This is a genomic window from Chryseobacterium proteolyticum, assembly GCF_046591535.1.
In the GTDB taxonomy this organism is placed as follows: Bacteria; Bacteroidota; Bacteroidia; order Flavobacteriales; family Weeksellaceae; genus Chryseobacterium; species Chryseobacterium proteolyticum.
Genome location: NZ_JBJLWK010000003.1, coordinates 632013 through 689683, shown reverse-complemented (window position 1 = coordinate 689683; position 57671 = coordinate 632013). Strand labels below are relative to the sequence as shown.

General features: G+C 34.0%; 54 protein-coding genes (2 of these 54 cut by a window edge). 32 read left to right on the top strand and 22 right to left on the bottom strand.

The window, feature by feature from the left end; genetic code table 11:
- From ACJ5H0_RS14160 to rimP, 14 genes are all read right to left on the bottom strand, one after another.
- Positions 1–94, bottom strand: the 5' end (the start) of a protein-coding gene (locus ACJ5H0_RS14160; RefSeq protein ID WP_411250359.1) for a bacillithiol biosynthesis protein BshC. It extends 296 nt beyond the left edge of the window; only the first 94 of its 390 coding nucleotides appear in the window; it begins with the start codon at positions 92–94; its stop codon lies off the left edge, out of view.
- 43 nt (positions 95–137) lie between these two features.
- Positions 138–974: a bacillithiol biosynthesis protein BshC gene (gene bshC / locus ACJ5H0_RS14155; protein ID WP_411249990.1), complete on the bottom strand. Its 837-nt coding sequence runs from the start codon at positions 972–974 to the stop codon at positions 138–140.
- Positions 967–1293, bottom strand: coding sequence for a bacillithiol biosynthesis protein BshC (gene bshC, locus ACJ5H0_RS14150; protein ID WP_411249989.1), 327 nt, complete (start codon positions 1291–1293; stop codon positions 967–969). The genes bshC (ACJ5H0_RS14155) and bshC (ACJ5H0_RS14150) overlap by 8 nt, the downstream gene beginning before the upstream one ends.
- A 14-nt stretch (positions 1294–1307) precedes the next feature.
- Positions 1308–1436 (bottom strand): putative porin, encoded by a 129-nt coding sequence (locus ACJ5H0_RS14145; RefSeq protein ID WP_411249987.1) that lies wholly within the window; start codon positions 1434–1436, stop codon positions 1308–1310.
- Entirely contained in the window at positions 1420–3207 is a 1788-nt protein-coding gene (locus ACJ5H0_RS14140; RefSeq protein ID WP_411249985.1) for a putative porin, read from the bottom strand. The genes ACJ5H0_RS14145 and ACJ5H0_RS14140 overlap by 17 nt, the downstream gene beginning before the upstream one ends.
- 109 nt (positions 3208–3316) lie before the next feature.
- On the bottom strand, positions 3317–4768 hold the full coding sequence (locus ACJ5H0_RS14135) for a RagB/SusD family nutrient uptake outer membrane protein (RefSeq protein WP_411249983.1): 1452 nt from the start codon (positions 4766–4768) through the stop codon (positions 3317–3319).
- 5 nt (positions 4769–4773) lie between these two features.
- Positions 4774–7755 (bottom strand): SusC/RagA family TonB-linked outer membrane protein, encoded by a 2982-nt coding sequence (locus ACJ5H0_RS14130; RefSeq protein ID WP_411249982.1) that lies wholly within the window; start codon positions 7753–7755, stop codon positions 4774–4776.
- A 313-nt stretch (positions 7756–8068) separates the two neighbouring features.
- Positions 8069–8719, bottom strand: a complete 651-nt coding sequence (locus ACJ5H0_RS14125; RefSeq protein WP_411249981.1) for a hypothetical protein — start codon at positions 8717–8719, stop codon at positions 8069–8071.
- A 34-nt stretch (positions 8720–8753) separates the two neighbouring features.
- Positions 8754–9557 (bottom strand): hypothetical protein, encoded by an 804-nt coding sequence (locus ACJ5H0_RS14120; protein WP_411249980.1) that lies wholly within the window; start codon positions 9555–9557, stop codon positions 8754–8756.
- A gap of 19 nt (positions 9558–9576) precedes the next feature.
- A complete protein-coding gene (locus ACJ5H0_RS14115) occupies positions 9577–11184 on the bottom strand; it encodes a RagB/SusD family nutrient uptake outer membrane protein (protein WP_345990915.1) in 1608 nt (535 codons plus the stop codon).
- Positions 11185–11203: 19 nt separating this feature from the next.
- Positions 11204–14011, bottom strand: coding sequence for a SusC/RagA family TonB-linked outer membrane protein (locus ACJ5H0_RS14110; RefSeq protein WP_411249979.1), 2808 nt, complete (start codon positions 14009–14011; stop codon positions 11204–11206).
- A 369-nt stretch (positions 14012–14380) separates the two neighbouring features.
- A complete protein-coding gene (gene infB, locus ACJ5H0_RS14105; RefSeq protein WP_411249978.1) occupies positions 14381–17341 on the bottom strand; it encodes a translation initiation factor IF-2 in 2961 nt (986 codons plus the stop codon).
- Positions 17342–17421: 80 nt separating this feature from the next.
- Positions 17422–18657 (bottom strand): transcription termination factor NusA, encoded by a 1236-nt coding sequence (gene nusA / locus ACJ5H0_RS14100; RefSeq protein WP_172282359.1) that lies wholly within the window; start codon positions 18655–18657, stop codon positions 17422–17424.
- A 16-nt stretch (positions 18658–18673) separates the two neighbouring features.
- Positions 18674–19141, bottom strand: a complete 468-nt coding sequence (gene rimP / locus ACJ5H0_RS14095) for a ribosome assembly cofactor RimP (protein WP_273650490.1) — start codon at positions 19139–19141, stop codon at positions 18674–18676.
- A 214-nt stretch (positions 19142–19355) separates the two neighbouring features.
- Here rimP and ACJ5H0_RS14090 point away from each other — a divergent pair, with 214 nt between their 5' ends.
- The 19 genes from ACJ5H0_RS14090 (at position 19356) to ACJ5H0_RS14000 (ending at position 37984) form a co-directional block, all read left to right on the top strand.
- Positions 19356–20681, top strand: a complete 1326-nt coding sequence (locus tag ACJ5H0_RS14090) for a UDP-glucose dehydrogenase family protein (protein ID WP_411249977.1) — start codon at positions 19356–19358, stop codon at positions 20679–20681.
- 94 nt (positions 20682–20775) lie between these two features.
- Positions 20776–21855 (top strand): dTDP-glucose 4,6-dehydratase, encoded by a 1080-nt coding sequence (rfbB, locus tag ACJ5H0_RS14085; RefSeq protein ID WP_411249976.1) that lies wholly within the window; start codon positions 20776–20778, stop codon positions 21853–21855.
- Positions 21856–21938: 83 nt separating this feature from the next.
- A complete protein-coding gene (gene rfbA / locus ACJ5H0_RS14080) occupies positions 21939–22802 on the top strand; it encodes a glucose-1-phosphate thymidylyltransferase RfbA (RefSeq protein ID WP_411249975.1) in 864 nt (287 codons plus the stop codon).
- Between the two features lie 170 nt (positions 22803–22972).
- Positions 22973–23821 (top strand): ABC transporter permease, encoded by an 849-nt coding sequence (locus ACJ5H0_RS14075; RefSeq protein ID WP_411249974.1) that lies wholly within the window; start codon positions 22973–22975, stop codon positions 23819–23821.
- Between the two features lie 61 nt (positions 23822–23882).
- Entirely contained in the window at positions 23883–25136 is a 1254-nt protein-coding gene (locus ACJ5H0_RS14070) for an ABC transporter ATP-binding protein (protein WP_411249973.1), read from the top strand.
- A 6-nt stretch (positions 25137–25142) separates the two neighbouring features.
- A complete protein-coding gene (locus tag ACJ5H0_RS14065) occupies positions 25143–26006 on the top strand; it encodes a GNAT family N-acetyltransferase (protein WP_411249972.1) in 864 nt (287 codons plus the stop codon).
- Positions 26007–26948 carry a GNAT family N-acetyltransferase gene (locus ACJ5H0_RS14060; RefSeq protein WP_411249971.1) on the top strand — a complete coding sequence of 314 codons (942 nt, stop codon included), beginning with the start codon at positions 26007–26009 and terminating at the stop codon, positions 26946–26948. It abuts the gene before it with no gap.
- 6 nt (positions 26949–26954) lie between these two features.
- Positions 26955–28055 (top strand): DegT/DnrJ/EryC1/StrS family aminotransferase, encoded by a 1101-nt coding sequence (locus ACJ5H0_RS14055; protein WP_411249970.1) that lies wholly within the window; start codon positions 26955–26957, stop codon positions 28053–28055.
- Positions 28055–28855: a glycosyltransferase family 2 protein gene (locus ACJ5H0_RS14050; protein WP_411249969.1), complete on the top strand. Its 801-nt coding sequence runs from the start codon at positions 28055–28057 to the stop codon at positions 28853–28855. The genes ACJ5H0_RS14055 and ACJ5H0_RS14050 overlap by 1 nt, the downstream gene beginning before the upstream one ends.
- Positions 28856–29144: 289 nt before the next feature.
- A complete protein-coding gene (locus ACJ5H0_RS14045; protein ID WP_411249968.1) occupies positions 29145–29552 on the top strand; it encodes an acyltransferase in 408 nt (135 codons plus the stop codon).
- Positions 29553–30185 (top strand): glycosyltransferase, encoded by a 633-nt coding sequence (locus ACJ5H0_RS14040; RefSeq protein WP_411249967.1) that lies wholly within the window; start codon positions 29553–29555, stop codon positions 30183–30185.
- The gene (locus ACJ5H0_RS14035; RefSeq protein WP_411250357.1) at positions 30178–30738 is read left to right on the top strand and encodes a glycosyltransferase; all 561 of its coding nucleotides are present in this window, start codon (positions 30178–30180) and stop codon (positions 30736–30738) included. Before ACJ5H0_RS14040 ends, ACJ5H0_RS14035 begins: the two co-directional genes overlap by 8 nt.
- Positions 30739–30756: 18 nt before the next feature.
- The gene (locus ACJ5H0_RS14030; RefSeq protein ID WP_411249966.1) at positions 30757–31623 is read left to right on the top strand and encodes a glycosyltransferase; all 867 of its coding nucleotides are present in this window, start codon (positions 30757–30759) and stop codon (positions 31621–31623) included.
- A 32-nt stretch (positions 31624–31655) separates the two neighbouring features.
- Positions 31656–32324 (top strand): NAD-dependent epimerase/dehydratase family protein, encoded by a 669-nt coding sequence (locus ACJ5H0_RS14025; RefSeq protein WP_411249965.1) that lies wholly within the window; start codon positions 31656–31658, stop codon positions 32322–32324.
- Between the two features lie 12 nt (positions 32325–32336).
- Positions 32337–33263 carry a glycosyltransferase family 2 protein gene (locus ACJ5H0_RS14020; RefSeq protein ID WP_411249964.1) on the top strand — a complete coding sequence of 309 codons (927 nt, stop codon included), beginning with the start codon at positions 32337–32339 and terminating at the stop codon, positions 33261–33263.
- 56 nt (positions 33264–33319) lie between these two features.
- Positions 33320–35116, top strand: a complete 1797-nt coding sequence (gene asnB / locus ACJ5H0_RS14015; protein ID WP_411249963.1) for an asparagine synthase (glutamine-hydrolyzing) — start codon at positions 33320–33322, stop codon at positions 35114–35116.
- On the top strand, positions 35113–36051 hold the full coding sequence (locus ACJ5H0_RS14010; RefSeq protein ID WP_411249962.1) for a glycosyltransferase family 2 protein: 939 nt from the start codon (positions 35113–35115) through the stop codon (positions 36049–36051). Before asnB ends, ACJ5H0_RS14010 begins: the two co-directional genes overlap by 4 nt.
- A gap of 5 nt (positions 36052–36056) precedes the next feature.
- Positions 36057–36998: a glycosyltransferase family 2 protein gene (locus ACJ5H0_RS14005; RefSeq protein ID WP_411249961.1), complete on the top strand. Its 942-nt coding sequence runs from the start codon at positions 36057–36059 to the stop codon at positions 36996–36998.
- A 47-nt stretch (positions 36999–37045) separates the two neighbouring features.
- Positions 37046–37984, top strand: coding sequence for a glycosyltransferase family 2 protein (locus tag ACJ5H0_RS14000; protein WP_411249960.1), 939 nt, complete (start codon positions 37046–37048; stop codon positions 37982–37984).
- Positions 37985–38051: 67 nt separating this feature from the next.
- On the opposite strand, the gene ACJ5H0_RS13995 is transcribed toward ACJ5H0_RS14000, so the two are convergent.
- Positions 38052–38822 carry a class I SAM-dependent methyltransferase gene (locus ACJ5H0_RS13995; protein ID WP_411249959.1) on the bottom strand — a complete coding sequence of 257 codons (771 nt, stop codon included), beginning with the start codon at positions 38820–38822 and terminating at the stop codon, positions 38052–38054.
- Positions 38823–38972: 150 nt separating this feature from the next.
- Between ACJ5H0_RS13995 and ACJ5H0_RS13990 the strand changes: the two genes are divergently transcribed.
- The 5 genes from ACJ5H0_RS13990 (at position 38973) to ACJ5H0_RS13970 (ending at position 43698) form a co-directional block, all read left to right on the top strand.
- A complete protein-coding gene (locus ACJ5H0_RS13990) occupies positions 38973–39512 on the top strand; it encodes an acyltransferase (RefSeq protein ID WP_411249958.1) in 540 nt (179 codons plus the stop codon).
- Between the two features lie 4 nt (positions 39513–39516).
- Positions 39517–39885 (top strand): glycosyltransferase family 2 protein, encoded by a 369-nt coding sequence (locus ACJ5H0_RS13985; protein WP_411249957.1) that lies wholly within the window; start codon positions 39517–39519, stop codon positions 39883–39885.
- Between the two features lie 524 nt (positions 39886–40409).
- Positions 40410–41582, top strand: a complete 1173-nt coding sequence (locus tag ACJ5H0_RS13980; protein ID WP_411249956.1) for a glycosyltransferase — start codon at positions 40410–40412, stop codon at positions 41580–41582.
- Positions 41583–41616: 34 nt separating this feature from the next.
- Positions 41617–43062 (top strand): AMP-binding protein, encoded by a 1446-nt coding sequence (locus ACJ5H0_RS13975; RefSeq protein WP_411249955.1) that lies wholly within the window; start codon positions 41617–41619, stop codon positions 43060–43062.
- A 60-nt stretch (positions 43063–43122) separates the two neighbouring features.
- A complete protein-coding gene (locus ACJ5H0_RS13970) occupies positions 43123–43698 on the top strand; it encodes a GNAT family N-acetyltransferase (RefSeq protein ID WP_411249954.1) in 576 nt (191 codons plus the stop codon).
- On the opposite strand, the gene ACJ5H0_RS13965 is transcribed toward ACJ5H0_RS13970, so the two are convergent.
- Positions 43695–43925, bottom strand: a complete 231-nt coding sequence (locus ACJ5H0_RS13965; protein WP_172282309.1) for an acyl carrier protein — start codon at positions 43923–43925, stop codon at positions 43695–43697. The two genes, ACJ5H0_RS13970 and ACJ5H0_RS13965, sit on opposite strands and share 4 nt — an antisense overlap.
- A gap of 56 nt (positions 43926–43981) precedes the next feature.
- Here ACJ5H0_RS13965 and ACJ5H0_RS13960 point away from each other — a divergent pair, with 56 nt between their 5' ends.
- The 8 genes from ACJ5H0_RS13960 (at position 43982) to ACJ5H0_RS13925 (ending at position 50613) form a co-directional block, all read left to right on the top strand.
- A complete protein-coding gene (locus ACJ5H0_RS13960; RefSeq protein ID WP_411249953.1) occupies positions 43982–44539 on the top strand; it encodes an acyltransferase in 558 nt (185 codons plus the stop codon).
- A complete protein-coding gene (locus tag ACJ5H0_RS13955) occupies positions 44539–45687 on the top strand; it encodes a glycosyltransferase (RefSeq protein WP_411250355.1) in 1149 nt (382 codons plus the stop codon). Before ACJ5H0_RS13960 ends, ACJ5H0_RS13955 begins: the two co-directional genes overlap by 1 nt.
- A gap of 35 nt (positions 45688–45722) precedes the next feature.
- Positions 45723–46280 (top strand): serine acetyltransferase, encoded by a 558-nt coding sequence (locus ACJ5H0_RS13950; protein ID WP_411249952.1) that lies wholly within the window; start codon positions 45723–45725, stop codon positions 46278–46280.
- A 328-nt stretch (positions 46281–46608) separates the two neighbouring features.
- Complete coding sequence (locus ACJ5H0_RS13945) at positions 46609–47277, top strand: carbonic anhydrase (RefSeq protein ID WP_273650463.1); 669 nt, start codon at positions 46609–46611, stop codon at positions 47275–47277.
- 20 nt (positions 47278–47297) lie between these two features.
- Positions 47298–47597, top strand: a complete 300-nt coding sequence (locus ACJ5H0_RS13940; protein ID WP_172282300.1) for a hypothetical protein — start codon at positions 47298–47300, stop codon at positions 47595–47597.
- Between the two features lie 146 nt (positions 47598–47743).
- Positions 47744–49336, top strand: a complete 1593-nt coding sequence (locus ACJ5H0_RS13935) for a SulP family inorganic anion transporter (RefSeq protein ID WP_411249951.1) — start codon at positions 47744–47746, stop codon at positions 49334–49336.
- 57 nt (positions 49337–49393) lie between these two features.
- Entirely contained in the window at positions 49394–50029 is a 636-nt protein-coding gene (locus ACJ5H0_RS13930; RefSeq protein ID WP_172282297.1) for a carbonic anhydrase, read from the top strand.
- A 161-nt stretch (positions 50030–50190) separates the two neighbouring features.
- Entirely contained in the window at positions 50191–50613 is a 423-nt protein-coding gene (locus ACJ5H0_RS13925) for a hypothetical protein (protein ID WP_411249950.1), read from the top strand.
- Between the two features lie 44 nt (positions 50614–50657).
- Here ACJ5H0_RS13925 and pth read toward each other — a convergent pair whose 3' ends face one another.
- The 6 genes from pth to mfd form a co-directional block, all read right to left on the bottom strand.
- Entirely contained in the window at positions 50658–51221 is a 564-nt protein-coding gene (gene pth / locus ACJ5H0_RS13920) for an aminoacyl-tRNA hydrolase (RefSeq protein WP_411249949.1), read from the bottom strand.
- Between the two features lie 85 nt (positions 51222–51306).
- The gene (locus tag ACJ5H0_RS13915) at positions 51307–52239 is read right to left on the bottom strand and encodes a hypothetical protein (protein WP_172282292.1); all 933 of its coding nucleotides are present in this window, start codon (positions 52237–52239) and stop codon (positions 51307–51309) included.
- 273 nt (positions 52240–52512) lie between these two features.
- A complete protein-coding gene (locus ACJ5H0_RS13910; RefSeq protein WP_345990940.1) occupies positions 52513–53256 on the bottom strand; it encodes a hypothetical protein in 744 nt (247 codons plus the stop codon).
- Between the two features lie 3 nt (positions 53257–53259).
- On the bottom strand, positions 53260–54075 hold the full coding sequence (locus ACJ5H0_RS13905) for a hypothetical protein (protein WP_411249948.1): 816 nt from the start codon (positions 54073–54075) through the stop codon (positions 53260–53262).
- Positions 54076–54077: 2 nt separating this feature from the next.
- Positions 54078–54887 carry a hypothetical protein gene (locus ACJ5H0_RS13900; protein WP_228457018.1) on the bottom strand — a complete coding sequence of 270 codons (810 nt, stop codon included), beginning with the start codon at positions 54885–54887 and terminating at the stop codon, positions 54078–54080.
- A 140-nt stretch (positions 54888–55027) separates the two neighbouring features.
- Positions 55028–57671, bottom strand: partial view of a transcription-repair coupling factor gene (gene mfd, locus ACJ5H0_RS13895; RefSeq protein WP_411250354.1) — the 3' portion only. It continues 719 nt past the right edge of the window; the window shows 2644 of its 3363 coding nt (coding positions 720–3363); its start codon lies off the right edge, out of view; it ends in the stop codon at positions 55028–55030.

The window sequence follows — 57671 nt, the reverse complement described above, 5'->3', positions numbered from 1 at the left end:
ACCGTAATTCAGAAAAGCTATTGATCAAAAGAGATTCTTTTTCTTCAAGTAACCTGAGAATACTACTATTATCTAAGATCCTGTTGTTCGTAATAGCTGCAAAATTCTGAAAGAAATCATCAACTTTCAGATCAAGCTTATCTATTTTTTTTTAATACTTTCTCCTGTAAGAACAACATTGAGTTTCGGGGAATCAAAACAGGAAAAGGGATATCTATTTTAGTAAAATAGTTTTTTAACTCAAGCCAATACATAATTTCTGCATTACCACCGATATAGGCTAAATTAGGCAATACTTTTTCCTGATAAACCGGACGCATTAATGCATTAGGGCTAAATCTTTCCGGGGCTTTATCCAATTCATTTAAGATCTCTTCCTTTGTAAGCCGGATGGGAGTATCCACCACACTATAATGATCTCCTACCAATTCTATCCGATCTCTCGTGTCAGAAAGGTAAAACAAATTAATTTCCCTGGGATTCACCTGAACCTTTCCATATTTATCTGTGAGAAATTTCACTTTTTCTTTAGAAGCATGATATAATGCAGAATGAATTAACTCTTCCCGGAAAATTTCTTTGACCTGATTTTTCAATATGCCTGAATCCCCATCAATGATTAACAAACCAAACTCTGAAAAAAGTCTGTTCACTAATGTCTTTATAGCTTCTGTAAGAGTATTCCCTACTTTGTAAGCTTCTTTAAGCATTAAAATAAGCTCTGTCCCAAAAACAGAATCCTTAAATTCCTTTTCAAACTCAGAAATGAAAAATGTATCGCTTATCTGAATTCTCCCGACAGGTCCACCAGACTTTTCATTAATTTCGTAATAATTACTCTCGGTTTTGAAGTGATTGATCTCAGCAAAATCGTGATCTTCAGAAGCCATCCAATAGACAGGAACAAAATTAAAGTCCGGAAAATTAAATTTTAAATAAGAACAAGTCTTAATAGTTTGTAAAATTTTATACACAAAAAAAAACAGGCCCCGAAAAAAGGTTTAGTTGATGACCTGTTGTTATAGTAAAAGTATCAGGAAGCTTTATGTTGTTTAAATTTTCCCTTTGCTTTTTAGAAAGTGTGAGTCCGGATAACTGTTGTTCAAGAGCGGTGGATAATACCACTCTCTGTTCTGAAGTAAAAGATTCTTGTTTTAGATGAATTTGTTTTCTAAAATGTTCTAATGAAAATGTATTTTCTTCAAAACCCTCAATTTTATGATTTAAAAAATCTTTTATTAACTGAGGTATATTTTCTATATCATTAAATGATATTTTACTGATTGTTTTCAACTGGTGTTATGATTTTAGTTGAACAAATACCAAACAATTCCAAGGTTCAGTCTAAAATCATAAACCGGATAATGTGGAAATGCATAGGCTTTATTAGATGAGATAAGTGTACCTATCTGTTGCCCTTCAATAAAGAAGAACATTTTTTTTAACTTTCATATTGATATAAACATCGGCAATAGGCTGTCCCCCGATTGAAAATGAATCCGCTCTTGGTAAAATGTATTCATTAAGTATCGGAAAATATTCTCTTGAAGCAAACTTTGAGAAATAGTAAACTTTCAGTCCAGCTTGGATTTCTGCAGCATTTTTAAACGCTTTGGTCTGATAAAAGAAATTAGCACGGCCTATAAATCCAGGCATCGGATACAAATCTTTATTTGTTAGCGCGTTCTGAAACTGCACTCTTGTATTTAAATGATATTTACCAAAACTGAATGTAGCATCTCCTCCGATCTGAGAAATATTCAGCGACCCTTGACTTTGTTTAGGCATTGATGCCGCATCGAGATAAGTAAAATTGTCTATTCTGAAATAATTAACAAACAATTCTGTTTTAAACCATTTTAAATTAATATTCCCACCAATCTCAGTTATCGATTGGTTTTTAACATTCTGAAGGTAATAATTAAAATTATTATAAACAGAAGTATTCAAAAGATAATTAAAAGAAGGATAAGCACTCTGGAAATTTACTTTAGCATTTACAAAGTAATCTTTGATCGGTTCAAATTTAATGTTGTTAGTAGTTTTTACATAAGTTCCGAACTGACTTCCATTAGAAAATTCCGCAAATGAATTAAGCTGGATTTTATCTAAAAGCTTTATCTGTAAGTTTCCTACTGCTCCAATTCTATTCTCTTTAATCTCATTTGGAATCTGTAATGTAGGCAGAGTAACTTGCGTTGCTCCAAACTTTATCATTTGATAACGCACTCCTGCATCCAGTTTGAACTTTTCATTATCCCAAACCAGACTAACAGTATTGCTTAGATTATTGGAATATTTCTTTGTTGAAAGAGGAAAACCATTAACGATTTCGGCGGGTGTATCGTACCAATACCCTTCTAAAGCATTTTGGGAGTAATAATATTTATTCCCTTGGTTAAAAATGGTATGCCTGATCCTAAAAGGAAATTTTTCAGCGTTAAAAGGAGTAAACTGATGGCTTAAATAATATCTTCTGTATCCAAATTGCGAACTTGAAGATGCAAGATTCACTTCTGCATTGATTCTGTTTCTGAAATCACTGTTCCCACTCTGGAACAGATCATCAGCCACAATTCCCCCGTTTTCCTGATTATTAACATTTTGATGCAGGTAATGAGCAAATAATTCATAGTTTCCGCTCTTACTTAGATAGTGTCCAGAGAATAGTGTATTATTATTAGCTGCCAATGAGTTCCTGTAAAGACCTTGTGATCGCAGTCCCATATATTCCAAAGCAAAATTAAATCGCTTCCCAATATTTTGAGTGTAGGTAGATCTTAAAACCGCTCCGTTCTTTATAGAATTATGATAAACAAAAGTTGCTGTTGGAGTTTTTACGTCATAATATTTCACGTCATTAATCCCAATAATTCCATAAGATTTATTGGAAGGCAACAGTGAAAGGTTTTGTTCCGCATTCACCTCATAAGAAAGAGGATTAAATCCCGCTCCCACATTAGGAAATTGAACTCTCCCAAAGTTATCTTTATTATTATATTGTGAAAAGATGTACGTTTTTTCGTAAGTCATCACCGTATCAAATATTTTCTTTTCAGAAAATTGAGTCTGATAAAGATAATCATTGATGGTAGGTTTGAATATTTTTAAAGAATCCTTCTTTCCAGAGTCAATAACTAAAGTATCCTTGTCTTTGACTGGATTGGTCTTTTCAGTTGAGGATGGTTTTACCTTTTGTGCTCTCAAAAAAAAAGAGCAGATCAATAAACAAAAAAAAAATGTACTTCATAAGATTTTATGAAGTACAAATTTAATAATTATTATTTAAGATTTTCTCTTATATAAAAATTTGATGTTAATTAGGATTTTGAACAATATTTGGGTTAGTATCTATTTCTGCCTGCGGAATTTGCCATAAAAATTTGTTAGAATTAGCAGGATAGGTAAGTTGTCCAAATGTTGGATGATTAGTCCCTGTATATACTCTATTTAATCCAACACCTAATCGCTTCATATCAAACCAAGCACAACCTTCACCCCACATCTCAATTCTTTTTTGAGTCGTAATCTCAGTTATTAATGCTGCACCAGTATTAGTAGATGTTGTATAAGAAGCATCTCTAGCTTGTGTAATTTGGGCAAGTACAGCCTTAGCTTGAGGCTCATTTCCAGATCTAGCAAGCGCTTCTGCTTCAATATAATACATTTCAGAAGCTCTTAAGTAAATATAATCCCCATCAGTAACGGTAGGATCAATAAATTTAAGATTTGCATAAGCAGGTAACGCAGGATAACTAGGATTTCCTCCAGGTGCTACAAAAGCTTTTTTCCTATAATCAGTAGCTGAAATATTATCATATAATCTTTTATCGATTAATTTATAAATTCCAAGCCCTCCTGCATATCCACTGTTATTAGTATTATCAAAGTGTGCAAAGAAACTTGCTACGAAAGAAGTATTATCACCAGTAATAACAGCTCCCCACATAGCATCAGTTGTTTTTGTTAGATCATAGAAACCATTACGCCAATCAGCTTCTGTCCCTAAAGCGTAACCCTGTCTAGCAGCATTAGCATTTTGTGCAGCTTGAGAATATTTACCCATTTCAAGGGATACTTGAGCTAGGAAGCCTTGAGCTACAGATTTATCTACTTTTTCTCTATTTGGTCTTGTGTAACCCGTAAGCAAATCAACTGATTTCAAAAGATCACTCTCTATTAAAGAATAAACCTCACCAACTGAAGATCTTGATTTCCCTTCAAATCCAACAGTAGTATATATAGGAACACATAAGTCTGAAGTATGTCCAACATAAGTAGGCCCATATATTCTTGCTAACATAAAATAAGAGAGCGCTCTTAATGCATACGCCTGTCCTAAAACAGATTTATTTTGATCATTTACTCCTACTTTAGTAATTGTATTAATAATTGTATTTGTAGATTTAATTTGAAGATAATAAGTATTCCAAGGAAGAAGAGATCTACTATTTGTTTGAATAATTCCCGTATAATTATACCAGCTAGAATACCAGCTAGATTTAGTCATGACATTATCATTTGACATCATATCCAAACCTGCAAGAATGGATTTATGACCATAATCTTCGTGATTTCCGCCATTAGTATTACCAAAGGTTCTAAATCCTGTATATATACCATCCAATAGCGCTTGAAGACCTGCAGGGGAAGTTGCTAACTGCTCTTCATTAATAGTTGATTGAGGTTTTGTATCCAAATAGTCATCACTACAACTTGTAACAAATAAAGAAGATACTAATAGTGAATATATTGCTATTTTTTTCATTTTAATTAAAATTTAACTGTTAAACCTAAAGAGATTGTTCTAACAACTCCATAATTATTCAAAGAAAGGCCATTGTTAGCAGAAGCACCTATACTAGCCAATCTAGGATCCATTCCCTTTCTTTTACTCCACATTGCAAGGTTTGTTCCATAAAGACCAAATCTAAGTCCAGAAAGACCTTGAGGCAAAATACTTTTATCAAAATCATAACTAATAGAGGCATCTTGTAAACTGATATAATCAGATTTGATTAAGAATAAATCAGAAGCAGCCATTTGGTTCGGTCTTGATAAGTCTAATGCTGGAAGTGGTGCATCAGTATTGGTAGGTGTCCAAGTGTTATAAACATCCTTATGATAATTTTGTCCAATATTATCTGGTCCTGAAGGAAGCATTCCTTGGTAAACATTATCATACATATAACCACCAAATTGGAAAGCAAAATTAACTGCAAGGCTTACCCCTTTATAGCTCACATTAGTTCCGAAACCACCGTATGCTTTAGGATTTAGAGTTTTATCACTCAAATATAATTTTGCTTTCGTATAATCATTAGTAGTCACCTTATTTCCAGAAGCATCATCCATATACCATAAAGCATCACCATTTTTCTTATCAACTCCGGCAAATTGTCTTAGGTAATAAGTATACGCTGAAGATCCTTTATCAAATTTGAAAATACCTGATACAAAACTTGCAGGTAAGAATGTAATCTCATTTTTATAGTGAGTTGCGTTAGCAAATAAATTCCAAGTAAAATCCTGATTATTAATAATACTTGCATCTATTGAAACTTCAACTCCTCTATTTTTCATATCTCCAACATTCGTTGAAATAAATCTTGTCCCAGTAGAAGATGGTAATGGTTTGTTATAAATCATATCCTTCACCCCTCTTTCAAAATATTGAGCATCAATATTAATCCTGTTGAAAAGACTTAATTCAAAGCCAGCATTAAGGTTTCTTGAAACCTCCCACTTAATATCTCTATTTCCTTCGTAAACTTGCACAATTGTTGCATTTCCTTGAGAATCTGGAACAACTTCATATTGAGATTCATAAGCATAATAATTTCTTCCATATCCGAAATATGTTCTATTATTAAGGTTTACATTCCCAGCATACAAGATATTATCGTTTCCTTGCTCCCCGTAACTTGCTTTAAGCTTTAAATTTGTTACCACTTTATTTCCTTTCAAGAAATTCTCATTAGTAGCAACCCATGCTGCTCCAAGTCCGAAAAAGTTACCCCATCTGTTTTCTGGAGCAAACACAGAAGAACCATCTCTTCTAAAACTTGCATTTACAAAGTATTTATTATCATAGTTATAGTTAACTCTTGAAAGATAACCTTCTACTTTATATAAATCGTTAAACCCATTTAATGCGGAATATTTAGTTCCATTACTTAATATTGGAAGATCTGGAATTGCAATATTATTTTTAACTCCCGCTATCATCTTGCTGGTAAAATCGGAAGTTTCATGACCAACCATTGCACTTATACTATGTTTTCCAAATGTTTTATTCCAATTTAATAATTGTTGATTGGTCACAGTATAATCATTTGTTGTTGCATTAGTAATAGTACCTCCATACCCTGCAGCATCACCACCAATGTTATTAGAATAATTAGTGTAATAGCCACTTAATAAATCATACCCTAAATTATATGTGAAGTTGAAATCTTTAAGGAAATTCACAGAAGCATAAGCTCTACCACTTAAATTATCCTCCGAATTTCTTTTAATATCTAATAAAGTAGTTCCATATGGATTTAAAGTTCCACCATAAGGGCGGGCTAATCCCATTGGTCCAGTAAGAGTTCCAAAGTCATATACTCTTTGACCGTTAGAATCAAGTATAAAACCTCCATTTGTATTTCTTGCCCATATCGGATAAATTGGAGCAATATTCCTTGCCCAACTGAAAAGGTTACTATACTGGCTAGATGAAGCACCTTGGATAGGTGCATTTTGTTCAGTTCTAGCATAGTTTAAATTAACACCAACTTTAATATCAGAAGTAAGTCTTAATTCATTATTTAATCTAGCTGTATACCTATCAAATCCAGAATTTATAACATACCCTTCATCATTAAGATAACCAAAAGACAGGTAAGTATCATTTTTATCAGAAGAATTAGCTATATTAATGTTATATTCTTGACGAACTCTATCTTTAAATAGATTTTTGTTCCAATCATCATGATACAACAATTTTGCATTTTTATTAATTTTCCCTGTCGCAGGGTCTATAATCTGATTATCAGCGACATTATAATTATTATAAACCAAATAATCAGGGATCATTGTGTTTATTGCATTTGTCACTGCATTACCCATCGACATTCCTTTATAAACACCATCAGTTACCAATCTATTATAGAAAACTTCATAATATTCTCCCGGATCAGTAATGATATCATATTCTTTAACGGCTCGTGAGTTCACTCCGAACTTAGTGTCAAAAGTAACTGAGAACCTACCTTTTTTAGCTTTCTTTGTTGTAATAAGGATAACCCCATTTGCACCTCGGCTACCATATAATGCGTTTGCTGATGCATCTTTTAAAAATGAAATGGTTTCAATATCCTGATTTGAAATCGCATTAATATTACCATTAAAAGGCACCCCATCGACAACATACAAAGGATTATTTGAAGAAGAAAGAGATCCAATACCTCTAAATCTAACCTGCGGAGGATCTCCTGGTTGTCCCGAATTAGCGGAGATTTGTACCCCACCAACCTTTCCGGTTAGAGATTGAACAGCATTTGATGCCTGAGCATCCTCTAACTGTTTTGCATTAATTGTCGTAATTGACCCTGTAATACTCTGCTTTTTCTGAGTACCATAAGCAACAACAACAACTTCTTCGATCTGCTGCTCTTTAGTAACAGAATCTTTTTTTGTTTTCTGTGCAAAAGCTGTATGCCCTAAAAAAAACAATGCGCCAGCACTTAATACACGTAATTTCACATTCATATTAACAAATTTTAATATATTTAAGAGAGCAAATATGTTAATAAATATTAATACTGGCAACTTTTTAATTTGGCGATAATTATGATAAATACGATATATAAAAATTAATATTTTACTTCGTACATTAAAATTTAACAAAAAATAACATTTAACATTTCAATAAAACAAATTTTCCACAGTTCAAAATATCTTTAACAAACATTTATCATCCTTAAAAATATTATTTAGAATTATTATAAATTATCAGACGGTTATAAATTCCAAAGGAGCCTATTTTTCAATAGGCTCTTCTGAATTTATTTGTATGCTTAATTTAACCAGCAATAATGCTTAATAAACTATTAAGATCATCAATATTTTTGAATTTATTTTTTTTAAAATTTTGATCTAATTCCTCGGATTTATTAGGAAATAATGCTTTAATTTCATCTTTTTTCAATGGAGTAATTACCTTTTTAGCCATATCAAACAAAAAATAATCTGGTTTAGTTCTTGAAAACTTCGGGAGCCTAGCTTGATCATAGGTATTCTCCGCAACTTTTCCTGGCGCAAAGGTTATATTCTCTTTTCGAACAATTACATAATTATTTTTATCCGAAGAGGAATCAATATAATATTTCCCATTAATCAATCTCACAACATATTCATTATTGATTTTAAAATAATCAGCCTCTTCTTTTGGGATTTTATAATATTTATCATCATTCTTTAAGATAATTTCATCATTATAGATATTATATCTTAAAAGAAAAGCTCCACTCTCTCCTTTAATCATTGATGGTAAAAACTCTTTTTCTAAAAAAGGAGACCCATCATAATTATCATTATCGGCACTTTCTCCAACGCCAATTTTATTAACCGAATTAGACAACAATCTATTGTTATTAAGATTGTAAAGCACAGCACTTTGTCCAAAACAGAAGCTAAAGCCTAAAAATGACAATATAATTCCAGTCTTTTTCATTTTAAATTATTTTCTTTTTTTAGTGAGGTTGTTCTTAATTTCCTACAAACGCTTCTTTTTTATTTCCGTAAGCCGCCGTAGTACCTTTAAGGTAATAATTCCCATATACAGTTAAAGTCTTTGTACACGGATTAAATGATGAAACTTGCGAAGCATCAGTAGATTGCTTAACCCAAATTGGAGCTCCGGCATATGGAGCAGCACTATAGTTTGATCCCGTATATTGATCCGGAATAGTAACTACATATGTATCCGGATTATAATTTAACACCAAATCTACACCTACGTCCAAAAAGTCCTTTACCTTCAATTGATTTGTCGTTGACGATTGAACAATATCATAATTTCCATTTGGAGTATTCCAAAAAGCCTCTGTATTTTTAAAATTAGCATTCATCAACGTAGCCGAGCATTTCAATGACATACTCATTGTATATGTTTGATAATCTATAATAGCATTCTGAATAGAATTCGATTGTAATTTAAAAACAGCTTTTTTAGCCACACTGGTCGCTCCGCTTTCCAACAATCGCACAACGAAAACTCCATTAACCTTACCAGAAGGATTATCAGTACCTTTCACAAGTTGGAAATCAACTCCCTCTTTTGCAGTTGAACTTGGATCTAAAACTAATTTCACCTCCTTATCTCCAGATACCTGCGAAATTGTTCCATATTTAACTTCAACATCTTTATGTCCACTACCCTGTTCTATTAATTGATCCGAACCTGAAGTTACAAAATGTAAATATGGCTCACCTTCGTAATGAATTTCATCATTTGTACATGACATAACAAGACAAACAAGAAATAGATATATATACTTTATTGTTTTCATTTCTAAGTTTTTTTTTTAATTAATACCCAGGATTCTGTTGAATTGTTGGATTTCCTTGCAGCTCAGCCCTTGGAATAGGCAGCGACCTCATACGATAATCATTAATTGGTATAGTCACCGGGATCGTTTTCACATCGTCTGTAGGATCCCTATCAATAGCCACTCCTGCAATTGCTCCCAATCTTTTTAAGTCTAAATATCTATGCCCTTCCAAATAGAGCTCTTTCCTTCTCTCCAAAAGGATATCAACATATGCCTGCTGTTTACTTGAATACACCGGTAAATCCACAGGACCCAGGTAGTTACGCGCATCCCTAACATTCTTTATAAGTGTTGCAGCCGTAGTGAAACTACCTTCTTCAACAGCGCATTCAGCTAAAATAAAATACATCTCAGATAACCTGAAAATTGGAATATCGTTTCTTAACACATTCTGACTTAAAACCTTTTCCCGTGTAGGATCTGTAGGAATTGGATCAGGCGCCAAAGTTGCTCTGCCAGGATATTTATCTATCACAAGCACATCCAAAGCTCTGTAATTATCTATAGTCGCGTAATTGGAATTAATTACAGCAGTAGGATCAATATACGCAAACCTCCTAATATCTCCAGGAGTACTAGCATACAGGTTAAAAGTTTTTCTACCCATATCATACAAAATAGATCCATTAGCCTGCGACGCATTGGTTGCAAACAGAGTTACAATATTTCCCCAGCTTTGAAGCTGCGGCCTGTTTAAAGAAAATATTAATTCTCTCGGATTACCAGTATCTGTATTATTCCACATTTTAACGTATGGATTCTTGGAAGTATATGCATTCAGATCTTTATGAGCCTGATTATTTTGAGCCAAATTACCTGGATTAGGAGGACTTGCCACCGTAAGTGATAAACCAGAAGTATTTAACACCGCCTGTGCCGCAGCTTTAGCTTGAGGATACATACCTCTGTATAAATAATACCTTGCTTTAAAGGCATTTAAAAAATTTTTCGTAATCCTGTAATAATCACCACTGGTTGTCAAATTACTTTCTGCAAAGGCGATATCCGCATCAATTAATGCAAAAATTTGAGAATTCGCAACCCTTGGTTTAGTTTCTGTCAACTCAGGGACATCTTCTATTAGCATAACCCCTAAAGCATTAGGATCTTTCATGTCTGTAGAAAAATAGGACAAAAGAGTAAAATAAGAAAATGCTCTTATTAGTCTGGTCTGCGAAACCACATTATTATATCTAGCTCGTTCAGACTCTGCCGGCACTATACCCTTGGCTCCTACCAAAAGCCTGTTAGCCCTATTTATTGTTGTATAATTCCCGAGCCAGATACCAGAAGTAGGCCCATTAGTAATATCAAGGTAAAATTGATGAGCACTAAGTGCCAACTCAGAATTCTGAGGCCCCATCCCCAACTCATCAGTTATTTGAGCAGATAAAAATAAATTATTGGTAATATCTAAACTAGTATATACAGCACCATTAAGATATTTATCTAAATCGTTTGTATTAGTGAATGTCGACTCACCATTCAGTTCTCCCGCCTGCGTGATATCCAATGCATCATTACAAGAAGATACACTTACAATAACAGCTAAGGATAATATTGTTGTTTTAAAAATACTTTTCATATTGAATAATTAATAATTACTAAAAATCTAAATTAGCTCCAATTGAGAACGTTCTTGGGTTTGGATAAACACTTAAAGGAAATGTACCCAATCCCTCAGGGTCATACCCTCTCCATTTTGTCCAGGTAAAAATATTTTCACCTTGAACAAAGATTCTAGCAGCCTTCAGTATAGATTTTTCATTAAAGAATTTTTTAGGCACATTGTACCCTAGAGTTACATTCTTCATCCTCAGGAAGGATGCATCATACAGAAGTCTATCAGTAATGCTAGACATGGGCGCATTTAACGAAGGAATATCTGTATTAGTGTTAGTAGGAGTCCACGCATTAAGCAAATCAGCAGAAACATTATTTCCAGCACGCATATATGATGGATTTAATGCCCATGCCAACTGATTGTCTGATCTCCAGAACTTAGCTTGGAATGAGAATAATGCATCTAAGAAAAACCCTTTATATTCACTATTAAAGCCAAAACCTCCCGTGTACTTTGGAAAATAGTTTTTCCCCGTTTTTCTTCTGTCTTTATCTAATGCTTGTTCTGATACATTTCCGTTTGAATCCAAATATAACTCATTTCCATTATTAGGATTCACCCCTAAATAAGGCACTAGATTCCATTCATTGATGCTACCTCCTTCTACTAAAAGTAAAGATCCTGTACTTACTGGAATTGAAAGTTTTTTAATAGTATTTTTATTATATGAACCGTTAGCAAATATTGTTAACTTATAATCTGATTTGTTAAAAATATTATATCTCAGCACCGCTTCAAAACCTTCATTTTTTAAAGCTCCATAATTACCTCTATAAGTATATTGACTGGTAATTGCTGATGAAGGAATATTATAATAAAGCATATCGGTATCTTTTCTGTAGACATCAAAATTACCTTCCAGCCTATTCTTAAACAATTTAAAATCCAACCCGAAGTTTGTTTGTTTAACCTCTTCCCATCGAAGTGTAGGATTTGCTATATTACTAACAAAATAACCTGAAGTGTTGGAATACCCATTTCCAACCACATTCAAATCCCTTGTAATACCAGTTCCTAAAAGCATAGGATTCGTATCATCTCCAGCCGCAATTACGTTAGCATTCCCTTGGGTACCATAAGAAGCTCTCAACTTCAACATATCGAATATTGATCCCTGCATAAAGTTTTCTTTATCAATATTCCAACGTCCTCCGACAGACCAAAACGTTCCCCATTTATTACCAGGAGCAAATCTATAACTACCATCCCGTCTTAATGTTCCACTAAAACCATATTTATCTTTATAATCGTAATCTGCCGTTGCAAAATAAGAAAGGGAACCAGCAGTAGCCTTAAATGCCGAAACCGATGGTAGATAAATATTTCTCACGGGATCGAAAGCAATATACCCGACACCTGACCCAATCGCAAATGATCTTGGATCTAAACCATTTTGAGTTTGACTACTTGAATAGAAATGAACCTTATTATACTCTAAATATGCTCCTACTCCAATAGTATGATCTCCTAATACTTTATTATAATTAACGCTAGAAACTGTAGTAAAGTTCAGCTCTCTGGAGTTACCAATAGTCTCACTACCTCCGTACTCTGTCCCATTTGTTGCAGCAACCACCAACGAAAGATACCCATTAGGATTTCTTCCTGCCATTGAATTCCCTATTTTAACATCTACCCCCGTTCTATTATTAAGCGTAAAGTCATCTGTAAGTTTGTAGGATGTAGTTACATTAGTGAAAATAGAAGTTTCATTGAAACGCCCAAATACGGACTGATCACCCCTAAGTACATCCTCAAGAATGTAAGCAAAATTACCCTCCGCTCCGGAATTAGTCCCAATTGCATTAAATAAATCGCGACCATTAGCATATTGCCCAGAAGCAATATAAGGCAAAGCCAGAAAAGATCCTATTAATGGATTTTGAACATAATTTCCATTTATACCCGAATTACTTTCTTGATTCAGCTGTTTTCTAGCAGAATACCCCAAACCAACTATAGCAGTATAATTAAACCTCTTATCAGCTGATCTACCTGTGATATTATTTCTAAATGTAAATCTCTTAAAATTAGTATTCGGAACCAAACCTCCTTGCTCCAAATATCCTAATGATGAATATACCGATGTATTTTCACCACCAAAAGTTGCAGAAACATTATGTTGCTGGGTTACATCTGCCTTAAAGAAAGTTTTTTCCCAATTTGTATTAATTGGATAGTTTGCAATTTCTTCATCAGTAAGCTTTCCCCCTGTAAGACTTGTTTGATTATTATTTTTTTGAATCCTAAGTAACTGCTGAGCATTTGCCATATTGTATTTGTTTTTAGGCATAACACTAACCCCAGTCATAGTACTATAGCTTAATCTCAATTTTGAGTTAAACTTACCTCCTTTAGTTCTAATCAACAATACTCCATTTGCTCCCCTATTTCCATAAATTGAAGTCGCTGCAGCATCTCTCAAAATTGAGATAGATTCTATATCCTCCGAATTTAAATTCCTAAACTGATTAGCCCCAGTAGGAACCCCATCAATAATCACTAATGGCTCTGTATCTGCCGAAAGTGATGAAATCCCTCTAATAACCAGATCAATTTTTGCAGAACCAGGAGAACCCGAATTAGACGCAATAGTAACACCAGGAGCAGAACCTTGTAATGAGTTTAGAAAACTAACATTTGGTCTGTTCTCTAAAACCTCCGCATTTACAGTAGTATTCGCACTGACATCCTTAGGCTTAGTTAAAGTTCTATTGTACCCTAAAACTACAACCTCCTCAATATCTTTTGATTTGATTGTATCATTTTTTTTTAACAGTTTGTGCATTATATAGGCCACATATAAAAAACAACGCGCCAGCACTCACCACCCGTAATTTAACATTCATATTAACATATTTTAATATATACAAGACAAATATGTTAATTAATACTAATATTTACAAATACATTAAATTAATAATATAAAACAAATTTAACTTTAATTCAAAAATCACATTAAATTGAATAATTATTTATAATAAAAACATATAAATATTAAATAAAAAAAACATTATTATAACTATTTAACTTAAATAATGATAATATAATAAAATGTTAAAAAAAACAATTTAGAATCAATATAAATTATGTTTTTAAACAAAAAAAAACCACTTTTATAAAAAAGTGGTTTTCAAATATTTAGATAATTAATAAATTATTTCAATTTCTTCTTCACTGCAACTTCTTCATATACTTCAAGAATATCGCCGATTTCAATATCGTTATAACCTTTTAAATTCAATCCACATTCGTAACCTTTGGTTACTTCTTTCACATCATCTTTAAAACGCTTTAAACTCTCCAGTTCCCCGTCAAATTTAACGATACCGTCTCTTAGAACTCTTACCTTAGCACTTCTTGTAACCTTCCCTGAAAGAACCATACATCCGGCAATTGTTCCCACCTTCGAAATTTTAAATACTTCTCTGATTTCCACATTACCAATTACCTGTTCTTTAATTTCAGGAGAAAGCATACCTTCCATTGCCTCTTTTACCTCATCAATAGCTGCATAAATTACAGAATAAGTTCTGATCTCAATTTCTTCCTTGTCTGCTAATTCTTTAGCATTACCACCAGCCCTAACATTAAATCCAATGATAATAGCATCCGAAGCTGTAGCTAAGTTAACATCAGATTCTGTAATCTGACCAACTCCTTTATGTAAGATATTAACACTGATCTCTTCCGTTGACAACCTTTGTAATTGATCTGATAATGCTTCAACAGAACCATCCACGTCACCTTTCAGGATTATATTCAACTCCTTGAACTCACCTAGAGCAATTCTTCTTCCAAGTTCTTCAAGCGTTGTATGTTTCTTAGTTCTGATAGAAAGCTCTCTTTGAAGCTGCTCTCTCTTATTGGCAATAGTTTTTGCCTCACTCTCATCAGCATAGACTTTAAATTTATCCCCTGCTGTAGGAGCACCATCCAGACCTAAAATAGTAACCGGGATTGATGGGCCTGCCTCTTTAAGGTTTCTACCACGTTCATCAAGCATTGCTTTCACTTTACCATGGTTTTTCCCTGCAAGTACATAATCACCAACTCTTAAAGTTCCGGTTTGCACAAGCATCGTTGCTACGTATCCTCTTCCTTTATCTAAAGAAGCTTCAATTACAACTCCCTGAGCATTTCTATTCGGATTAGCTTTCAGCTCAAGCATTTCTGCCTGAAGCAACACTTTCTCCAATAAAAGGTCAATATTATTACCAAACTTCGCAGAAATTTCCTGAGCCTGAACATTACCACCCCATTCTTCAACCAAAATATTCATACCAGATAATTGCTGACGGATATTATCAGGATTTGCACCCGGCTTATCAACTTTATTCAAAGCGATAATCATTGGTACACCTGCTGCCTGCGCGTGAGAGATCGCCTCTTTAGTCTGAGGCATTACATCATCATCGGCTGCAATTACAATAATGGCAATATCGGTAATCTGAGCACCCCTTGCTCTCATAGCCGTAAAGGCTTCGTGACCAGGAGTATCCAGGAAAGTAATCCTTTGCCCGTTTTCTAACTTTACATTATATGCTCCAATGTGCTGTGTAATACCTCCTGATTCACCGGCGATAACATTGGTTTTTCTGATGTAGTCAAGTAAGGATGTTTTACCGTGGTCAACGTGTCCCATTACGGTTACAATTGGTGCTCTTGGAGAAAGATCCTCCTCTGCATCCATATCTTCTTCAGATTCTGCTTCTTCAAGATCAGCATCCGAAAACTCAATTTTATAACCAAATTCATCAGCTACCAATAATAAGGTATCAGCTTCAAGTCGCTGGTTCATAGTTACCATAACACCTAGAGAGAAACATGCGGAAATAACTTCTGTTGGAGAAACGTTCATCAAACTGGCAAGTTCCCCTACTGTAATAAATTCAGTAACTTTTAATGTTCTATCCTGTGCATCAATCTCTTGCTGACGTTCATCCTGCTCTCTACGATAAGTTCTCTTATCTTTTCTATGCTTAGCAGATTTAGATTTACCTCCTTTATTAGTTAACTTCTCAAGGGTTTCTTTAATCTGATTCTTTACTTGCTCATCAGTTAGCTCCACAGGCATTGTTCTTTGCCCCGGTCTATTATTCTGACCCCCTTTCTTGAATCCACCACCCTGACCTTGTGGACGGTTTCCTTGATTGTTATTATTGTATGGACGGTTTCCACCAGGACCACCTTGACCTTGCGGGCGATTACCTTGGCCACCCTGACCTTGTGGGCGGTTGCCTTGATTACCTCCTTGCGGACGGTTTCCTTGCCCCCCTTGCTGATTGTTTCCTCCAGCCTGCTGATTGTTCCCTGTATTCTGTTGATTAGGTCCTCCAGGTTTTTCAATCCTTTTTCTTTTCTTCTTCGCACCTGAGTTAGGCTTAGGAGCAAATTGCGTTAAATCAATTTTTTCACCAACAATCTTAGGTCCGTCTAATTTTTGATAAACGGTTTCAATTTTCTGAGGCTCCTGAGATTGCTCGTCATCTTTTACAGATTCTTCCTTCACTGCCTCAATTGGTTTGGCCTCAGTTTCAACAACTGGTTTTGGAGTTTCTTTCACAACTTCAATTGGTTTTTCTTCAGCTTTTTTCTCCTCCACTTTTGGTTTATCTTTTTTAACTGGTCTGTTTCTTGACTCTATTTGTGACAAGTCAATTTTATCCAGAACTTTAAATTCCTGTTTCTCTGTAGCTGCTTTAGTTTCAGGTTCCGGTTCTGACACTATCTCTTCCTTCTTCTCAACCGGAGGAGTTACAGGAACAACCGGAGCCTCAGAAATCTCTTCAGCCTCAGGTTTCTTAGAATCCAAATCTATTTTACCTAAAATTTTAGTTTCTGGTTTATTAGCTTTAGCTCTTATTACTTCAGGGGTTTTCTTTTCTTCTATTTCCAGTTTTTCTTCCGGAACTTTAATGATCACCACCTCATGGGAAGCTTTACGTTGTTCGCCATCCTTGGCAAACTCAGCCTCCAATGCAGAATATGCCGCTTCTTCTAATTGAGCGTTAGGATTGTTTTCAACCTCGAAATCCTTTGACTGTAAAAACTCTACTAATCTGGACATCGAAATGTTGAATTCCTTAACCGCTTTATTTAATCTTATTTTTGGCATTTATATTATTTACTGTTTTTTTTTAATTTCTAAAATTAAAGTATTTCTTTTTTACTTTTTATTAAAATTTATTTAAAATCTTAATCTTCAAATTCTTCTCTCAGAATGCGCTTTACATCTTCGATGGTTTCTTCCTCAAGGTCAACCATATTTAAAAGACTTTCAGTATCCTTATCCAATACTGATTTCGCAGTAGTAAGACCTACTTTCTTAAATTCATCCAAAATCCACTGCTCGATATCGTCATTAAATTCTCTCAAATCAACATCGTCATCCTCGCTAGACTCTCTATAAACATCTATTTCATACCCTGTCAACCAAGAAGCCAGTCTGATATTTTGACCTTGCTTTCCAATTACCTTAGAAATTTCTTCTACAGGTGTATAAACTAACGCATAGCTACTGTTCTCATTGATGTCTATTTTGTTAATTGTAACGTTACCTAACGCTCTCTTAACTAAAATTTCAGGATTTTTAGACCACTGAATAACATCTATATTTTCATTTTTCAACTCTCTTACAACTCCATGAATCCTGGATCCCTTAACACCCACACAAGCACCAACCGGATCAATTCTATCATCATAAGCATCTACGGCAATCTTAGCCTTTTCACCAGGAATCCTTACCACTTTTTTAAGCATAATCGTTCCATCCTGAATCTCAGGAATCTCCAGCTCCAATAATTTCTCAAGGAACTTAGGTGCAGTTCTGGAAATAATAATTTGTGGCTTTGAACCTTTAAAATCAACCGACTCTACGATAGCTCTGATGTTCTCTCCTTTTTTAAAGAAGTCAGAAGGAATCTGGTTTTCTTTTGGTAAAATAAATTCATTACCCTCATCATCTAACAAAATTACATGTTTGTGACGAATATGATGAATTTCTCCAACAACAATCTCTCCAATTCTGTCTCTGAACTGCTCATACAACATTGCATTATTATGCTCCTGAAGTTTTGTAGCGAGAATCTGCTTCAAAGTTAATATATTTCTTCTTCCCAGCTGTGCAACAGGAATCTCCATTGTAAAGTCTTCCCCTACTTCAAAAGTCGGGTCGATTTTTTTAGCTTCAGAAATTTCAATTTCCAAATCATCGTCTTCCGACATCTCATCCTCTACGATTGTTTTATTTAAAAATATCTGAAAATCCCCCTTATCAGGGTTTACAATCACATCAAAATGATCATCTGAATCAAACCTTTTTCTCAAAAGAGTTTTCAGTGAATCTTCAATAATTGCCATAAGATCAATTTTACTGATCCCTTTTTCGTCTTTAAAATCACCAAAGGATTCAATCAACGCTATATTATCCATTTATTCTTTTTTCTTTTTAAAATTTAATTACTACTAATGCTTTTTTTATCTCAGAGTAAGGAATTTCCTTTTCCTCCTCCACATCTACTTTACCTTTTCCAATATCTTTTGGTTTTCGGTATCGTAAAATAAGTGTGATTTTTTCTTCATCCACTTTTGACAATTCACCTTCTATTTTAGAAGAATCCTCAAGAACAATTTCAATTTCTCGTCCTATATTTTTGTTAAACTGTCTGGGAGTAGATAACGGTTCGCTTAGTCCCGCAGACATCACCTGAAGACTAAAATCATGTTCTTCACGATCCATATTGAACTCTATTGCCCGGCTTGCATCAAGACAATCCTGCAAAGAAACTCCATTATCACCATCTAAAATCACTGTAATATCATCCCCTGCAGAAAACTTCAGATCAATAAGAAATAAATCTTTTCTGGTTTCAAGGAATTCATTTAATAATTCTTCAATTTTCTTTCTAAACTCCATAATTTTATGCTTGATTTACAGTACGAAAAAAGGCTTTCTTCCGAAGCCTTCCCATTTTTTTCCGTAAATCCAATGCAAATATAAGATATTTTTTCTAAAAAAGCAAAATCATCTTATTATCAGATAAATAACCCAGCAATGTATTAACATTAAATTTAAAGAGGGGTTGACAGTATTTTTATTATTTTTGTGATGAATTTTAAAAACAAACATTTTGAATATAACAATTGTAGGAACAGGTTATGTGGGATTAGTTACCGGAACTACCCTTGCAGAACTTGGCAATTCAGTATACTGTGTTGACATTGATGAAAAAAAAGTTGAAGGCATGAAAAACGGCATTGTTCCCATATATGAGCCGAACCTTGAAGAGATGTTCCATAGAAACATTCAGTCTCAAAGGTTATTTTTCACCACCAATTTAAAAGAAGCATTAGATAAAAGCGAAGTCGTATACCTTGCTTTACCTACTCCTCCCGGGGAAGACGGATCTGCTGATCTTTCTTATGTGTTGAGTGTTGCCAATAGTATTGGCGAACTGATGACTGAATATAAGGTCATTGTTAACAAAAGTACAGTTCCCGTGGGAACGGCAGAGAAAGTAAAAGAAGTTATTTCTTCAAAAACAAACATTCCTTTTGATGTTGTTTCCAATCCGGAATTTTTAAGGGAAGGCTTTGCTGTAGAGGACTCTATGAACCCTGCAAGAGTTGTTGTCGGATCGAGTTCAGAGAGAGCTAAAAATATCATGTCCAAAATATACCAGCCTTTTACCAATACAGGAATTCCTATTATATTCATGGATGAAAAATCTTCTGAACTTACCAAATATGCATCGAACTCATTTTTAGCCGTGAAAATTACATTTATGAATGAGATTGCCAATTATTGTGAAAAAGTAGGCGCTGATGTTGACAAAGTAAGATTGGGAATGGGAAGTGATGACAGAATTGGTCACCGCTTTTTATTTCCCGGAATTGGGTATGGGGGAAGTTGTTTCCCTAAAGATGTGAAGGCATTAATTAAATCTGGGAAGCAGGAAGATTTTAATTTCCAGATTTTAGAAGCTACAGAAAATGTAAATACAACTCAAAAAGTTATTCTGGTTTCTGATATTGAAAAATATTTCGGAGGAGATCTTAATGGAAAAAAGATTGCAATCTGGGGACTAGCTTTTAAGGCAAATACCGATGACATACGTGAAGCTTCCTCTTTGGACAACATTAATCTTTTGTTGAAAAAAGGAGCTAAAATAACCGCGTATGATCTAGTCGCTGAAAACAATGTTCGTCAGATTATTGGAGACCAGATCCAATATGCAAAAACGATGTACGATGCTTTAGAAGGAGCTGACGCATTATTCATTGCTACGGAATGGCCTGAATTCAAAAATCCTAATTTTGATCTGATGGCCGAAAAAATGAACAATAAAGTTATATTTGACGGAAGAAATATGTATCCTTTGGAGGTTCCCAGACAACATGGATTCTATTATAAAAGTATTGGAAGGCAAACTATCTTAAATTCAGAGATTGATTAGCTGACATACTCACCGTCACTATAAAACGTTAAGTATAATATTAGATATAATACTTTACCTATCTTTAAACCTTAATTATTTTCAAAATATTAAAATGAAAAATATAATCATTACCGGAGGGGCTGGTTTTATTGGCTCTCATGTTGTCAGAGAATTTGTAAAAAATAATCCCGACTCAACAATCATCAATCTTGATGCTCTTACCTATGCAGGAAATTTAGAAAATTTAAAAGATATTGAAAACGAATCTAATTATGTTTTTGAAAGAGCAGATATTACAAAACCTGAAGAATTAAGAATAATTTTTGAAAAATACAACCCTGATGCTGTCATACATTTAGCTGCAGAAAGTCATGTAGACAGAAGTATTACGGACCCTATGGCTTTCATTAATACGAATGTAAATGGCACCGCCAACCTTCTTAATCTATGTAAAGAATTCTGGACTCTAAACCCCGATCATACACACGGAAGATTCCCGAATGAAACAAGAAAAAATTTATTCTATCATGTTTCTACAGATGAAGTTTATGGAAGTTTAGGAGAAACCGGCTTTTTCCTGGAAACAACCTCTTACGACCCTCAATCTCCTTATTCAGCATCTAAAGCTGCTTCTGATCATTTAGTAAGAGCTTATGGAAATACATATGGGATGCCTTTTATCGTATCCAACTGTTCAAACAACTATGGCCCAAATCATTTTCCTGAAAAGTTGATTCCTCTCTGTATTTCCAACATTATTAATGAAAGGCCACTTCCTATCTATGGTGATGGTAAGTATACAAGAGATTGGTTATTTGTTATTGACCATGCGAAAGCAATTCACCAAATATTTAACGAAGCAAAGACAGGTGAAACTTATAATATTGGTGGATTTAATGAATGGCAAAATATTGACCTTGTCAGAGAATTGATCAAGCAAATGGATGCAAAACTTGGAAAACCATCCGGATACTCTGAAAAATTAATCACTTTTGTAAAAGACAGGCCAGGACACGATAAGCGATACGCTATTGACGCATCAAAGCTAAATAAGGACTTAGGCTGGAAACCCTCCGTAACGTTTGAGCAAGGATTGTCAAAAACTATTGACTGGTACCTTGAAAACAAAGAATGGTTAGAAAATGTAACCTCAGGGGATTATCAAAAATACTATGAAAATCAATACAATTAACCCAAAAGGATATGCCTATTTTTTTTCTTATCAACAATGAAATCTCAATTGGGCACCAATTGAAGAAATAAAAAAACAAATACATGAAAGGAATAATTTTAGCCGGCGGTTCCGGTACAAGACTTTACCCTCTTACCATTGCTGTAAGTAAACAGCTAATGCCGGTTTATGATAAACCAATGATATATTATCCCCTGTCTACATTATTATTAGCAGGAATCAGAGATATATTAATTATTACTACTCCTCATGACCAGGAAGGTTTCGTTAAACTATTAGGCGATGGATCACAGATAGGTTGCAATATTGAATATGTTGTACAGCCAAGCCCGGACGGTCTTGCTCAGGCTTTTATTCTTGGAGATTCTTTCATTGGAAATGATCCTGCGGCACTGGTATTAGGAGATAATATTTTTTATGGGTCCGAAATGGGAACACTCTTAAAAAACAAAACAAATCCTAATGGAGGGGTCGTTTTTGCTTATCATGTTTCCGATCCTGAAAGATACGGCGTTGTGGAATTCGATAATGATTTTAAGGCTGTATCTATAGAAGAAAAACCCACACATCCAAAATCTAATTATGCAGTTCCCGGCTTATATTTTTATGATAATGAAGTTGTAGAAATCGCAAAAAACATACAACCTTCAGCACGTGGCGAGCTTGAAATTACAGATGTAAATAATGTCTATCTTAAAAAAGGAAAACTGGAAGTCGGTGTTTTGGACAGAGGGACAGCATGGTTAGACACAGGGACATTTGATTCTCTTCATGATGCTTCAGAGTTTGTAAGCGTCATTGAAAAGAGGCAGGGTTTTAAAATCGGATGTATTGAAGAGATTGCATTCAGGAATAAATTTATCAACGAAGAAAAGTTATTACAGACAGCTTTAAAGTATGGTAAAAGTGGATATGGTAAATACCTTACCGAGCTCGTAAACAAATAATCTTAATCAGAAATTTATAAAGCTGTTATCTTGAATGATTACAGCTTTTGTTTATAATAATAAATATCAATATATTAGTTATTATTTTTAGTTTTTAGATGAATAATAATTCATAATATATAGAACTATGAGAAAATTAATTATTATAAATTTGCATAAACTTAACACAAATGAATGAACCACAACAAAAGTGGACAGAAACCATTGAAGCTAATCACACCTTATTTGATTTAAAGCTCAAAGAAGTATGGAGATACAAAGATCTTATTTACATGTTTGTGAAAAGAGATTTCGTCTCGAGCTTTAAACAAACGGTATTGGGGCCTATTTGGTTTTTCATCAATCCTATTTTTACAACTATAACCTATTTAATTGTTTTTGGAAGAATAGCTAAACTACCAACGGATGGAGCCCCTCCTTTGTTATTTTATCTAGCAGGGATTACTCTCTGGAATTATTTTTCAACATCATTAACAGGTACCTCATATACTTTCGCAGGAAATGCAGGTATTTTTGGAAAGGTATATTTTCCTAGACTTGTAACTCCCCTTTCAATAGTCATTTCTAATTTAATGAGATTTGGGGTACAATTCATATTGTTCATGATCGTGTGGGGCTATTATTTTGCAAAAGGAGAAGCACATCCTAATATTTGGATATTAGCCACTCCTTTTCTGGTGATCCTTATGGCGTTGTTTGCATTAGGTGTAGGAATGATTTTTTCATCCCTTACAACAAAGTATAAGGACTTAAATATGCTTCTTGGATTTGGTGTAAGCTTATACATGTATGCTACTCCGGTTATATATCCAACATCTTCACTTCCTGCAGGTTTCAAAAGCATTGCTTATTACAATCCGTTAACCGGAATTTTTGAATGCTTTAAATATGCATGGCTGGGAGTAGGGAACTTTTCTCCACTTATGTTAGGAATCAGTACTGCAATAATTCTAGTACTGTTAGCAATAGGAACAGTTATTTTCAACAGAGTTGAAAAGACCTTTATGGATACTGTATAATCTGATGGTAAACATTTAGTATTTTGTAGTACAAGTCTAATTACTTTAAACAAAAAAAAATATGCTGGCTTTAAAAGCTGAAAACATATCAAAACAGTACCGCTTAGGACAAGTGGGTACAGGAACTCTCAGCCATGATCTAAACAGATTTTGGTACAGGGTAAGAGGAAAGGATGATCCCTATTTAAAAATAGGAGATACCAATGATAGAACAACAAAAGGTAATTCAGAATACGTTTGGTCTTTAAGGGATATTAATTTTGAAGTTGAACAAGGGGATGCCGTAGGAATTATTGGAAGAAACGGAGCCGGAAAATCGACCTTACTAAAACTATTAAGTAAAGTAACAAAACCTACAACCGGAAAAATATATACTCAAGGGAGAATTGCATCTTTATTGGAAGTGGGTACAGGATTTCATCCGGAAATGACGGGAAGGGAGAATGTTTTCTTAAATGGTGCAATTCTGGGAATGACTCGCAAAGAGATCAAACGTAAATTTGATGAAATTGTCGACTTTTCCGGAGTAGAAAGATATATTGATACACCTGTAAAAAGATATTCTTCCGGAATGTATGTACGTTTAGCCTTCGCTGTGGCAGCCCATCTTGAATCCGAAATCCTTATTGTAGATGAAGTATTAGCTGTAGGTGATGCAGATTTCCAAAAAAAGTGTCTTGGAAAAATGGGTGATGTTACTAAAGGAGAAGGAAGAACAATTCTTTTTGTAAGTCACAATATGACTGCTATAAAAGAATTATGCAAAAGCGGGATTTTATTAAACCAGGGCCATTTGGATTATTCAGGAAACATTCTCCAAACCATTACGGAGTATCAGAAAAATGCTGAAAGACAAAGCAGCTATATCCATGAAGGATCATTAGAAACAGCTTTAGGGAATGAATACATCAGAATATTAGAATTTTCAGCTCAACCAGCAAAAGGTACTTTTCTAGATATTGAGTCTGGTGTGAAAATAAGACTGAGGTTTTATAATTTCAAAGAAAACATCAATCTCGATACGACTTTTGAGCTTCGAACATATGAAGAAGCTGTTGTTTTTCACACCGGGGCTTTCGTTGCCGCAAATAACAGTTCACGGAAAAAAGAATATGTCGTGGAATTTGATATTCCATCTAATCTTCTTAATGCAGGAAATTATTATTTCAAGTTAATTTTTGGCGAGGATCAGAAAATCCCTCTTTACATTGCTAATGAAATTATTGGGTTCGAAATTGAAAATGTTAAACGAGGAACTAATATTAACTCCTTACCTGGAATTATTAGACCAGACTTTAATTATCACATTAAATAGTTTAGAATGGATAGGGTTCAGTATTTTGATTTAAATAAAATCGGTAATTCGTCTCTTGGTTTTATAACAGTTGCAGAGAGTCTAAAGAATATCCCCTTCGATGTAAAGCGAGTATATTGGACCTATTATACTCCTCAGGATGTCATGAGGGGAGGACATGCCCATAAAAACTTAAAACAAATTATTTTCGCTGTATCTGGAACTATTGAATTTAATGTAGAAGATAAAAATGGTAACAAAGAAACTTTTATTCTGGATAATCCATCAAGAGGCATTTATATTCCGAAGCTAATATGGCGGGATATTAAATTTTCACATAGTGCTGTATTACTATGTTTAGCATCTGAGCTTTACGATGAAAACGACTATTTCAGGAGTTATGAAGAATTTGTTTCGTATGATACAGTAAAGTCAAGTACGCAACTAGTAGATTACACAAAAGATATTCTGGAAAAATCCTGGATCTGGCTTAATGATCCGGAAATTAAGAGACTAACAAACACACCTGATTTCACTAAGGAGGATCAGAAAAAATGGTTTGAACAACTAGAAACACTTGAGAATTACTATATTAAGGGAGTTGCTTTTGATGGCAATATTATTGGCGCTGCAGGTTTAAAAAGAATAGATCCAAGCTTAAAAAATGCAGAATACTTTGGCTATATTGGGGAAAAACAATATTGGGGACAAGGATTAAGTAAATTTATTTTAGAAGAAATATGTCGTTCTGCTAAAGAAAAATATAAACTAACTACTATTTATTTAAATGTTGTCCCGGATAATATCAGAGCGATAAAAGCTTATGAGAATTTCGGATTCCGGATAGACTCAATTGTAAAAGATAATGTAAAAATGTCTTTAAAACTATAAATGGATATACAGATAACACGATATAATAATACTCAGAAAGATTCATGGGATAGGTTTCTCAAAGAAAGCAAAAATGGATTGTTTTTTTTTGAACGGAATTACATGGATTATCACTCTGACAGATTTATAGATCATTCATTGATTTTTACTAAGAAAGATCAGATTATTGCAGTCTTTCCTGCAAATGAAGCCAATGAGGAGATCTTTTCACATGCCGGATTAACCTATGGCTCCTTAATCAGCTATGAAAAAATTAAAGCTGTTGAGGTAATAGAGGTTTTTCAACTTTTACTTAATTATTATAGGAATAATAATTTTAAAAAGATAACTTATAAAGCTATTCCTTCTATCTTTTCTGAACAGCCTTCTCAAGAAGATTTGTATGCATTATTTTTGAATAATGCAAAACTTACCCGGCGAGATATATCATCTGTTTTATCAATACAAAACAGATTACCACTCGCCAATTCTCCTGCCAGAAGATATAAGAAATGCCTGAAGCTAGGACTTGAAATAAAAGAAAATAAAACCTTTGATAACTATTGGAGTCTTTTAACAAATGTTCTCGCTTCAAACCATGGAGCCAAACCAGTTCATAATCTTCATGAGATCCAACAATTAGCTGAAAGTTTTCCCAATAATATAAAACTTTATGAGGTTAGAGAAAATGGAGAACTTTTAAGCGGAACTGTCATTTTTGATTTCGGAAATGTTATACACACGCAATATCTCGCAAATTCTGAAAGAGGGCGAGAAATAGGAGCTCTTGATTATCTTCTCATTAAGTTATTTGAAGAATATTTTCAGGGAAGAACCTATTTCAGTTTCGGGATATCTACTGAAAACCATGGGAAGTTATTAAACGAAGGTCTTATTAATCAAAAAGAAATGTATGGTGGAAGAGGTATCTGCAATGATTTTTATGAAATTACTTTAAACTAAAATCGCATGATAAACTTTTTAGATTTAAAAAAAATAAACCTCAAGTATCAGGAGGAGATTGAAAACAAACTTTTACAAGTATTCCGAAGTGGTTGGTATTTATTAGGAGATGAACTTAAAAATTTTGAAAAAAATTTATCTGAGTATATTGGCTCTAAATATGCAATTGGAGCGGCCAATGGTCTTGACGCGTTACGTCTTATTTTTCGTGCTTACATTGAATTAGGTTTTATGCATCCGGGGGATGAAGTTATTGTACCCTCCAACACCTACATCGCTTCAATTTTAGCTCTTTCAGACAATGGGTTGATACCGGTACTGGTAGAACCTGATATTAATACTTACAATATTGATATTTCTAAAATTAAAGAAAAAATAACATCCAAAACAAAAGCTATCCTAATTGTTCATTTACAAGGTAGAGTTATTTTTTCAGAAGAATTAAAGAAAATATCACAAAAATATCACTTAAAGATAATAGAAGATAACGCTCAGGCAATTGGTGCGGAGTGGAAAAATATTAAGTCAGGAAATCTTGGTGATGCAGCTGGATTTAGTTTCTATCCAGGGAAAAATCTGGGAGCCATTGGAGATGCTGGTGCTGTCACTACGAATGATAAAGTATTATTTGAAACGATCAAAGCGTTAGGAAATTATGGATCAAAGGAAAAATACATTAATATTTACAAAGGTCTCAACTCCAGGTTAGATGAAATTCAAGCAGCAGTTCTTGATGTAAAATTAAAATATATCGATCAAGAAAATGAAGCCCGTAGAAATATTGCAAATAAATTTATTCTTGGAATAACAAATCCCAAAATTATTCTTCCTGAAAATCCATCAGAAGAAAAAGAGCATGTATGGCATGTATTTGTAATACGGACAGAAAATCGGGACGAACTGCAACAATACCTTCATAATAAAGGCATTCATACAATCATACACTATCCTATTCCACCTCATCAGCAGAAAGCGTACAAAGAAATGAATAACCTTACATTTCCTATAAGTGAAAAAATACATAAAGAAGTATTGAGCTTACCCATTTCTTCTGTTCTTGAAGAAATAGAAATAGAAACTATTATCAAAGCTTTAAATGAATACTAATGACAGATTTTCCACTAGTAACTGTTGTCGTTGTTTCATATAATCATAGTGGTTATATAGAAGAGTGTCTAAATAGCATCAAAAATCAAACCTATAAAAACATTCAACTTATTGTAGGAGATGATGCTTCACCGGATAACTCTGTGGAAGTATTTGAAAATTGGTTGGTTAACAATAACTATCCTGCAGAGAAAAACTTCCACACAAAAAATACAGGGTTAGCAACAATGCTAAATGAATGTGTTCAGCTTGCAAGAGGAAAATATATAAAACTTATTGCAGCAGATGATTTCCTTCATCCTGATTTTTTAGAAAAATGTGTAAAGATCTTAGAAACGAAAGATAATAGCTTTGCTGTTGCTTTTACCTCAGCATACATTGTAGAAAAAGATGAAAGTTTAGTAGAATATTATGGCAATTTTGATTTCTATAAGGATGAACACCAATTTAGGAAGCTTGAAAAGACAAGAAATTTTGTTCCTGCGGTAAGTGCACTTATCAAAACTAAAGCACTTATTGAAACTGGATCTTATAATAAAGATATTCTTTTAGAGGATTATGATAAATGGTTAAAAATAAACCAGAAATATTTTTTCATCTTTATTCCTGAACATTTAGCCTATTACCGCAAACATGACGAAAATATTTCTACTCTAAAATCAAGAATAGTCTTTGTTGAAGAAATTTTATTAAGGTTGCAGTATGATACCGAATTGGAAAACAAAGTGGAACTTAATAACAGTATTAAAAAAATTTATCTCACTTCAAAAAGTAAAGAGGAGCTAAAAAAAAACCTTTGAAAAATATGATAGATATAAAGGAAAAGAACCTTGGCTGAATTTTTGTTTGAGATACCGCTTACCGGTTAAACTATATCATTTAAAATATAAATTTTTCTAATGTTCCTGAGACTAAAAAAATACATTGATAGAAAGGCCACATCTTGGATCACTCAGCTAGAGGTACAAAGAAAGAAAAAGCTTTGGCGGACATTTAGTTTGAAAACCAATATTAATATTCATCACACCTTTGCTCCACAGGATATCAACATTTTTAAAGGTAATGAGGGAGATTTTGGTAAGATAACAATTGGGGAATTTTTTTTTTGTAAGAGATTACTGTAGTATTTCTGTGCTTCCAGGTGCTTCTTTGACGATTGGTAACAATGTATTTTTTAATAATTATTCTTCTATTAATTGTCTTGATAATATTTTAATTGGTGATAATTCCATATTTGGAGAAGGTGTAAAATTGTATGATCACAATCACAAATATGGTTTTAATCCGGAATTTTCCATTGATAAAACAGACTTTAAAACATCTCCTATTGTAATTGGCAAAAATTGTTGGATTGGAAGCAATACTGTTATACTAAAGGGAGTAAATATCGGTGACAATTGTGTTATTGGGGCTGGATGTGTAATTCACAAGTCAATTCCTCCCAATACCATTATAAAAAATGGTCAAAATTTAATCTTTGAATCTCTACAAAAATGAGTGAAACAAAAAAAAATATTAGTTATTTCCCACGAAGCATCATTATCTGGTGCCCCTATCCTACTATTGAGTGTATTAAAAAAATTAAAACAAGAAAGAAAGAATTTTAGTATTGATATATTGTTGCTCCGAGCAGGGCAGCTTTATGAAGATTTTGCTAAAATATCTGATAATAAAATTATAGTAGCTACCTATTATAATCAATCTTTTTCATTTATTAACAGAAACTTCAAAAAATTTCAGGCAACCTTTTTTCCAAAATCTGAAACGAAAGAAGAGCAAATTGAAAAAATAACCGGCAGGCTTTTTTTAAATAATTATGATCTGGTGTATGCCAATACTGCAGAAACCTTCATCTGGACAATTCCTTTTTATAAAAGAAATATTCCTACCATTGTTGCCATTCATGAATTAGCCTTTGGGGTGGAAAGTTCTTATTCAAAAGAATTTATTTTTGAAAATTTCTCTAACGTTTCTACTATTATTGCAGGCTCTAAGGCAGTTGCTGACAATTTGATAAAAAGATATAATGTTGATGAAAATAAAATAAAAGTTATTCATTCTTTTGTTGACGAGAAAATTAAAATTCAAAAGGATAAAACTGTCTTAAAAAAAAGAGCTCAACATAAATGATGAAGAATTAGTCATTGGTATTGCCAGTTCTCAGGAATTAAGAAAAGGAACAGATCTTGTACCTCTTTTAGTAAAAAAGATTGCAGATCGTACAAACATTAAATTCAAATTCATCAACCTTGGAGGTTCTTCTAAAATCGGTCCTGTAAAATGTTCTAAACTTGATGCTGAGAAACTGGGAGTGGACGACAAGATTATATACGTGGATCATAACAAATTTCCTAATGATTATATCAACATTTTTGACATCTTTCTTTTACTATCAAGAGAAGATCCATTCCCTTTGGTCATGCTTACCGCTGCAAAGCTTAAGAAACCTATTGTTGCATTCGAGCAAAGTGGCGGTGCAGTAGAGTTTCTTGAAGGAGGGTTTGGTGTTCTTACACCTTATCTAGACCTTGATACAATGGCATCGGAAATTGTTAAATTATTGCAGGATCAGCATCTCAGAGAAAATTACGGAAATAAAATCCAAGATAAATTGGAACAGGAATATTCCGAGAAAAAACTGACTACAGATATTTTTCAGACCATGGACAATCTCCTGAATTAAAATTTAAGAATCAGTCCTATGATTTCGATTATCATATCTTCATATCTCCCTCTTTATTTCTCTGCACTGGAAAGAAATATTGCAGATACGATTGGTGTTCCATATGAAATTATTAAAATAGATAATCCCGGGATTATGGGAATTTGCGAGGCTTATAATAACGGGGCGGAGAAAGCAAAATATGATTACCTTCTTTTTATCCATGAAGATATCCTCTTTCAAATAACCGAATGGGGTCTAAAGTTAATTTCTCATCTCAATGTATCAGGAACAGGCGTTATAGGACTTGCCGGCTCTTCCTATGTTCCGGTTGCTCCTTCCAGCTGGACGGTTTCTGAAGAATACAATTTTATCAATATTTTACAAGGAAACAAGAACAATACTGAATCATTTTTAATTAAAAGAGTCCCTCAGGATATGAATCCTGTATACGCTGTAGATGGTGTTTTCCTTGGCATTAAAAAAGAAAACTTTATTAATTATAAATTTAATTCAGATATAAAAGGATTTCATGGCTACGATCTGGACTTCACTTTAAGAGTTTCAAAAAAACTTCAGAATTACGTAGTTGATGACATACTTGTTCAACATTTTTCAATGGGAAATCTTGAAAAGAAATGGCTTGATGCAAATATCAGAATTAGATCACAACTCGGATCAGACTTTCAAAAGCGGATTGATCATAAAACAGAAGAAAAAATTTTCTCCGGTTTTTTGTATAAATATTTTGAGTATTATCCTATTACAATAAAAAGCCTTTTATTTACACTAAAGTTTTACCCATATAAATATTTTAACTACAAACAACATTGTTTTTTTATTAAAAAATATTTTAACTATATAAGGTACAAATCTCAAATCAACAAAAAATTAAAAACAAATTAATTATATTCACCTAAAATAACATAAGACACAATATGATTATAGGAAACGGGCTTATTGCTAATTCATTAAAAAATATAGATACTGAAGACGTTCTTTATTTTGCTTCCGGTGTGTCCAACTCCCTTGAAACTAAAGAAACCGAATTTAAAAGAGAATTTGATCTTTTAAGCAATGCCCTTCTAAATAATAAAGAAAAGAAATTGGTATATTTTTCCACTCTAAGTGTACATGATCAATCAAAGCAGAACAGCAATTATGTACTACATAAGCTAGCAATGGAAAATTACATTAAGAATAAATCTGATAATTATCTTATCTTAAGAATTGGAAACATTGTAGGAAAAGGAGGTAATCCCAATACTCTTTTCAACTTTCTCAAAACAAAAATTAAAGATAACAGTAGATTTACAGTTCATCGTAATGCCAGAAGATTGTTATTAGATATTGATGATATTTCAGGCTTTCTTGATACGACATGCAGATCTGTAAAAAACGAAACAATCAACTTTGCATTTCCTTATTATTATAACTTAAGAGAGATTATCAATGCTATTCAGGATCAGATACAACAGGAAGCTTACTATGATGAGGTCGAAGAAGGAGATTTTTATAAAGTAACTTTTGACCAAAATACGGATGCTTTTTTCTCAGGAGTAAAACCTGATGTCTATTTAAACAATTTAGCTCAAAAGTATATTTAAAATATAAAAACAGTGATACCTAAGATTTATTTTATTATTGTTACCTACAATGCCATGAAATGGGCAGAAAGATGCTTTACAAGTCTAAGAGAATCTTCTGTCCCTGTACAGTGCATTGTTATTGATAATGGATCTACTGATTGCACACAGGAATATATACAAGAAAAATTTCCTGAAATACAATTTATTCAGTCCCCAGAAAACTTAGGATTTGGAAAAGCTAATAACATAGGAATTGAGAAAGCATATAAGGATGGTGCAGATTTCTTTTATTTAATGAATCAGGATGCATGGTTATATCCGGATAGTATAAAGAACCTCCTGCAAGTCTACAATACCCATCCCGATCAAAATGACATTGGAATTATAAGCCCAATGCAGGTAGACGGATCAGAAAAATACCTGGATATTTTTTTAGATAAATATATAGCTCAGAACTGTGATAAGACGAGATTAATCTCTGATCTTTATTTTCAAACAATAAAACCTTTCTACGAAATCAATTTTATTAACGCAGCACATTGGCTTCTACCGAAGCAAACGATAGAAACAGTTGGCGGATTTAATCCTTATTTTTTCCACTATGGCGAAGATAATGAATATGTAAATCGGGTTCATTTTCATAAAAAAAAGATCATCCTCGTACCCTCTAGTAAGGCAGTACATGATGGAGTACAGTTACTGAATAAGATTGATTACAATAAGTATAAAGATCTGCGTATTGAAACAAATATTATAAATCCAAACTTACCCAACGCCTTACAGCTTGAGAAAAAATCGCTGAAACAGAGTATTTTCAAAAACCTTTTACTAGGGAACAGAACCGAATATAAAAAATTATCTCACCGATATAAAAAAATATCCCAAGAGGAAAAAATACTTATTGATATTCGAAATAAGGTAAAACAGGAAGGTCCTTCTTTTCTCAATCTTTCGTAAATTAGTCCCAAGAGATGGAATTTTTTTAACAAAATGGTGATGAAAAAACAAAACAAATGTGTGGAATAGCAGGAATTATCAGCAATAATGCCAGAAATTATACAGAAGAAATCAAAAAAATGACTGATGCAATTGCGCATCGTGGCCCGGATTCTTCCCATTATGAATTTTATGATCATATTGCTTTGGGACATCGCAGATTATCAATCATCGATTTATCTGAAAATGGAATACAACCCATGTACTCCAACACAAAAAACGAATGCATCGTTCTGAATGGTGAAATTTACGGTTATCTTGACATCAAAAAAAGGTATGCCGAGTATCCATACCATGGAAGTTCTGATACCGAGGTGATTTTAGCCATGTATCAAAGGAAGCAGGAAAACCTCATTCATGATCTTCCCGGAATGTTTGCATTTGCTATTTGGGATGAACAAAAGCAACAGTTGTTTTGCGCCCGTGATCGTTTTGGAGAAAAACCTTTCTTTTATGCTATTGGACATAACAATGAATTTATTTTTGCCTCAGAAATCAAAGCAATCCTTGCTTCCGGACTTATACAGCCTAAGGTAAATCCTGATGCATTAGGACACTATCTCCAGAATGGATATGTAAACACATATCAAAGTATTTACTCTAATATCTTTGCACTTCCTCCAGCCCATCAGCTCATCTGGAAGGATGGAAAAATTGAAGTTTCACGCTATTATAATTTACCTGCGAAAGATAGAGTTATAGGCTTATCTGATGCTAAAGAAGAATTTTTATATCTTTTAAAAAATGCGGTTGAAAAACAGCTTATTGCAGATGTGGAAGTGGGAAGCTTTCTAAGTGGAGGACTCGACTCTTCCTCTATTGTTGCATTAGTTAATGAATTTTTACCTAAACAAACTACTATTAGTTTTGGCTATGATCATAAAGATAGCGAGCTGAAATACGCAAAAGAGATTGCTGAAAAGTACAACACCAATCACATTGAAGTTCATGAAAAAAAACAGGATATAGCAGCGTCACTTTTAAAAGTTTCACCCTTTCTGGATGAGCCCTTTGCTGATATTTCTTATCTCCCACATTATGAAATCTGTAAGAACGCAAGAAAGAATCTCACCGTTGTTCTATCAGGAGATGTTGGTGATGAATTATTCGGAGGATACCATTTTTATAAAGTTGAAGATCAACTAAGAAATCATTTTAGCTATAAAAACATCATCGCAAAATTTGGATTAAAGCTTTATCAGAATTTTAGAAAGACTTCTTTTGTTACCCAAAAGAATCTGCAATATTCTTCTGTTTTGGATTTTCATCAGAACTCCGTAAGAAATGCATTTAATAAAAATGAACAAAAGCTTTTGGGAATTTCAACAGATTATCACCAACCTTATAGCTTTATTCCTGACCCTGATTCTCTGAATGATATTATGAGGGTCGATCTTGAAAATTATGTACCTGGCAATATGATGATGAAATCCGATAGGATGGCAATGGCTAATTCGCTGGAAGTTAGAACCCCTTTTCTCGATATGGATTTTGCTGAATTTTGCATCCAACTTCCGGAACAATTGAAATTAAAAGGTGATAACGATAAAATCATACTCCGTGAAGCTATGGGGTCGTATTGGACTGAGACTATAAGAAAACGGCATAAGCAAGGATTTGGAATGAGCATTAAGGCATGGTTTGAAGAAGAGTCACTCATTAACCTTTCCAACGACCTGCTCAAAGATCCTAATCAGAAAATCTTTGACTATATTGATTTTGATAATGCTCAAAAATTTCTGAATAACGATCATAAACATTGGAATTTATTACAGCTTGCTTTATGGGCTTATAACAATAAATCTATATTATGATGCTTGAAATCTCAGTAATTATTCCTGTATATAATGCAGCTGAGTTTTTAGAAAAATCAGTTCAGTCAGCATTACAATTTGAAGAAGTAAAAGAAGTTATTTTAGTCGAAGACAAATCAATTGACAATTCACTGCAAATCTGTAAAAAATTAGCTAGTGAAAACAACAAAATCATCCTTCTTCAACATCCTGATAAAGAAAATCATGGTGCTGCTGCCTCGAGAAATCTCGGGATGCAAAAATCCACAGGAGACTTTATCTCATTTTTAGATGCAGACGATTATTATTTACCCAATCGTTTCGATGCCGAAAAAGAAATATTTAAAGATCCTAAAATAGAGGGGATCTTTGGTGCTATTGGTATAGAATATCTAACCGAAAAAGGGAGAGAGGAATTTCAGTCTAAGTTTAATGATACCTTTCTTACCAAAGTAAATTATCCCGCAGAAGGCATGGAAGTTTTTAAAGGACTTCTTGGATTAACACCTAAAACTTTCGGTACGTTTTTTCACTTAAATGCACTCACTATAAGAAGACATTCTATCGACACACATAACCTCAGGTTCAATGAACTTCTAAGGGTTCACCAGGATTCGGATTTTATAATTAAACTGACTTATCATTGTTACTTAAAGTCCGGGATTATAGATAAACCTGTCGCCATTCGAGGCATACATGATGACAACAGAATCACTAAAATTATTAAATATTCTCCTCAATACAATCAAAGGCAACTTCTTTTCTGGAAATCATTATATGATTGGGCTGAGCAACAAAATATTCCCTCTGGATCCAAAGAAAAAATTTATTTAAAGTATAAATCCTTTGATTTATCACAAAAAACCGGACTCATAAAATATTATAATATCTTTATTGAAGCAATTAAAAACCCCAATATATTAAAAACACAATATCGATTTAACTATCAAAAATAGATGAAATGAAAATCTCAGTAATTATTCCTGTATATAACGCTGAAAAGTATGTTTCTCAGGCAGTGGAGTCAGCAATAGTGCATGATGAAGTATTCGAGGTGATTTTAGTAGAAGATGCATCACCGGATTCTTCTTTAGAAGTTTGTAAGGAATTAACCTCAAAGCATGATAAAGTTAAATTACACCAACATCCGGATAAAAAAAACCATGGAGCCGGCCCCAGTAGAAATCTTGGGATAGAAAAATCTACTGGAGACTTTATCGCCTTTTTAGATGCTGATGATTATTATCTCCCCAATCGTTTTGAAGCGGAAAAAAAGCTTTTTATAAATCCTGAAGTAGAAGGAGTTTATGGTGCAATCGGCGTTCATTATTATTCGGAAAAAGCAAAAGAACAGTATTATAAGCTTTTCAAAGACTCACTTACCACCGTATATAAAAAACATAGCCCAAAAGATGTTTTTCCCGGATTAATCCATAAACTTGGAAGTTTTGGACTCTTCAGTTTGGATGGGCTGACCATCAGAAAAGCTTCGATGATAAGAAAACTAAATCCATTATTTAAACCGATGAAGCTTCACGAAGACACGGAATTCTTATTTCGTTTGTCTTATTATCTTGAACTCTATCCCGGAATTATTGACCAGGCAATAGCAATGAGAGGAGTACACGAAAGTAACAGAATTACTAAAGTAGATTCCAATAAAACCAAGCCTGCAATTTCAAGGACTATTCTCTGGAATGAAACTTATAAGTGGGCAAAAGATGAAGCAACCATATCTGATGATATTAAAATTCATATCAAGAGAATGCAGCGCAGTTTTGAAATTGCTAATGCCCCTAAACTAAAAAAATGGGGTATGATAATCAAATATTTAGTGACAGATTATGAAAGTATAAAGTCTGGATTATATAATATTAACTTCAGATATTCATTAATTTCGTAATCTTGTATAATATTATATCGTTTGCCTGTTTAAATTAATTGATCATAATGAAAATATCTGTCATTATACCTGTTTACAATGCAGAGAATTACATCTCCCAAGCTGTGCAATCAGCTCTTCAGTTTGAAGAAGTGTTTGAAGTAATTCTTGTGGAAGATAAATCTCCGGATAATGCATTGATCGTTTGTCAAAGACTTATGGAAGAGCATGACAGAGTAAAATTATATCAGCACCCTGATAAACAAAATCATGGTGCCGGAGCATCTAGAAACCTGGGAATCCAAAATGCCACAGGTGATTTTATCGCTTTTTTAGATGCAGACGATTATTACTTACCCAATCGTTTTGATGCAGAAAAAGAGCTTTTTCAAAATCCTGATGTTGAGGGGGTATATGGGGCAATTGGAGTACACTATTATTCGGAAAAAGCTAAGGAACAATACTATAAAATTTTTGAAGACCGCCTGACCACTGTTTATAAAAAACATAATCCTCAAGATGTATTTCCCGGCCTTCTTAATATGAAAGGAAGTTTTGGCCTTTTTAGTCTGGATGGATTAACAATAAGGAAAAGTGCTTTATCAAAAGTGGGACAATTCTTCAAAACTCAATTAAGACTTCACCAGGATACTGAATTCATCTTCAGACTATCGTTCTATCTCCGCCTTTATTCTGGGCTATTGAATACTGCAGTTGCAGTAAGAGGAGTTCATGAAAATAACAGAATTACACAGGTAGACGTTGGTAAAATAAAACCTTCATCCACCAGAATTATGCTCTGGAGAGAAGTCAATAATTGGGCACAGCATGAAAATTTGATTTCAAATGATATAAAGAAACATATTGAAAGGACTCTCCGAAGTTACCAGATTGCAGAAGCTTCTGTTCCCAGAAAATGGGGGATGATCACAAAATATTTGTTTACAGATTTTCGAAGCATTAAATCTGGATTGTATAATATTAACTTTAGAAAGTATTTACTTTAGTATCTTTTTAATATATCAAAATTTCATTACTATAAGAAAATAATCTATACTATTGTTCTGATATAATTTACTTGATAAAAATTCCTACAAACTTATTATCCATTTCAATGATGGTCGTTTCAATATGATTTTTTTCACAGAAATCCTGATAGGCTGAATTATCACCGATATCATCACTAATAAACACTCCTCCACTCCTTAAATGGGAATAGAGCTCATTATAAGCCCATGACATCCCGTTATAACTCTTGTCTGAATCGTAATGGATAACATCAAAAATTTTATTCTCGACAAAAATTTTCGGCAAAGATTCTTTATCTGCAAAACGGAATAGTTTCCAGTTTCTTTTAAGATTTTCAGGAACTACATATCCAACATATTGATCTCCATTTTGTCCCAGATAAGGCATATCGGAACTATACAAGGTTCCATTTCTTTTTTCCAGAGAAAGCAATGATGCCAATGAGGACCATCCATAGGCCACTCCTGTTTCTACTACATTTTTTGCCTGCGAAAATTCACATGCATAATAAATAAGTTCTAAGGCTCCGGGTCCTCCCATTTTAATTGGACATTCCTTCTCTCGTTGTATAGCATAATCTAAAATTTCACGATAACTGGATTCAAATGAAAATGTATTTACGCCAAAAAGCTTTGTTATAGCATCTCTCTGGGAAATTGCTTTTGATCTTGCCCAAAAATTTGTTTTTTCCTTTCCTTTAAACGCATTATTTCGGTTAACTGTATTTTTTAAAATTTTCCTACCCAGTTCAGGATAGAGATCCGGCCTTTTAAGATAGGCTACAAATGTTGTAAAAACTCTTTTTAATTCTCTCATCGTGTTACTTTACACAAAAATATATTTTTTTTTTAGTTACATTTGTTTAAACTAAAATCAATTTTAGTACTCAAATGATAAAAATTAGTGTAAGGTACTTGCAAAAGATCTGCCAATAATTTTATAAAAAAAATAAACAAAGATAAAAGAATGCTTTCCCGATTTTTTGAAACTCTTCAAAGAAAAAAACAAATTACTATCCTTCACAAACATCCCAAAGTAATTTTAGGAAGTATAAAACTGGGGATTTCTAATCACTTTATCATCTATAAAAACATTGGAAAAGCAATTTTTGGTAAAAATATTAATTTCAGAAATTACATTCATATTTTAGTTAAGGATGAAGGAATCCTTGAAATTGGGGATAATGTTTTTATGAATAATTTTTGCTCTATCAATTGTTTAGACCACATCTCTATCGGTGAAAATACTTTGTTTGGTGAAAATGTAAAATTATATGACCATAACCATGCACATCAAAGTATACCGGAATTCAAAATTTTCCATAATGAGTTTACAAAAGCTCCTATAAAAATTGGGAAAAACTGTTGGTTAGGAAGCAATGTTACTATATTAAAAGGTGTAAATATCGGCGATAACTGTATAATAGGAGCAGGCTGCACCATATATAAAGATATTCCTGCTAATACAACAGTCCTTAATAAGCAGGAATTAATTTTCAAATTATAAAAAAATGAAATTTTCAGTTCTTATAGCACATTATAACAATGGTAATTACTTTAAAGATTGCTATGAAAGTCTTCAACAACAAACCTATACGAACTGGGAAGCTATTATAGTGGATGATTGTTCTGCTGATACCGAGAAAGAAATGATAAAATCCCTAATATCCGATGACAGTAGGTTTTTGTTTTTTGAAAATGAGACCAATAAGGGAGTAGGCTATACCAAACGAAAATGCGCCGAGCTTGCCACTGGTGAGATCTGTGGATTTGTGGATCCCGATGATGCCATTTTTCCGACAGCTATCGAAGAGTCAATAGAAGTTTTCAAACAGAAAAAAAAATGTAGTCCTTACCTATTCCAGATTTTTATCATGTGATCAGAACTTAAATATTCTTTATCCTTTTAAATCTGCAAAACAGATCCTAAATAAAGATCCTTATTTTTTTAATTATCCAATCCAGATTGCTCATTTTGTAGCATTTAGACGAGAAATATATTTAAAAACTGAAGGTATTGATTCTACATTAAAGAGTGCCGTTGATCAGGACCTATATTTAAAAATATTAGATTTTGGTGACGCATACTTTATTGCCAAGGATCTATATAAATACAGACTTCATCCTAATGGGGTATCTCAGGCAACATCAAAAGGAAAGGCTAAAGACTCATTTGCAAAAGTTATTTTTAATACATTTAAAAGAAGAAATATTATATCTATAAATGGGCGAGCTGTTCCCCAGGTTTATCAAAATGCTGAAGAGGTTTTCAGTTTACTTGATTATCAAACGAAAATGGCACACAGATTAAAGATTAAAATATTAACATTTTTGCAGAACAATTGATATACTTGAAACTAAACACACTTCATAGAAAAAATTATCTATACAAAAGTTCAGAATAATGGAGCATAATAAAAAAATAAAAGTTCTTTTCAGACATCGCTCTATGGAGATTGGCGGTGTGGAAAAAGTAGTATTAAGTATGCTCAACAACCTGAACAAGGATAAATTTGAGCTCACAATATGCTTAAGCCTTAATCAGGGAGAGTTACGGAATGAGTTTCCTGACAACATTAGAAAAGTATACATCGCGGAAGGGAAAGAAGATTTCTCAAAAAATCCGATTATTCAAAAAATTCAACTGGCTAGAAGAAAATTTAGACTTAATAAGATCGACAAAAATCCCAGGCTTACGGATGGGATTTTAAAAGATCAATATGATGTAGAGATTGCAACTACATACGGCATTTATAAAGCCGTTCTAAACTCAACAAATAAAGAATCTAAAAAGATTGCATGGCTTCATTCAGATCTTTCATTGGAAGGCTTTGCTCCTTACCGTGAGGAAATCTTTAAAAACATGCAACAGTTTGATTATATCATTTATGGTTCACAGCAATGTAAAGATATATTGACTGAAAAATTTCCAGACCTTAAGTTGCCTCCGGGCGAAGTTGTTCTGAATGCTATTCCCATAAAAGAGCTAAAAGCAAAAGCAAAAGCATTCATTCCTGAATTTGAAGAGCTCCCTACTTTTGTATCAGTGGGCAGACTGCACTATAGAAAAGGATACAGAACATTACTGGAGACTCACAAAAAACTAATTGATGACGGGTTTGATCATCGCATTATTGTTATCGGTGATGGAGAGGATTATGAACTTCTTTCCAAAAGGATTGAGGAATTAAATGTAAAAAATTCCTTCAAGCTATTAGGTACCCAAATGAATCCATACCCATACGTTTCCAATGCAGATTTTTATATCATGCCGTCAGAAAGTGAAGGATGGCCATTAATTATTGCAGAAACCCTGATTCTGCAGAAACCCATACTAGCAACCAACGTGGGGGGAATTCCTGAAATGATTACCCATAAAGAATCCGGTTACCTGACAGATTATTCCCAGGAAGGCCTGTACAACGGTATCAGGGAATTTTTAACGAACAAAGAGCTTGTCCAACATATACAGGACAACCTGAAGGATATCGAAAAGCGTTTTGATAATGAAAAGATTTTCAAAAGTGTGGAAAATATTATCGAGAATCTATATCAAAGTAAAATTAAAAACCAATAACTCTTAAAGTATATCATAACACAAGTTGCAAAAGATGAATTCCTTTATTGAAAATTTATACCAATCTTTTCTCCTCAACAGCAAACAAGTCTGCTTAATCGTAGAGGATAAAGAATACACCTATGAGGAAGTCTTAAATTTGACCCATCAAATAAGATATCAGCTACAAACCATAAGTTCTCAAAACGTAGGAATCTATCTCACTGATGATGTGTATATGTATGCTTCAATTCTTGCGGTTTGGTTTTCAGGAAAAACATACGTTCCCATACATCCAGAATTTCCTTTCAGCAAGAATATGAATGTTATTCAGCAGGCAGATATAGAAGCAATCCTTACGTCAGCAGAAATAACAGAGAACTATGAAACTAAGCTGATTGACACAAAAAAGATGGCTGAAGGGGTCCTTTCTACATTACCTTCAGAGTCCTCCATAGATAATAATGCCTACATCCTCTTCACTTCCGGAAGTACAGGAAAGCCGAAAGGTGTTCCTATCCGGTTCTCCAATTTATACTATTTCTCTGATGCTTTCCATTCAACTTTTGGAAAATTAAATTCTGAGGATCGTGTGCTGCAAATGTTTGAGCTTACATTTGACCTTTCGGTAATGAGTTATCTGATTCCCTGGTTAAACGGAGCAACGGTTGTAGGTCTTCATAAAAAAGAAACTAAGTTTTTGCAGATCCTGGACCTGTTAGAAGCAGATAAAATTACGATAGCCTTAATGGTTCCAAGCATCTTAAATCTGATTATACCTTACCTTGATCCCGAAATAAAAAATAGAAGCTTAAGGCTAAATTTATTTTGTGGTGAGGCATTATTGACAAAGCAGATTACCGGGTGGAAGGATTTCGTACCCAATGCCAGTATCTACAATGTATATGGACCAACAGAAAATACAATTTTCTGCACTCATTATAAAGTGGAAGACTCGATAAAAGAAAAAAATGGCATCATAAGTATCGGAAAATCGGTTATCAACTCTACAATGAGCTTTTCTGACAATGAAATGAATGAAGGAGAACTCTTATTATCCGGAAAATTGTTGGCAAATTCTTATTGGAAAAATGAAGAAAAAACAAAAGAAGCATTTGTTCAAAGAGATCATACAACTTTCTACAGGACAGGTGATTGGTGCGTAAAAGATAATGAAGGAGATTATTTCTATCTGAACAGGATCGATTTTCAGGCTAAGATCAATGGTTTCAGAGTAGAGTTAGTAGAAATCGAATATTTTTCAAATGAAAAACTGGAAAACGCAATCAGTGTTGCTGTTATTCACAAGGACAAAAACAATAATGATATTCTCGTCTTGTTTATCAATGAGCCAAGTGCCGATGAGGATTTAATTCTTTCTCACCTGAAAGATAATCTTCCGGAATATTGTATTCCTTCAAAAATCATTAAACTCGAAAAGTTTCCGGTCAATACATCCGGAAAAATAGATCGAAACGAATTAAAAAAGACTTTGTTATGATCAGCATCAGAAAAGCCACAAAAGATGACATTCCCTTGATCATAAAAGGAATACTAGCCATTGAGACCCATCCAATATCACTGTCTGATACTTTCAGCAATATTTTCGGAAGCGACATTGATACGACTAAAGAATATCTTAATCAATTTTTTTTTAGATGATGAGAACTTCGATACTGAATTATCTCTGAATACATATACCATAGCAGAAATGGATGGGATAGCCGCAGGATGCTGTGCACTGATCCTTACCAATGTCAATTACTATCAGAATAAAAGTGAATTATTTCCGATTCATCTGAAAGGTGATCATTTATCTTCATTCATAAATAAGGCAAAAAACTTACCTGAGACCAAAAGTTATTCTGAAAACAAATACCTGATCCAATATGTTTTTGTAGATGATCTCTTCAGAGGAAAAGGAGTAGCGGAATTTTTATTAAAGCACATCATTTCGGAGATGAAAAATCTTACTGATGAACTTTACATAGATGTACTCGAAAGCAGCCCGCACCTTATACAATACTATGCTAAATTTGGATTTTCCGAATATGAAACAATTCAAATAGACACTCAGGAAAATAAAATTTACCCCAGTATCAAAAAGGTTATTCTGAAAAAAAATTTAAAAGACTAGTCGAACTTCTCTTTTCCTATGGCCTCCGTTAAATCTTTTATAGTATTAATACTTCTGAAAGATCTTGGATTAAGGCTTACGCCAAATTGATTTTCAACCAACTGCATAACCAAAACTGCTGACAGAGATCCATAGCTCTCTAATTCCTTAAAATGCGTATCCGCAGTTATTGTAGTTTTTTCGTTAAGTTCTTGCTGAAGCAGTTCGCAAAAATGTTCGATCTTCATTGTGTTATATATTTGGAGGGACAAATTTATAAAATAATTTCTAACTTTGTTTTACTATGATGATATATAAGATTATTAATAAAATATCTACCCTTACTCAGGATTTCCAACATTCCGTTTACCTTAAAATATGCAAAAACAGCGGGCTAAAACTAGGAAAGAATGTAGTGGTACGAAATAATGTTTCCTTTGGCTCCGAACCATTTCTTGTGGAAATTGGAGACGATACAAGAATTGCCTCTGGGGTAACGTTTGTAACCCATTCAGGAGCTACTGCCAATATCAGGAAGCTGGAAGGCTATGAAGAGGTAAGGAATTTCGGATGGATAAAAGTGGGGAAAAACTGTGCCATCGGTAGCAATTCGGTAATATTACAAAATGTTGAAATAGGAGATAATTGTGTTCTCGGAGCTAATTCAGTTTTGTCCGAATCAATGCCTGAACATACTGTCTACGCAGGAAATCCCGCCAAATATGTTTGCGAAATAGAAGATTATGCTGATGTTTTAAAAAAAACCACGATTGACTATCCTATCCATCTTGAAAAGAATAGAAAAGAGCTTAACCAGTGGCTGAAATTGAATTTACCTCAAAAGTTCAAAACTTCGAAATAGTGCCTAAGAAAAAGATCCTTATCAGAATTGGTTCCCTACGTCACGGCGGCGCAGAAAAAGTACTTGTAACTTTTCTAAAAAATTTACCTTCTGATCGCTATGAAGTTGATTTACTCTTAAACTTATACTCTGGAAAATATTTACCGGAAGTCCCGGATTGGATCAATGTCATTTACCTTAATAAAGGTGAAATGATTACTACAAACCGTATACAGGATATTCCTAAAAAAGCAATCCGTGTTATTTATCAGAAATCACTAAACCAATTTCCGTCTCTTCTTTACAATGGCAAATTAAAAAATAAAAAATATGACATTGAGTTTGCCGCCATCCACGGAATGCGGGATGAAATTCTAAATTCTCCTCTTCAATCATCTAAAAAAATCGTCTGGATCCATAATGATTTATCACAAGTCAAAGGATATACCCATGATGAAATCCGTAAATTTTTCGGATTTGATAAAATATTGGTTATTTCTGAAAAGATTGAACAGCTATTTTATAAGACAGCAAAAAATGAATCGGAGAAACACAAAATTATTAAGATCTACAACCCTCTTGACACAGAGGAAATTCTACAAAAAGCAGAAAAATCAATTGATGATTACAGCTTTGATTCGTCTGTACCCACTTTTGTTTCCGTGGGAACCGTATTTCCACAAAAAGGATTTGACAGACTTTTAAAAGTTCACCAAAGACTTATTGATGAAGGCTTAAAACATAGGATTTTAATTATCGGAGACGGATATGATTTTGAAAACATCAAAAAATTGAAATCGGAACTTGGAATAGATGAAACGGCAACCATGCTAGGATTTACGGACAACCCTTATCCCTACTTCAAAAGTGCCGACTTTTATATTTTAAGTTCAAGATATGAAGGTTTTCCTACGGTTTTATTTGAGGCCATAACTTTAAAAAAGAAAATTATTGCTACAGATGTTTCCGGGGTAGAGGAAATGTTGAACAACGGGGAACTTGGTATGATCGTAGATAATTCCGAAGAAGGCATCTACTCCGGAATGAAGCAGGCTTTATTACATCCAGATACTTTTCTACAATATAAAGAGGCTTTGAATAATTACCTTATGCCTTTTAACCTTAAAAATTCCGTACAGAAAATAACCCGTATTTTAGATGAGTTATAAATAAATTTATCTTTCTAACCCTACATATAATTTATATGCCAGATCAATATACTACTATCCAAAAAGACTTCTACCGCGAAAATGGAAAATGGCTTTCTAAATTTGAGATGTGGGCTAAATGTGTAAACCCCAACCTCCATTTTATTTATATACTTAGAAAAGCCCAATCCTACAAAAAGAAATCCCTTGCCGGAGCATTCTGGAGATTTGTATTAAGGCACCACCAGATAAAGTATGGGTTTCAGATCTATCCGGAAACCCAAATTGGAGAAGGGTTTTACTTAGGACATTGGGGAAGTTTGGTCATTAATCCTAAAACCAAGATCGGAATTAATTGTAACATTGCCCAAGGTGTAACCATTGGCCAGCAAAACCGGGGGAAAAACACAGGAATTCCGGCTATTGGAAATGAAGTATGGATAGGCGCTAACGCTGTAATCGTAGGTGGAATTACTATTGGAGACAATGTACTAATTGCACCCAACTCCTATGTAAACTTTGATGTTCCTTCCAATTCTGTAGTTGTAGGTAATCCTGGAAAAATATATCCCAAAGAAGATGCTACGGAGGGATATATCAATAACAAAGTATAAAATTTCCGCCTTGCTGAAAAGCATGTTTTAAGCATTTAAGAATATTTTAATTCTTAAATCCACACATTCTGTCTAATTGTTCGTATTTTTATTTAGATTTTTGTTCCGTTTAAATTTTGAAAAAGTCAATAATTAGTATTAAAAATAAGATATAATGCTTGATTTTAAAGCAGATGTATGATTTTAAGCATATTTTAATATTAAACTTTGTTAAAAGAGATCAACTTTTCATCAAAAATTATATTTTTGCATAATTATTGATTTGATCTATTGGATTTGAAAATAATTTAAACGAAATGAATAATTATAAACCTTAAAAATTTATTTTATGTCCCAATCGTACGAAGTTATTTTTGAAAACAACAAAAAATGGGTCGAATCCAAAATTTCACAGGATCCGGCTTTCTTTGAAGAATTAGCCAAAACCCAACATCCGGACTACCTATATATAGGGTGCTCGGACAGTAGGGCGACAGCTGAAGAATTAATGGGAGCTAAACCTGGAGAAGTTTTTGTCCACAGAAACATTGCCAATGTTGTAAATACTTTGGATATGAGTTCTACAGCGGTTATTCAATATGCGGTAGAACATTTAAAAGTAAAACACATTATTGTTTGTGGGCATTATAATTGTGGTGGAGTAAAAGCAGCGATGACCCCTCAGGATTTAGGATTATTAAATCCCTGGCTTAGAAATATTCGCGATGTTTACAGATTACACCAGACTGAACTGGATTCAATTCAGGATGAAGGAAAACGTTATGACAGGCTTGTAGAACTTAATGTTCAGGAGCAATGTATCAACGTAATCAAAATGGCCTGTGTTCAGGAGAGATACATATTAGAAGAGTATCCTATAGTTCATGGCTGGGTTTTCGACCTTCGAACCGGAAAAATTATTGATCTGGACATTGACTTTGAAAAGGTTTTGAAAGACATCCAGAAAATATATAATCTAACCGAATCAGACTGGGTCATGAACAGAAAAACAAAATAGTTTTTCCAAAAAAGAGTGAAATGAAATTCTGGAGTATTATTGTATTGACGGTTTTCCTAAACTTTACAGCCTTGCCGAGCATTGCTGCAGTAGCGGGCTGGGATTTACTGAGAACCAATATAATAGTCAATGAAGAAGAACCACACTCCCATCCTACTTCTTTTACAGTGTACGAAAAAACACTTCCTAAAACATTAGATGTATTTGATTATCTCAAGTTCTTTGAACCGGACGTAAAAGACAGATCTTTTGTATTGGTGGATGATGATTTTCACCTGTCTCCCTTATTAACCATATTTTCTCCGCCTCCCGAAGCTTAATTTTTATAGTTAGAGTTTTTTGATACCTATTCCTTATCAACTTTTTTGATAATGAATACATACGTGCTTTAAAAATTAAATTTTCAATCTTTATAACTAGCTTATTTAAAGACAAATATGCTGGTTATATCTCACAGCTTCACATCATGAAAAAGACATCATTAATAGGAGGAATCAAGGAAAATTTCCCTTCAGGACTCGTGGTATTCTTAGTAGCACTTCCTCTTTGTTTAGGAATTGCTTTAGCATCAGGTGCACCTCCTTTATCCGGAATTATCGCCGGTATCGTAGGTGGCCTGGTCGTAGGAACAATAAGTAATTCAAACATTTCTGTTTCCGGCCCTGCAGCTGGTTTAACAGCAATTGTTTTAACAGCCATTACAGATCTTGGCGCCTTTGAATTGTTTCTTTGTGCAGGAATTATTGCAGGATTTATTCAATTGATTTTAGGGTTTGCAAGAGCTGGAAGTATTTCCAACTACTTCCCTAATAATGTAATTGAGGGAATGCTTGCGGCAATAGGAATTATTATTATCCTAAAGCAGATTCCCCATGCATTAGGATTCGATAAAGACTACGAAGGACATGAATCTATTTTCGACAATGGCTTAAACTTTAATTACTTTACCGAGCTTTTCGGGGCCATACATCCGGGAGCCGTTCTTGTAACAGTAGTATCAGTGAGTATTCTTCTGCTTTGGGATAAAGTTCCCGCACTTAGGAGAATGAAGATGCTTCCTGGAGCATTGGTTGCCGTAGTTACAGGAATCTTATTAAATGAAACTTTTAAAATGACTGGAAGCCCACTGGCCATAAAAACAGAACACTTGGTTTCATTACCTGTTCCAAAATCCATTGATGATTTTAAAAATTTAATCTTATTACCGGATTTTACCGGATTTACAAATCCCAAAGTATGGATCGCGGGTGCAACGATCGCTATTGTTGCCTCCATTGAGACCTTGCTTTGTATTGAAGCATCTGACAGGCTGGACAGACAGAGAAGAATAACAGATACCAATTTAGAACTTAAAGCACAGGGAATCGGAAACCTTGTCAGCTCATTTATCGGCGGATTACCTATGACCTCCGTTGTTGTAAGAAGCTCGGCAAATGCTAATGCAGGGGCAACATCAAAACTCTCAGCAATGATTCACGGTGTTCTGCTTCTGGTATGCGTACTGACCATACCATTTCTACTCAATTTAATACCATTGGCAACATTAGCCGCCGTATTAATTTTAGTAGGTTATAAATTAGCAAAACCGGCTACATTCAGACATTTCTGGCATTTGGGAAAATTTCAGTTTATCCCTTTTTTAGCAACAGTTATAGCTGTTGTGGCAACAGACTTGTTAAAAGGGGTTGGAATAGGTCTTGCCATTTCCATTTTCTACATCCTTCAGGGAAATATGAAAAGAGCCTATTACCTTAGCAGGGAGAATCTGGATGATGCAGACGAAATCAATATCAAACTGGCTGAAGAAGTTTCTTTTTTAAACAAAGCAGCCATCAAAAAAACACTTAAAAATATAAAACCTAATTCTGCAGTAACCATCGATGCCAGGGATACTTCATATATAGCGACAGACGTTTTAGAAATGATCCAGGATTTTGCCAACATCCGCGCAAAAGAAGAGGATATAACGGTAGAGCTTCTGGGCTTCAAAACCTCGTACAGAGATTACGAAAAAAATGAAGATTCACACATACTGGTTACACACAGAAGAGCTATGTAAGCTCATTTATCAACAATTATTTTTTAACTTTAAAATTTGAAAAAACCATTAAATTATATGAAAGCACATACGTACGAAACCCAATCAACGATTACTCCCGAGAAAGCTTTAGAGTTTTTAAAAGAAGGAAACCAAAGATTTGTAAACAACTTAAAGGCTAACAGAGACCTCTTGGAACAGGTAAATGCTACCCGTGAAGGACAGTGGCCTTTTGCAGTTGTTTTAAGCTGTATAGACAGCCGTACCTCAGCAGAGCTAATCTTTGACCAGGGATTGGGTGATGTTTTCAGCATCAGAATTGCCGGTAACTTTGTAAATCAGGATATTCTGGGATCAATGGAGTTCGGTTGTAATGTTGCAGGTTCCAAACTTATCGTTGTTTTAGGGCATACCAAATGTGGTGCCTTAAAAGGAGGACTTGATGCCGCACAAATCGAAGGAATGGGAATGGATAACCTGAACCACCTGATTAACCATTTTGATCCGATCATCAATGAAGTTATTGAAGAGAATGAAGAACGTTCATCAAAAAACAGTTCATTATTAGAAAGACTGAATCATCAGAATGTAAAAAATGCTATCGAAGACATCCGTAAACAAAGTTCAACGCTTAGAAACCTTGAAAATGAAGGCAAAATCAAAATCGTTGGAGCAAACTACGATGTTGAAACAGGTGCTGTAACCTGGTTATAGTATTCAGATATTACTATGTAATAGTTTAGATCAATTAATTTTTAAATTCACAATAAAGAACCATCGAACCCCGGTGGTTCTTTTATTTCAAGCATAAGAATTTTCAAGGCTCAATTTTTCCTTACATTTGATGCGTAAAAATTAATGTTGCAGACAAACTTATGAAACTACAGGAAAACTTCATTCTGATTGGAATTTTAGTAATATTGAGCGGATCTTTAAAAGCACAAAAGCAAGTTACAGATACCCTCGCTTATCTTAAAAAATTTGAAACAAACAAAGAAAAATACATTGGTAAGCCTTTTTCACTACTACTAAAAGACCTTTCCCAGTTACAACCTAAAAAAGCAAAATCAGATATTAATGAAAATCCCGGTAGTCCTTTGTTAAACACAACATTCAGGTTTTCAGAAAGCGATATCAACTCCGCTCAGGAACCCACAATGATTATTAAATGGAAACCCGATAACTCTCCCACAACTCCAATAGAGTTTTTTGAACAGGAACATAATTACCGTTTTACCATCAGTGAAAGAAATTTTTTTGAAAAGAAAATTGTAAAGGATATTGTTGTTGCTAAATAATAAAACCTCCTGACGGAGGTTTATTGTTTTATGTAAAATCTGATTTATTTTCCGTTGAAAGCTGACATTGTATTGTTAATGCCCGCAAAAACAAATGAAAGGCAGGCCTTTGAAAATTGTTCAATTCTTTCTGGCAATTTTTCTCTTTCCTCTTCATTCCACGTACCCAAAACATAATCTACCTGTCTCCCTTCAGTAAAGTCCGCAGAAATTCCAAAGCGAAGCCGTGCGTAATTCTGTGTCTTCAGAACTTCATTAATATTTTTTAAACCGTTGTGTCCCGCATCAGATCCTTTCATTTTCATTCTTAATGTCCCGAAAGGAAGTACCAGATCATCCGTAATAATTAATATATTTTCCAGAGGGATATTTTCTTTCTGCATCCAGTATTTTACAGCATTACCAGAAAGATTCATATAAGTGTCCGGTTTTAAAATAAAGACTTTCCTGCCTTTATATTTCCCTTCTGCCATCCATCCGAAATTGGTTGTATTAAATGAAGCTTCAAGACTTTCTGCTATTTTTTCTGCAACCTTGAATCCTATATTATGACGTGTATTTTCATATTCCGCACCTTTGTTACCAAGTCCGACTATTAAATATTTCATTTGAAATTTTTTGCAAAATTAAGGGATAAAAAATAAAAAAACTCAATCCGTTAAAGAATTGAGTTGATCTATTGTTAAAAAAATTTTATAAAGGCTTGTAGATATAATTTATTCCATACCCTTTTGTTACGTAAGTCTGCGGATCGTAATGATAATCTGTACTGAACACTGCCGGAACAGGAATAGGTGTCGTAAGATCCGTTATCGCCATTCTCTTAGGACTGTTTGGAGATAGGATCAAACTTCTCTTATCATTCATTTCTGTAGAAAGGATCACAGATATTTTATAAGCAAAAGGAAGCAATGTATATGCACTTATCTGAGTGTCAAAGTTCGCATAATCATAACCCAGTTTACCTGTTGGTGCGCCAAATACGTCATTACTCATCGGGCCATAATGTCTTACTACTTTACTTACATTATCCCCTAAATAAGTATACCCAGTTCTTGAATAGTTTTTGTAAACAAACGGAACTCCTGAAACATCCTCTCCTGATCTCATGATAATACTGTCAAGCTTGCTTGTTGAAGCTGCATATTTCAAATTATAAAGAGTCTTGGTTTTTCTGAAAAGAGTTTGAGGACCTGGAGGATCTCCCGGAATAACCGGAGGTGTTCTCCTGAACACTGAACGGCTTTCAGATACCTTGTCTATTTTTCCCGATACACCATAAGTGAAAATCTGAGAATACGAAACACTATCCTTATCTAATTTTCCATTATTATCTAAATCAAGAAAACCTCTGAAATCAATCTTGCTTACCTTATCTCCGCTATACATAATATCTGTAATAGAAGCACTATCTGTAAGCACACGGGATAAAAGCAGCCCACTGTAATGATACTCTGCAATGGTATCAGCATCCGTAATTTCTCTATACAAAGCTCTAGGCCCTGTCAGTCCGGTATTGTTATGTAAATCAACAAGTGGATTTCCGTCTTCATCAATAAGATCTTTACACGAATGAATGGAAGAAAAACCAGCAAACAGTAAAATAAAATAGAAAAGTTGTTTCATTTCCAAGGGGATTATTTATTTTTTCACAAATATAATTTTTTTTTTAAACAAAAAGCATATATTTATTTATATTATAAGAAAACTAACAATCAAATAAGCAGGTTTTCTTGTACTTTAGATATTCTGAAGAGAAAAGTTGGGTAAAAAAACATATTTCACTGTAGACTATATCTTTAGAAGAGCTATTTACTTATAAGTAAGTTGTGCTATAAAACAAAAAAACTAAAAGACCCGCTTTTAGTTTTTTTGTTTTTTTATCGATAAAATTAATGATTAGTAAGGTTGCAGTACCTGAGTAGTAAGTACTGATTGTGCCATATCATCATTTAAATAAGTTGTATTTACAGCTTTTCCTGTTCCTAAAGTTCCGGAGTTCAGATTTCTTTTAGTACATGCTGCTTTAACGCTATAGTTATTCTGAGGAGTAAGGTTAGTAAGTGTAGCATTAAGATTGAAAATCTTATTTGTACCATCACCTCCAACCAAAACGTCTGTTCTCACAGCCTTAAGCGTATTGTTCACAAAAATTCCGCAAGCATAACTTATTGAAGAATTTGCATTAGCCGTTTTTTGTGTCGTTGTCTGAAAAGTAAACACTACTTTATTCGTTGCATTAGTAATAGAAAAAGTATCAACAGCTCCTGTCAGAACAGTCCAAGTAGCATCCAGTGCCGCATTTTCTGCATAAGGTGATGTAGAACCGTTTGCCCCTGAAAAAGTAGCACCTACTTTATCAGAAACCGTATTGATGGAAAACAAAGCCATACTTCCCTGTCCATCTGCAATCTTTATACTTTTCCAATCGTTACTAACCAAATCGGAATTGTTATGAAAAATCTCTCCGGCATTTCCTGCGTTCCCTTTTACGGTATTAGTCCCTCCTGTTCTCAATTCTTTATTTACATTGACATCTCCATTAATATCTAATGTGTTTACAGGTGTGTTAGTATTGATTCCCACTTGAGCTTTAGACAAACCAACACCTAATAATAATGTTATTAAAAATATTTTTTTCATGATTTAATTTAAAATGGTGTTAAAGACTTGAGGGATTTCGTAAACGTCCACTTTAAGAGAAGACTGGGCAATAAAGCTATCGATATTGGTTGCCACATTGATTCCTATTCCCAAAGTAGCATTATTCGTATTATATGACTGCAATCTTGAACAAGCCACACTTACAGTATGAGTTCCTTTTGTAAGATTCGAAGCAATTCCGATTTGATTGTGAGTTAAAAAGGTATTACTTGCAGTACTTGCTTTAATATTTCCTTGTCTTAGGTTCACCAATTTATTATCTACAAAGATTCCGCAAGCATAATCAATCGAAGTATCTGTAGCACCATTAGCAGGGAAATTCGTATGAACTACAGTTTCAAACTGAAAATACGTTTTACTATCCGTACTGTATACCTGGAACGGCTGAGATAAAGCATTGATCTTTTTAAAGTTATTAAAAGTGCTGAAGTCGCTCCCCTTTACAAAGCTCGTAGATCGTGTAGATCTTGTAGAAGATTCCTCAGTTCCAGTAAAAGTAACACCTGTTCTATCTGAAAAAGAGTTATTAAAGATCAGGTAAAACTGATTAGGTTCATATTCAGGAATTCTAAGTGTTTTCCAAATCGGAGGATAATTTTCTCCCTGTGAAACCAATATCTGGCCATTTGTCCCCTGAACGAGGCTATTGTCTGTTGTATTTAAAACAACCAGTTTATTACGAAGATTAATATCTCCGTTTACATCAAGTTTTGCTCTTGGAATTACTGTTTTTATTCCTATCTGCGCAGAAACAGAAAGCCCGATTGATAAGAATAGAAGCGATAATATATTTTTCATAATTAGTTGGCTTTGTAGGTTACGTATTCAATAATATCAATCTTTAGATCCGATTCTAAAGTAAAGGCATTAGAAACTGTATTGGAATTCGAAATGTTACGTCCAATTGAAAATTGGCTGTTCACATCAGAAGACTCAATTTTTCTACAAGCCACTTCAATTTTCTGAGCACCAAGGGGAACGTTTTGCTCAGTGTAATTCAGTGTAAAAATATAGTCCTGAAATCCTCCTTTGTCTGTATTATTTGTAGAGGAAACTTTATCAGGACGAACAGCAACAAGCTTACCTCCTCTGAATACTCCGCATGTAAAGCTTATATTCTGGGAAGTAGTAGCCACGGGAGCTTTCAATTCAATCCCTGTCTGGAATTGGTAAGTAATCCTGTTTTTAGGATTTTTAACTGTAAAATTATTTTCAAGGCCTTCAATCTTCACCCATTTACCCTTGCTGGTATCGGTTATATTATCCCCAACAACATTGGTATAGATCATATCACCTGCCACACCATTAGATAGACTGGTAATTCCTTTTTGATCCAGAGACAGGTACGAATTAATTAATTTGTACTGTCCTTCTTCCATAAAAGATACATTGATTGATTTCCATACAGGAGGTAGATTTTCTCCCTGCGAAACTAAAACTTGTCCGTTTAGTCCGGCATTTCCAACTTGAGTAGGAGTACCCCCCACTCTTAATTCTTTTCTTAAGGTGGTTTTCCCGTTTACATCGAGAGTCGAATTTGGTGAATTAGTGTCAATTCCCACCTGCGCGTGAGCATAGACAGAGCAAAGCCCTGCTATGCAGTAATACATAGTTTTTTTCATAATAAGCGGCACAAAGGTACACAATTTTAATATAAAACCCTATAGTTTAATTATTTATACCATAGAAATATGCCTATGTATTAATAGAATTCTTCGTAACGAAAAGTAGAATTATCTTTAAAACAGGGCTATAGCTGCAATATAGACCTCAACAAAATATTTACTTCATCTACATTTTTTATCTTATCTTTTCTCATCATTAAATTATTCCCTTCTTTTCCTATTTTTTCTTTTAACTGGGCCTCCGAAGGATTTTGAGTAAGATAATTGATAATGTGCCTGAATTTTTCTGTCTGATAAAACTTATCTTGAGGATTACCCGGAAAATATCCTAAAAAGACACCATTCTTCATAACAATTTTTTCAAATCCAATGTCTGCAGCGAGCCATTTTAAAGACACACTTTTTAAAAGATTAACAGCTTCCTCCGGTAAAGGCCCAAAACGGTCGATCAATTCGGATTCAAATTTCTGAAGATCTTTTTCATTATCAATTTCTGCAATCTTCTGATACAGCAATAACCTCTCTTCTGTATTAGAGATATAGAAATCAGGAAGCATGAGCTCCAGGTCGGTATCTATATTCACTTCCTTTACAGATTTAAAAAGTTTCTGCCTGTCCTCTTCATTGTCAAACAGGTTTTCAAAATCTTCATCATCTTTTAACTCCTCCAAAGCTTCCTGCATCAGCTTCTGGTATGTTTCAAATCCCATTTCATTAATAAATCCACTTTGCTCAGCACCTAACAAATCTCCTGCGCCACGGATTTCCAGATCTTTCATGGCAATCTGGAATCCACTTCCAAGATCTGAAAACTGTTCAATAGCTTCCAATCTCTTTCTCGCATCAGAAGTCATCATATCATAAGGAGGAGTGATCAGATAACAGAAAGCTTTCCTGTTACTTCGTCCAACCCTTCCCCTCATCTGGTGGAGATCTGCCATACCAAACCTTTGAGCATCATTGATAAATACCGTATTGGCATTCGGAACATCTACCCCACTTTCCACAATAGTTGTTGAGACCAGTACATCATATTTGCCCTCCATAAAATCAAGGACATTCCGCTCCAGCTGCTTCCCTTCCATTTGGCCATGACCAGTAATAACCCTGGCGTCCGGAACCAATCTCTGGATGAGTCCGGCAATATCTTTTAAGTTTTCAATCCGGTTGTTGATAAAATAGACCTGTCCGTCTCTTTGTAATTCATATGAAACGGCATCCCGAAGAATCTCTTCATTAAACCCGATAATCTGAGTATCTACCGGCTGCCTGTTTGGAGGTGGTGTTTTGATGACAGATAAATCTCTTGCAGCCATTAAGGAGAACTGCAAAGTTCTCGGAATAGGTGTCGCCGTCAGTGTAAGTGTATCCACATTGCTTTTAAGCGTTTTCAGCTTATCTTTTACGGAAACTCCGAACTTATGTTCCTCATCAATAATCAACAAGCCTAAATCTTTAAACTTAACACTATTGCTGGCAAGCTGATGCGTTCCTATGATGATATCTACTTTACCATTTTTTAATCCTTCTAAAGCTTCCGATTTTTGTTTTGCTGACCTGAATCTATTGATGTATGAAACATTCACCGGAAAATCTTTCAGCCTTTCCTTAAAGCTTCTGTAATGCTGAAATGCAAGAATTGTCGTTGGAACTAAAACCGCAACCTGTTTGCCATCTGTTGCTGCCTTAAACGCAGCTCTTATTGCAACTTCTGTTTTGCCAAAACCTACATCTCCACACACCAGACGATCCATCACAGTACTTGCCTCCATATCCGCCTTCACATCAATCGTTGCTTTTTCCTGATCCGGAGTATCTTCATAAATAAAACTGGCTTCCAATTCATTTTGTAAATAAGAATCCGGGGTATAGGCAAAACCTTGAGCGGTTTTTCTTTGTGCATAAAGTTTGATAAGATCAAAAGCGATCTGCTTTACTTTTGCTTTTGTTTTTTGCTTTAAAGACTTCCATGCCGGAGATCCTAATTTACTCAGAACAACTTCTTTGCCATCAGGCCCGTTATATTTTGATATTTTATGAAGTGAATGAATACTTACGTAAAGTAAATCTCCATTTTTATAGGTAAGTTTAAAACATTCCTGAATTTTCCCATCATTATTAACTTTTACCAATCCCATAAATTTACCGATCCCATGATCGATATGGGCAATATAATCCCCGACTTTAAGAGACATAAGATCCTTGAGGGTAAGCTGCTCAGATTTAGCAAAAGTATTTTTAGCCTTATATCTTTGATAACGGTCAAATATCTGATGATCGGTATACACAGATATTTTATGGTTATTATCAACAAATCCTTCATGAAGTTCAGATTTAAAGCTTTTGAAGATCATTTGATGTTCAAGTTCTTCAAAAATTGACTCCAGTCGTTCTCTTTGTTTTTCTGTTGAAAACGAAATCCAGGTATCGAAACCGTCATTCTGCTTCTCTTCCAGATCCTGAATTAATAATTCAAAATTTTTATGAAAAGAAGGCTGGGAAGTTTGCTCTATACTAATCTCATAAGTATTAAGCCCTTCAATGGCAACACTACTGAAATCAATTGTTTTGAACTTCTTGTAATCAAATAAAAACTCCTGATCGGAAATAAACAATTCATCAGGAGTCCTGTGAGCAATATCCTTACTTAAAGATTCATACTTTTCCAACGATTTCTCATAGAATGATCTTATTTTTTGCAATCCTACCACTCCATTTCTCGAAATTACAAAACTCTCTTTCGGCAGAAGCTGAAGTAAAGAAACACGG

Coding starts and splice junctions, on each gene's coding strand:
- ACJ5H0_RS14145 (WP_411249987.1), bottom strand. CDS start 1,436: ATGTTCTTCTTTATTGAAGGGCAACAGATAGGTACACTTATCTCATCT.
- ACJ5H0_RS14135 (WP_411249983.1), bottom strand. CDS start 4,768: ATGAAAAAAATAGCAATATATTCACTATTAGTATCTTCTTTATTTGTT.
- ACJ5H0_RS14130 (WP_411249982.1), bottom strand. CDS start 7,755: ATGAATGTGAAATTACGTGTATTAAGTGCTGGCGCATTGTTTTTTTTA.
- ACJ5H0_RS14125 (WP_411249981.1), bottom strand. CDS start 8,719: ATGAAAAAGACTGGAATTATATTGTCATTTTTAGGCTTTAGCTTCTGT.
- ACJ5H0_RS14120 (WP_411249980.1), bottom strand. CDS start 9,557: ATGAAAACAATAAAGTATATATATCTATTTCTTGTTTGTCTTGTTATG.
- ACJ5H0_RS14115 (WP_345990915.1), bottom strand. CDS start 11,184: ATGAAAAGTATTTTTAAAACAACAATATTATCCTTAGCTGTTATTGTA.
- ACJ5H0_RS14110 (WP_411249979.1), bottom strand. CDS start 14,011: ATGCACAAACTGTTAAAAAAAAATGATACAATCAAATCAAAAGATATT.
- infB (WP_411249978.1), bottom strand. CDS start 17,341: ATGCCAAAAATAAGATTAAATAAAGCGGTTAAGGAATTCAACATTTCG.
- nusA (WP_172282359.1), bottom strand. CDS start 18,657: ATGGATAATATAGCGTTGATTGAATCCTTTGGTGATTTTAAAGACGAA.
- rimP (WP_273650490.1), bottom strand. CDS start 19,141: ATGGAGTTTAGAAAGAAAATTGAAGAATTATTAAATGAATTCCTTGAA.
- rfbB (WP_411249976.1), top strand. CDS start 20,776: ATGAAAAATATAATCATTACCGGAGGGGCTGGTTTTATTGGCTCTCAT.
- rfbA (WP_411249975.1), top strand. CDS start 21,939: ATGAAAGGAATAATTTTAGCCGGCGGTTCCGGTACAAGACTTTACCCT.
- ACJ5H0_RS14075 (WP_411249974.1), top strand. CDS start 22,973: ATGAATGAACCACAACAAAAGTGGACAGAAACCATTGAAGCTAATCAC.
- ACJ5H0_RS14070 (WP_411249973.1), top strand. CDS start 23,883: ATGCTGGCTTTAAAAGCTGAAAACATATCAAAACAGTACCGCTTAGGA.
- ACJ5H0_RS14065 (WP_411249972.1), top strand. CDS start 25,143: ATGGATAGGGTTCAGTATTTTGATTTAAATAAAATCGGTAATTCGTCT.
- ACJ5H0_RS14060 (WP_411249971.1), top strand. CDS start 26,007: ATGGATATACAGATAACACGATATAATAATACTCAGAAAGATTCATGG.
- ACJ5H0_RS14055 (WP_411249970.1), top strand. CDS start 26,955: ATGATAAACTTTTTAGATTTAAAAAAAATAAACCTCAAGTATCAGGAG.
- ACJ5H0_RS14050 (WP_411249969.1), top strand. CDS start 28,055: ATGACAGATTTTCCACTAGTAACTGTTGTCGTTGTTTCATATAATCAT.
- ACJ5H0_RS14030 (WP_411249966.1), top strand. CDS start 30,757: ATGATTTCGATTATCATATCTTCATATCTCCCTCTTTATTTCTCTGCA.
- ACJ5H0_RS14025 (WP_411249965.1), top strand. CDS start 31,656: ATGATTATAGGAAACGGGCTTATTGCTAATTCATTAAAAAATATAGAT.
- asnB (WP_411249963.1), top strand. CDS start 33,320: ATGTGTGGAATAGCAGGAATTATCAGCAATAATGCCAGAAATTATACA.
- ACJ5H0_RS14010 (WP_411249962.1), top strand. CDS start 35,113: ATGATGCTTGAAATCTCAGTAATTATTCCTGTATATAATGCAGCTGAG.
- ACJ5H0_RS14005 (WP_411249961.1), top strand. CDS start 36,057: ATGAAAATCTCAGTAATTATTCCTGTATATAACGCTGAAAAGTATGTT.
- ACJ5H0_RS14000 (WP_411249960.1), top strand. CDS start 37,046: ATGAAAATATCTGTCATTATACCTGTTTACAATGCAGAGAATTACATC.
- ACJ5H0_RS13995 (WP_411249959.1), bottom strand. CDS start 38,822: ATGAGAGAATTAAAAAGAGTTTTTACAACATTTGTAGCCTATCTTAAA.
- ACJ5H0_RS13990 (WP_411249958.1), top strand. CDS start 38,973: ATGCTTTCCCGATTTTTTGAAACTCTTCAAAGAAAAAAACAAATTACT.
- ACJ5H0_RS13985 (WP_411249957.1), top strand. CDS start 39,517: ATGAAATTTTCAGTTCTTATAGCACATTATAACAATGGTAATTACTTT.
- ACJ5H0_RS13980 (WP_411249956.1), top strand. CDS start 40,410: ATGGAGCATAATAAAAAAATAAAAGTTCTTTTCAGACATCGCTCTATG.
- ACJ5H0_RS13975 (WP_411249955.1), top strand. CDS start 41,617: ATGAATTCCTTTATTGAAAATTTATACCAATCTTTTCTCCTCAACAGC.
- ACJ5H0_RS13965 (WP_172282309.1), bottom strand. CDS start 43,925: ATGAAGATCGAACATTTTTGCGAACTGCTTCAGCAAGAACTTAACGAA.
- ACJ5H0_RS13960 (WP_411249953.1), top strand. CDS start 43,982: ATGATGATATATAAGATTATTAATAAAATATCTACCCTTACTCAGGAT.
- ACJ5H0_RS13950 (WP_411249952.1), top strand. CDS start 45,723: ATGCCAGATCAATATACTACTATCCAAAAAGACTTCTACCGCGAAAAT.
- ACJ5H0_RS13945 (WP_273650463.1), top strand. CDS start 46,609: ATGTCCCAATCGTACGAAGTTATTTTTGAAAACAACAAAAAATGGGTC.
- ACJ5H0_RS13940 (WP_172282300.1), top strand. CDS start 47,298: ATGAAATTCTGGAGTATTATTGTATTGACGGTTTTCCTAAACTTTACA.
- ACJ5H0_RS13935 (WP_411249951.1), top strand. CDS start 47,744: ATGAAAAAGACATCATTAATAGGAGGAATCAAGGAAAATTTCCCTTCA.
- ACJ5H0_RS13930 (WP_172282297.1), top strand. CDS start 49,394: ATGAAAGCACATACGTACGAAACCCAATCAACGATTACTCCCGAGAAA.
- ACJ5H0_RS13925 (WP_411249950.1), top strand. CDS start 50,191: ATGAAACTACAGGAAAACTTCATTCTGATTGGAATTTTAGTAATATTG.
- pth (WP_411249949.1), bottom strand. CDS start 51,221: ATGAAATATTTAATAGTCGGACTTGGTAACAAAGGTGCGGAATATGAA.
- ACJ5H0_RS13915 (WP_172282292.1), bottom strand. CDS start 52,239: ATGAAACAACTTTTCTATTTTATTTTACTGTTTGCTGGTTTTTCTTCC.
- ACJ5H0_RS13910 (WP_345990940.1), bottom strand. CDS start 53,256: ATGAAAAAAATATTTTTAATAACATTATTATTAGGTGTTGGTTTGTCT.
- ACJ5H0_RS13905 (WP_411249948.1), bottom strand. CDS start 54,075: ATGAAAAATATATTATCGCTTCTATTCTTATCAATCGGGCTTTCTGTT.
- ACJ5H0_RS13900 (WP_228457018.1), bottom strand. CDS start 54,887: ATGTATTACTGCATAGCAGGGCTTTGCTCTGTCTATGCTCACGCGCAG.